Origin of the sequence: Winogradskyella wandonensis, assembly GCF_004346845.1 — a bacterium.
Classification (GTDB): Bacteria; Bacteroidota; Bacteroidia; order Flavobacteriales; family Flavobacteriaceae; genus Winogradskyella; species Winogradskyella wandonensis.
Window position 1 is genome coordinate 115,343 of the sequence record NZ_SMGI01000004.1, and the last position, 56,699, is coordinate 172,041.

The 56,699-nt window shown below is 35.5% G+C and carries 63 protein-coding genes and 1 tRNA gene (2 of these 64 running past the window's edge); 38 read left to right on the forward strand and 26 right to left on the reverse strand.

The features are described 5' to 3' along the window. From DFQ05_RS11380 to DFQ05_RS11390, 3 genes are all read left to right on the forward strand, one after another. Positions 1 to 798: the 3' portion of a DUF4301 family protein gene (locus DFQ05_RS11380; RefSeq protein ID WP_132705534.1), read on the forward strand. It extends 756 nt beyond the left edge of the window; the window shows 798 of its 1,554 coding nt (coding positions 757-1,554); its start codon lies beyond the left edge, outside the window; the stop codon is at positions 796 to 798. Between the two features lies 1 nt (position 799). After that, positions 800 to 1,204 (forward strand): alternative ribosome rescue aminoacyl-tRNA hydrolase ArfB, encoded by a 405-nt coding sequence (gene arfB / locus DFQ05_RS11385; protein ID WP_132705535.1) that lies wholly within the window; start codon positions 800 to 802, stop codon positions 1,202 to 1,204. A 414-nt stretch (positions 1,205 to 1,618) separates the two neighbouring features. Then, positions 1,619 to 3,898 (forward strand): TonB-dependent receptor, encoded by a 2,280-nt coding sequence (locus DFQ05_RS11390; RefSeq protein ID WP_132705536.1) that lies wholly within the window; start codon positions 1,619 to 1,621, stop codon positions 3,896 to 3,898. Here DFQ05_RS11390 and DFQ05_RS11395 read toward each other — a convergent pair. Then, positions 3,895 to 4,326 carry a hypothetical protein gene (locus tag DFQ05_RS11395; protein WP_132705537.1) on the reverse strand — a complete coding sequence of 144 codons (432 nt, stop codon included), beginning with the start codon at positions 4,324 to 4,326 and terminating at the stop codon, positions 3,895 to 3,897. The genes DFQ05_RS11390 and DFQ05_RS11395 overlap by 4 nt on opposite strands. Before the next feature lie 154 nt (positions 4,327 to 4,480). Between DFQ05_RS11395 and greA the strand changes: the two genes are divergently transcribed. Further along, positions 4,481 to 4,954, forward strand: coding sequence for a transcription elongation factor GreA (gene greA / locus DFQ05_RS11400; protein ID WP_132705538.1), 474 nt, complete (start codon positions 4,481 to 4,483; stop codon positions 4,952 to 4,954). A gap of 134 nt (positions 4,955 to 5,088) precedes the next feature. Further along, positions 5,089 to 5,481 (forward strand): HIT family protein, encoded by a 393-nt coding sequence (locus DFQ05_RS11405; RefSeq protein ID WP_132705539.1) that lies wholly within the window; start codon positions 5,089 to 5,091, stop codon positions 5,479 to 5,481. Here DFQ05_RS11405 and DFQ05_RS11410 read toward each other — a convergent pair. Together DFQ05_RS11410 and DFQ05_RS11415 are read right to left on the reverse strand one after the other, a co-directional pair. Then, complete coding sequence (locus DFQ05_RS11410; protein ID WP_132705540.1) at positions 5,478 to 5,834, reverse strand: hypothetical protein; 357 nt, start codon at positions 5,832 to 5,834, stop codon at positions 5,478 to 5,480. The two genes, DFQ05_RS11405 and DFQ05_RS11410, sit on opposite strands and share 4 nt — an antisense overlap. A gap of 9 nt (positions 5,835 to 5,843) precedes the next feature. After that, entirely contained in the window at positions 5,844 to 7,058 is a 1,215-nt protein-coding gene (locus tag DFQ05_RS11415; RefSeq protein WP_132705709.1) for a sensor histidine kinase, read from the reverse strand. Between the two features lie 121 nt (positions 7,059 to 7,179). Between DFQ05_RS11415 and DFQ05_RS11420 the strand changes: the two genes are divergently transcribed. The 3 genes from DFQ05_RS11420 to aat all read left to right on the forward strand — a co-directional run bounded on the left by DFQ05_RS11420 (position 7,180) and on the right by aat (position 9,357). After that, positions 7,180 to 8,079, forward strand: a complete 900-nt coding sequence (locus tag DFQ05_RS11420; protein ID WP_132705541.1) for a flavin reductase family protein — start codon at positions 7,180 to 7,182, stop codon at positions 8,077 to 8,079. A gap of 5 nt (positions 8,080 to 8,084) precedes the next feature. Then, positions 8,085 to 8,462, forward strand: a complete 378-nt coding sequence (locus DFQ05_RS11425) for a DUF3127 domain-containing protein (RefSeq protein ID WP_132705542.1) — start codon at positions 8,085 to 8,087, stop codon at positions 8,460 to 8,462. A gap of 271 nt (positions 8,463 to 8,733) precedes the next feature. Next, complete coding sequence (gene aat / locus DFQ05_RS11430) at positions 8,734 to 9,357, forward strand: leucyl/phenylalanyl-tRNA--protein transferase (RefSeq protein ID WP_132705543.1); 624 nt, start codon at positions 8,734 to 8,736, stop codon at positions 9,355 to 9,357. 1 nt (position 9,358) lies between these two features. On the opposite strand, the gene DFQ05_RS11435 is transcribed toward aat, so the two are convergent. Both DFQ05_RS11435 and DFQ05_RS11440 read right to left on the reverse strand, forming a co-directional pair. Further along, the gene (locus DFQ05_RS11435) at positions 9,359 to 9,922 is read right to left on the reverse strand and encodes a DNA-3-methyladenine glycosylase I (RefSeq protein WP_132705544.1); all 564 of its coding nucleotides are present in this window, start codon (positions 9,920 to 9,922) and stop codon (positions 9,359 to 9,361) included. Next, on the reverse strand, positions 9,922 to 10,116 hold the full coding sequence (locus tag DFQ05_RS11440; protein ID WP_132705545.1) for a hypothetical protein: 195 nt from the start codon (positions 10,114 to 10,116) through the stop codon (positions 9,922 to 9,924). The genes DFQ05_RS11435 and DFQ05_RS11440 overlap by 1 nt, the downstream gene beginning before the upstream one ends. Positions 10,117 to 10,195: 79 nt before the next feature. Here DFQ05_RS11440 and DFQ05_RS11445 point away from each other — a divergent pair, with 79 nt between their 5' ends. Further along, positions 10,196 to 10,810, forward strand: a complete 615-nt coding sequence (locus tag DFQ05_RS11445; protein WP_132705546.1) for a thioredoxin family protein — start codon at positions 10,196 to 10,198, stop codon at positions 10,808 to 10,810. 101 nt (positions 10,811 to 10,911) lie between these two features. Here DFQ05_RS11445 and DFQ05_RS11450 read toward each other — a convergent pair whose 3' ends face one another. The 7 genes from DFQ05_RS11450 to DFQ05_RS11475 form a co-directional block, all read right to left on the reverse strand. Then, positions 10,912 to 11,634, reverse strand: a complete 723-nt coding sequence (locus DFQ05_RS11450) for a TonB family protein (RefSeq protein ID WP_132705547.1) — start codon at positions 11,632 to 11,634, stop codon at positions 10,912 to 10,914. A 61-nt stretch (positions 11,635 to 11,695) separates the two neighbouring features. Next, entirely contained in the window at positions 11,696 to 12,400 is a 705-nt protein-coding gene (gene truB, locus DFQ05_RS11455) for a tRNA pseudouridine(55) synthase TruB (RefSeq protein WP_132705548.1), read from the reverse strand. A 1-nt stretch (position 12,401) separates the two neighbouring features. Beyond that, positions 12,402 to 13,199 carry an undecaprenyl-diphosphate phosphatase gene (locus DFQ05_RS11460; protein ID WP_132705549.1) on the reverse strand — a complete coding sequence of 266 codons (798 nt, stop codon included), beginning with the start codon at positions 13,197 to 13,199 and terminating at the stop codon, positions 12,402 to 12,404. A gap of 57 nt (positions 13,200 to 13,256) precedes the next feature. Then, a complete protein-coding gene (locus DFQ05_RS11465; RefSeq protein ID WP_132705550.1) occupies positions 13,257 to 13,520 on the reverse strand; it encodes a DUF3098 domain-containing protein in 264 nt (87 codons plus the stop codon). A gap of 133 nt (positions 13,521 to 13,653) precedes the next feature. Beyond that, a complete protein-coding gene (locus DFQ05_RS13800; protein ID WP_262508109.1) occupies positions 13,654 to 13,788 on the reverse strand; it encodes a hypothetical protein in 135 nt (44 codons plus the stop codon). Between the two features lie 198 nt (positions 13,789 to 13,986). Next, on the reverse strand, positions 13,987 to 14,433 hold the full coding sequence (locus DFQ05_RS11470) for a hypothetical protein (protein WP_132705551.1): 447 nt from the start codon (positions 14,431 to 14,433) through the stop codon (positions 13,987 to 13,989). Between the two features lie 2 nt (positions 14,434 to 14,435). Continuing rightward, positions 14,436 to 15,314 carry a cell division protein FtsX gene (locus DFQ05_RS11475; RefSeq protein ID WP_132705552.1) on the reverse strand — a complete coding sequence of 293 codons (879 nt, stop codon included), beginning with the start codon at positions 15,312 to 15,314 and terminating at the stop codon, positions 14,436 to 14,438. A gap of 124 nt (positions 15,315 to 15,438) precedes the next feature. On the opposite strand from DFQ05_RS11475, the gene DFQ05_RS11480 reads away from it, so the two are divergent. The 6 genes from DFQ05_RS11480 to DFQ05_RS11505 all read left to right on the forward strand — a co-directional run bounded on the left by DFQ05_RS11480 (position 15,439) and on the right by DFQ05_RS11505 (position 22,202). Then, positions 15,439 to 18,384, forward strand: coding sequence for a leucine--tRNA ligase (locus tag DFQ05_RS11480; RefSeq protein ID WP_132705553.1), 2,946 nt, complete (start codon positions 15,439 to 15,441; stop codon positions 18,382 to 18,384). 4 nt (positions 18,385 to 18,388) lie between these two features. Continuing rightward, positions 18,389 to 18,748 (forward strand): hypothetical protein, encoded by a 360-nt coding sequence (locus tag DFQ05_RS11485; protein ID WP_132705554.1) that lies wholly within the window; start codon positions 18,389 to 18,391, stop codon positions 18,746 to 18,748. A 148-nt stretch (positions 18,749 to 18,896) separates the two neighbouring features. Continuing rightward, positions 18,897 to 19,997 carry an alanine dehydrogenase gene (gene ald, locus DFQ05_RS11490; protein WP_132705555.1) on the forward strand — a complete coding sequence of 367 codons (1,101 nt, stop codon included), beginning with the start codon at positions 18,897 to 18,899 and terminating at the stop codon, positions 19,995 to 19,997. A gap of 90 nt (positions 19,998 to 20,087) precedes the next feature. After that, entirely contained in the window at positions 20,088 to 20,783 is a 696-nt protein-coding gene (locus DFQ05_RS11495; protein ID WP_132705556.1) for a zinc metallopeptidase, read from the forward strand. 109 nt (positions 20,784 to 20,892) lie between these two features. Next, entirely contained in the window at positions 20,893 to 21,600 is a 708-nt protein-coding gene (locus tag DFQ05_RS11500) for a Bax inhibitor-1/YccA family protein (RefSeq protein ID WP_132705557.1), read from the forward strand. A gap of 152 nt (positions 21,601 to 21,752) precedes the next feature. Beyond that, complete coding sequence (locus DFQ05_RS11505; RefSeq protein WP_132705558.1) at positions 21,753 to 22,202, forward strand: c-type cytochrome; 450 nt, start codon at positions 21,753 to 21,755, stop codon at positions 22,200 to 22,202. On the opposite strand, the gene DFQ05_RS11510 is transcribed toward DFQ05_RS11505, so the two are convergent. Both DFQ05_RS11510 and DFQ05_RS11515 read right to left on the reverse strand, forming a co-directional pair. Beyond that, on the reverse strand, positions 22,199 to 22,669 hold the full coding sequence (locus tag DFQ05_RS11510; RefSeq protein ID WP_132705559.1) for an Lrp/AsnC ligand binding domain-containing protein: 471 nt from the start codon (positions 22,667 to 22,669) through the stop codon (positions 22,199 to 22,201). The two genes, DFQ05_RS11505 and DFQ05_RS11510, sit on opposite strands and share 4 nt — an antisense overlap. Before the next feature lie 63 nt (positions 22,670 to 22,732). Continuing rightward, positions 22,733 to 24,097, reverse strand: coding sequence for a saccharopine dehydrogenase family protein (locus tag DFQ05_RS11515; RefSeq protein WP_132705560.1), 1,365 nt, complete (start codon positions 24,095 to 24,097; stop codon positions 22,733 to 22,735). A gap of 81 nt (positions 24,098 to 24,178) precedes the next feature. Between DFQ05_RS11515 and DFQ05_RS11520 the strand changes: the two genes are divergently transcribed. Both DFQ05_RS11520 and pckA read left to right on the forward strand, forming a co-directional pair. After that, positions 24,179 to 24,568, forward strand: coding sequence for a DUF423 domain-containing protein (locus tag DFQ05_RS11520; protein WP_132705561.1), 390 nt, complete (start codon positions 24,179 to 24,181; stop codon positions 24,566 to 24,568). Positions 24,569 to 24,633: 65 nt separating this feature from the next. Beyond that, entirely contained in the window at positions 24,634 to 26,253 is a 1,620-nt protein-coding gene (gene pckA, locus DFQ05_RS11525; RefSeq protein ID WP_132705562.1) for a phosphoenolpyruvate carboxykinase (ATP), read from the forward strand. 71 nt (positions 26,254 to 26,324) lie between these two features. Here pckA and DFQ05_RS11530 read toward each other — a convergent pair whose 3' ends face one another. Then, positions 26,325 to 27,074, reverse strand: coding sequence for a uroporphyrinogen-III synthase (locus DFQ05_RS11530; protein WP_132705563.1), 750 nt, complete (start codon positions 27,072 to 27,074; stop codon positions 26,325 to 26,327). Positions 27,075 to 27,088: 14 nt separating this feature from the next. Then, positions 27,089 to 27,742, reverse strand: a complete 654-nt coding sequence (locus DFQ05_RS11535; protein WP_132705564.1) for a DUF4271 domain-containing protein — start codon at positions 27,740 to 27,742, stop codon at positions 27,089 to 27,091. A gap of 105 nt (positions 27,743 to 27,847) precedes the next feature. Between DFQ05_RS11535 and DFQ05_RS11540 the strand changes: the two genes are divergently transcribed. Genes DFQ05_RS11540 through DFQ05_RS11550 form a run of 3 tightly spaced genes read left to right on the forward strand, consistent with a single transcriptional unit; the run spans position 27,848 to position 30,378 of the window. After that, a complete protein-coding gene (locus DFQ05_RS11540) occupies positions 27,848 to 28,570 on the forward strand; it encodes a polyprenol monophosphomannose synthase (protein WP_132705565.1) in 723 nt (240 codons plus the stop codon). Between the two features lie 3 nt (positions 28,571 to 28,573). Beyond that, a complete protein-coding gene (locus DFQ05_RS11545; RefSeq protein ID WP_132705566.1) occupies positions 28,574 to 29,917 on the forward strand; it encodes a dihydroorotase in 1,344 nt (447 codons plus the stop codon). A 2-nt stretch (positions 29,918 to 29,919) separates the two neighbouring features. Continuing rightward, positions 29,920 to 30,378 (forward strand): DUF4296 domain-containing protein, encoded by a 459-nt coding sequence (locus DFQ05_RS11550; RefSeq protein WP_132705567.1) that lies wholly within the window; start codon positions 29,920 to 29,922, stop codon positions 30,376 to 30,378. On the opposite strand, the gene DFQ05_RS11555 is transcribed toward DFQ05_RS11550, so the two are convergent. Continuing rightward, entirely contained in the window at positions 30,375 to 31,394 is a 1,020-nt protein-coding gene (locus DFQ05_RS11555; RefSeq protein WP_132705568.1) for an NAD-dependent epimerase/dehydratase family protein, read from the reverse strand. The two genes, DFQ05_RS11550 and DFQ05_RS11555, sit on opposite strands and share 4 nt — an antisense overlap. Before the next feature lie 90 nt (positions 31,395 to 31,484). On the opposite strand from DFQ05_RS11555, the gene tyrS reads away from it, so the two are divergent. Continuing rightward, entirely contained in the window at positions 31,485 to 32,783 is a 1,299-nt protein-coding gene (gene tyrS / locus DFQ05_RS11560; protein WP_132705569.1) for a tyrosine--tRNA ligase, read from the forward strand. A gap of 235 nt (positions 32,784 to 33,018) precedes the next feature. Here the strand turns inward: tyrS and DFQ05_RS11565 are convergent, their stop codons facing one another. From DFQ05_RS11565 to DFQ05_RS11575, 3 genes are all read right to left on the reverse strand, one after another. Continuing rightward, positions 33,019 to 33,306 carry a YHS domain-containing (seleno)protein gene (locus tag DFQ05_RS11565; RefSeq protein WP_338419715.1) on the reverse strand — a complete coding sequence of 96 codons (288 nt, stop codon included), beginning with the start codon at positions 33,304 to 33,306 and terminating at the stop codon, positions 33,019 to 33,021. Between the two features lie 46 nt (positions 33,307 to 33,352). Continuing rightward, the gene (locus DFQ05_RS11570; RefSeq protein WP_132705570.1) at positions 33,353 to 34,333 is read right to left on the reverse strand and encodes a LuxE/PaaK family acyltransferase; all 981 of its coding nucleotides are present in this window, start codon (positions 34,331 to 34,333) and stop codon (positions 33,353 to 33,355) included. Positions 34,334 to 34,404: 71 nt separating this feature from the next. Next, complete coding sequence (locus tag DFQ05_RS11575) at positions 34,405 to 36,081, reverse strand: T9SS type A sorting domain-containing protein (RefSeq protein WP_132705571.1); 1,677 nt, start codon at positions 36,079 to 36,081, stop codon at positions 34,405 to 34,407. Positions 36,082 to 36,315: 234 nt separating this feature from the next. Between DFQ05_RS11575 and DFQ05_RS11580 the strand changes: the two genes are divergently transcribed. Both DFQ05_RS11580 and DFQ05_RS11585 read left to right on the forward strand, forming a co-directional pair. Then, positions 36,316 to 37,002: a response regulator transcription factor gene (locus tag DFQ05_RS11580; protein WP_132705572.1), complete on the forward strand. Its 687-nt coding sequence runs from the start codon at positions 36,316 to 36,318 to the stop codon at positions 37,000 to 37,002. Further along, positions 37,002 to 38,042, forward strand: coding sequence for a sensor histidine kinase (locus DFQ05_RS11585; protein WP_132705573.1), 1,041 nt, complete (start codon positions 37,002 to 37,004; stop codon positions 38,040 to 38,042). Before DFQ05_RS11580 ends, DFQ05_RS11585 begins: the two co-directional genes overlap by 1 nt. On the opposite strand, the gene DFQ05_RS11590 is transcribed toward DFQ05_RS11585, so the two are convergent. Beyond that, entirely contained in the window at positions 38,025 to 39,086 is a 1,062-nt protein-coding gene (locus DFQ05_RS11590) for a glycosyltransferase (protein ID WP_132705574.1), read from the reverse strand. The genes DFQ05_RS11585 and DFQ05_RS11590 overlap by 18 nt on opposite strands. Positions 39,087 to 39,157: 71 nt before the next feature. On the opposite strand from DFQ05_RS11590, the gene trmB reads away from it, so the two are divergent. From trmB to DFQ05_RS11625, 7 genes are all read left to right on the forward strand, one after another. Further along, positions 39,158 to 39,832 carry a tRNA (guanosine(46)-N7)-methyltransferase TrmB gene (gene trmB / locus DFQ05_RS11595; RefSeq protein WP_132705575.1) on the forward strand — a complete coding sequence of 225 codons (675 nt, stop codon included), beginning with the start codon at positions 39,158 to 39,160 and terminating at the stop codon, positions 39,830 to 39,832. A 3-nt stretch (positions 39,833 to 39,835) separates the two neighbouring features. Continuing rightward, a complete protein-coding gene (locus tag DFQ05_RS11600; protein ID WP_132705576.1) occupies positions 39,836 to 40,474 on the forward strand; it encodes a LysE family transporter in 639 nt (212 codons plus the stop codon). Position 40,475: 1 nt separating this feature from the next. Continuing rightward, on the forward strand, positions 40,476 to 40,808 hold the full coding sequence (locus DFQ05_RS11605; protein WP_132705577.1) for an MGMT family protein: 333 nt from the start codon (positions 40,476 to 40,478) through the stop codon (positions 40,806 to 40,808). 149 nt (positions 40,809 to 40,957) lie between these two features. Continuing rightward, on the forward strand, positions 40,958 to 42,100 hold the full coding sequence (locus tag DFQ05_RS11610) for an Mrp/NBP35 family ATP-binding protein (protein ID WP_132705578.1): 1,143 nt from the start codon (positions 40,958 to 40,960) through the stop codon (positions 42,098 to 42,100). Next, complete coding sequence (locus DFQ05_RS11615) at positions 42,101 to 42,340, forward strand: NifU family protein (RefSeq protein WP_132705579.1); 240 nt, start codon at positions 42,101 to 42,103, stop codon at positions 42,338 to 42,340. Positions 42,341 to 42,499: 159 nt separating this feature from the next. Then, entirely contained in the window at positions 42,500 to 43,555 is a 1,056-nt protein-coding gene (locus DFQ05_RS11620; RefSeq protein ID WP_132705580.1) for an NAD(P)/FAD-dependent oxidoreductase, read from the forward strand. Next, the gene (locus DFQ05_RS11625) at positions 43,555 to 43,890 is read left to right on the forward strand and encodes a 2Fe-2S iron-sulfur cluster-binding family protein (protein ID WP_132705581.1); all 336 of its coding nucleotides are present in this window, start codon (positions 43,555 to 43,557) and stop codon (positions 43,888 to 43,890) included. The genes DFQ05_RS11620 and DFQ05_RS11625 overlap by 1 nt, the downstream gene beginning before the upstream one ends. Positions 43,891 to 43,893: 3 nt before the next feature. Here DFQ05_RS11625 and DFQ05_RS11630 read toward each other — a convergent pair whose 3' ends face one another. From DFQ05_RS11630 to DFQ05_RS11650, 5 genes are all read right to left on the reverse strand, one after another. After that, positions 43,894 to 44,790, reverse strand: a complete 897-nt coding sequence (locus DFQ05_RS11630; RefSeq protein WP_132705582.1) for a metallophosphoesterase — start codon at positions 44,788 to 44,790, stop codon at positions 43,894 to 43,896. An 89-nt stretch (positions 44,791 to 44,879) separates the two neighbouring features. Continuing rightward, entirely contained in the window at positions 44,880 to 46,058 is a 1,179-nt protein-coding gene (locus tag DFQ05_RS11635; protein WP_132705583.1) for an acyl-CoA dehydrogenase family protein, read from the reverse strand. Positions 46,059 to 46,119: 61 nt separating this feature from the next. After that, positions 46,120 to 46,866 carry a tRNA1(Val) (adenine(37)-N6)-methyltransferase gene (locus tag DFQ05_RS11640; protein ID WP_132705584.1) on the reverse strand — a complete coding sequence of 249 codons (747 nt, stop codon included), beginning with the start codon at positions 46,864 to 46,866 and terminating at the stop codon, positions 46,120 to 46,122. Continuing rightward, positions 46,866 to 47,396, reverse strand: coding sequence for a ribosome maturation factor RimM (gene rimM, locus DFQ05_RS11645; protein ID WP_132705585.1), 531 nt, complete (start codon positions 47,394 to 47,396; stop codon positions 46,866 to 46,868). Before rimM ends, DFQ05_RS11640 begins: the two co-directional genes overlap by 1 nt. A gap of 61 nt (positions 47,397 to 47,457) precedes the next feature. Further along, a complete protein-coding gene (locus tag DFQ05_RS11650; RefSeq protein WP_132705586.1) occupies positions 47,458 to 47,988 on the reverse strand; it encodes a 30S ribosomal protein S16 in 531 nt (176 codons plus the stop codon). A 165-nt stretch (positions 47,989 to 48,153) separates the two neighbouring features. Between DFQ05_RS11650 and DFQ05_RS11655 the strand changes: the two genes are divergently transcribed. The 8 genes from DFQ05_RS11655 to DFQ05_RS11685 form a co-directional block, all read left to right on the forward strand. Then, entirely contained in the window at positions 48,154 to 48,648 is a 495-nt protein-coding gene (locus DFQ05_RS11655; protein WP_132705587.1) for a DUF6252 domain-containing protein, read from the forward strand. 172 nt (positions 48,649 to 48,820) lie between these two features. Next, on the forward strand, positions 48,821 to 49,285 hold the full coding sequence (locus DFQ05_RS11660) for a ferritin-like domain-containing protein (protein WP_241974260.1): 465 nt from the start codon (positions 48,821 to 48,823) through the stop codon (positions 49,283 to 49,285). Positions 49,286 to 49,561: 276 nt separating this feature from the next. Beyond that, entirely contained in the window at positions 49,562 to 53,947 is a 4,386-nt protein-coding gene (gene dnaE / locus DFQ05_RS11665; protein WP_132705588.1) for a DNA polymerase III subunit alpha, read from the forward strand. Between the two features lie 188 nt (positions 53,948 to 54,135). Beyond that, on the forward strand, positions 54,136 to 54,453 hold the full coding sequence (trxA, locus tag DFQ05_RS11670; protein ID WP_132705589.1) for a thioredoxin: 318 nt from the start codon (positions 54,136 to 54,138) through the stop codon (positions 54,451 to 54,453). Between the two features lie 171 nt (positions 54,454 to 54,624). Next, positions 54,625 to 55,554: a DUF58 domain-containing protein gene (locus DFQ05_RS11675; protein WP_132705590.1), complete on the forward strand. Its 930-nt coding sequence runs from the start codon at positions 54,625 to 54,627 to the stop codon at positions 55,552 to 55,554. Positions 55,555 to 55,629: 75 nt separating this feature from the next. Beyond that, positions 55,630 to 55,703: transfer RNA gene (locus DFQ05_RS11680), tRNA-Asp, on the forward strand. 408 nt (positions 55,704 to 56,111) lie between these two features. Next, the gene (locus tag DFQ05_RS13620; protein WP_158281915.1) at positions 56,112 to 56,279 is read left to right on the forward strand and encodes a hypothetical protein; all 168 of its coding nucleotides are present in this window, start codon (positions 56,112 to 56,114) and stop codon (positions 56,277 to 56,279) included. Positions 56,280 to 56,463: 184 nt separating this feature from the next. Continuing rightward, positions 56,464 to 56,699: the 5' end (the start) of a tetratricopeptide repeat-containing sensor histidine kinase gene (locus DFQ05_RS11685; RefSeq protein ID WP_132705591.1), read on the forward strand. 1,792 nt of this gene lie beyond the right edge of the window; only the first 236 of its 2,028 coding nucleotides appear in the window; it begins with the start codon at positions 56,464 to 56,466; its stop codon lies beyond the right edge, outside the window.

Consider the following 56,699-nt stretch of genomic DNA (forward strand, 5'->3'; position numbering starts at 1 on the left):
AACACAAAAAACGAACCATTTAGAAACGATGATGGTAGTCTTTACTTTAGGCCGTCAGGACACGGTGCATTATTAAGAAATCTAAATGCAATTGATGCCGATGTAATTTTTATTAGTAATATAGATAACGTCGTAGTAAAGCATTACAAGGCAGAAGTTGCGAAGTATAAAAAGGTTCTTGCGGGAATGCTTATCGAAGTTAGGCAGACCATCTTTAGTTATATTAAGTTGCTTAAAACTAAAAAATTGGGTGATGCTGATTTAGACGAAATAGGCAATTTTATCACAAATAAGCTTAATTATCATATTTCTGAAGAATTTGAGAAGTACTCACATAAATATAAAGTTGAATATCTTATTGAAGCCTTAAATAGACCAATTCGGGTTTGCGGTATGGTAAAAAACGAGGGTGAACCAGGCGGTGGACCATTTTGGGTTAAAGACGAATCTGGGAAAGTATCATTACAAATTGTAGAATCGGCACAAATCAATAAAAAAGACAAACGTCAGAAACGCATTTTAGATAATGCTACTCATTTTAACCCTGTAGATATAGTGTGCTCAATAAAAGATTATGAAGGTAAAACGTTTGATTTAGAGCAGTTTGTAAACCATAATGCTGCATTTATAACAATGAAGACAAAGGTAGGTAAGTCCGTTAAAGCTCTTGAACTACCTGGGCTTTGGAACGGAAGTATGGCCTACTGGAATTCAATTTTTGTCGAAGTGCCTGTATCGACTTTTAATCCTGTGAAAACGGTCAATGATTTATTAAAACCATCTCACCAACTCAGTTAACGTGGATTTATTAGAGCTAACAAAAGAATTGAATTACAAAGCCGTAAGAAGCTCTGGCAGTGGTGGACAGAATGTAAACAAAGTTGCTACAAAAGTAGAGTTGTATTTTGATTTAAAAGCAACTTTAATTTTCAACGATGAACAAAAGGAAAAGCTCAAAACGTATTTAAAAAACAGATTAACTAAAGAAGGTGTCTTAATACTTAGTTGTGGCGAAACCAGAAGTCAACTTAAAAATAAGACAATAGTGACTCATCGTTTTTTTGAGCTAATTGAAGAAGGACTTAAAGAAGAAAAAGACCGTTTACCAACAAAAGTTCCCCGAGCTATAAAGCAGAAACGGTTGCAAAACAAGCGAAAAACTTCAGAAAAAAAGGCCAATAGAAAGCCTCCAAAAATTGATTAAAAAAAATCTAACAATCATAATTATAAAATCGTTAATCGATAGTATCTTTGCATCGTTCTCAAAAAAGGGGTGCTTTTTTAAGTGAACAGTTATCAGTAACAGTCAACAGTTTATCTGCCGACTGAATACTGCAACTGCGAACTGATTTAGGCTGAGATCATACCCATTGAACCTGCGCAGGTAATGCTGCGAAGGAAGCGAGCGTTAAAAAAATGTCTAGTAGACATTTTTAGCGAGTGCAATTAGATTATCAATGTTGGTTTCACTTCTGAATATTTTGATAGAAGATTTTCTATCACACCATTCAAAATGAAATCAATTTTTAGTTTAAGACCACGAGTTAAACGTTCAAAATTTAGTTATTAACAAAGAATAATTACCTCTTTTTATTCGATTATAAAACGCTATAGTCGTATGAAAACTATTCTATTCTCTAAACTGTCATCTCGAGTACTTCGACAATGTTCAGCACAAGCTTCGTTGAGAGGTGTACAACAAAAAATCACAACAATCGCTTTATTATTGAGCTTATTTTCTGCCTTTGGGCAAGAAAAAGCAAAAGATTCAACCAAGACCGAAAAATTAGATGAGGTTTTAGTAAAAGCTGTTCGTGTAAATGCAAAATCACCAATTACACACAGTAACGTAGACAAAAAGGAGATTGCCAAACGTAATCTAGGGCAAGACATTCCGGTGTTATTAAACTTTTTGCCTTCGGTAGTAACTACTAGTGATGCAGGTGCGGGTATTGGTTATACCGGTATTAGAGTTCGTGGTGTGAGCTCGCAATCTACAAATGTTACCATTAATGGTATTCCGTATAACGATGCTGAATCCTTGGGAACATTCTGGGTCAATTTGGGTGATTTTTCTTCTTCTGTAGAAAATTTACAATTGCAGCGCGGTGTTGGGACATCAACAAATGGTTCAGGTGCTTTTGGAGCGAGTATCAATATCCTAACAGACGTTGTTTCAGAGGAGCCAATGGGCGAAATTTCTAATTCTTTCGGGAGTTTTAATACTAGAAAACATACTGTAAAATACAGTACAGGAAAGATGGCCTTGGAAAGTGACCCAACGCGTAGTTTCGAAATTGCAGGTCGCTTATCTAACATCTCATCAGATGGTTACATAGACCGTGCTTCTACCGACCTTAAGTCTTATTTTCTGCAAGGGTCTTATGTTGACGATAATACGCTAATTAAGGCTATAATGTTTGGTGGTAGTGAGGTAACATATCAGTCTTGGTTTGGTATTGATGCTCAAACTTTAGCTACAGACAGAACATTTAATCCTGCCGGTATTTACACCGATGATAACGGAGAAACGCAATTTTACGATAGAGAAGTAGACGATTATAAACAAGATCATTATCAATTACACTGGAATCAGCGTTATAATAATCAGTGGTCCACTACTGTAGGTCTAAATTACACTTATGGGCGAGGATTTTTTGAGCAATTTAGAGAAGATGACGATTTTGAAACGTATGGCTTCATTCCACTTATCGATGTAAACAATAACCTTATTAATACTACAGATTTAGTACGTCGTCGTTGGTTAGATAATGATTTTTATGTAGTTAATGCTAGTGCTAACTACAAGAATAATAATTTAGATATGATTTTTGGGGCTTCGTTTAGCCATTACGATGGTGACCATTTTGGAGAAGTGATTTGGGCAGAATATGCAAGTCAAAGTGAAATTAGAGACCGATATTACGATGGAAACGGAAAGAAGAACGATTTTTCAGGATTTTTAAAAGCCAATTACAGATTAAACGACCGCGTTAAATTGTATGGAGACCTACAAGTTCGTAATGTTAATTATGAGACCTCAGGTATCAATTCTAATTTAACTTTATTTAATGTCGATGAGAATTATACATTTTTTAATCCTAAAGCTGGTATAACTTACGAGCTTAACGAGACTAACGATTTATATTTCTCTTACGCAAGAGCAAATAGGGAACCTAGCCGCGATGATTTCGAAAATAATCCAAATATAGAGCCCGAGCAGCTTAACGACTTTGAGTTAGGTTGGAGGCATAAAGCTGGAAATTTTACGTTTAACGCTAATGGTTACCTAATGCTTTACAACGAGCAATTGGTTCTAACCGGGCAACTTAACGATGTTGGTGCGCCGATTCGTGAAAATAGTGGCGAAAGCTACAGGTTGGGTCTGGAGTTAGAAGCTGTTATTCCAGTGACTTCAAAATTAACTTTGCAACCAAATGCTACACTAAGTACAAACAAAAACAGAGAAACCTTCTTATCTTTTAATGGTGTTTTAGAGAATTTAGGAACTACAGATATTGCCTTTTCTCCTGATTTAATTGCTGCAAATGCAATTGTATATCAGCCGATAGAGAATCTTCAGATGTCTTTACTTAGCAAATACGTTGGAGAACAGTTTATGAGTAATATTGAAGCCGAGGAGTCTAAATTAGATAGTTTCTTTGTTAACGATTTTAATGTGGTTTATACCTTAAAACCAAAATCTGTTTTCGAATCTGTTGTATTTACAGGTTTGGTGAATAATATTTTTAATGAAAAGTACGTATCTAACGGTTACTTTGGGACTTTTGATTTCGAAGACCCAAGTAGTCCAACAGGTATTTCATCTGGGACGTTTACAGGATTTTATCCACAGGCAACTACAAATTTTTTATTAGGCGTAACCTTAAACTTCTAGTTAGATATAACATATTGGTTGTTACCAACAAACTCAACCCTGTATTCTTTAAGTGTACAGGGTTGGTCGTTTTGGCCAATGACCTGTCCTGTGATTAGATTGTACTCATTACCATCTTCGCAACCGCAAATTGCATTAACACCGTTAATAGTTAGTATAGAGCAACTACTAAAAGGATGATTAGGGTCTGCAGCATCCCAAGCACGCAATGTGGTACTGTTTACACGGGTAATAATTATACCGCCATTTCCTTGGCCATCTAATCTAGCAGAATTACCTGTATTTATTAACTGGCTAAATTGCGGTAGGTTTAGGTTAATAGTAGCATTTACACCAACATTGAGTAAAAAATTACAATTGTTTAAGTTGTCGTTATTACTGCAGCCGAGGGCTAAGACTATTAGACCTAAAACCAAATATTTTTTCATAACAAAATTTAAATTTTTCTTGATTGCAATTTACACAAATTAAGACATCAGATAAATATTTTATATATTTGTACTCTTATCTCGTGAAAGCGGGATTTTTCATTTACGCTGAACTTGTTTCAGCGTCTTTTGTATATACAAAAACGAAGAAACGATGAGTAAAGTATCTTATTACACAGCAGAAGGATTAAAAAAATTAAGAGAAGAACTTAATTATTTAAAAGATATAGAGCGCCCTAAAGCGTCACAGGCTATTGCAGAAGCAAGAGACAAAGGCGATTTAAGTGAAAATGCAGAATACGATGCAGCTAAAGAAGCGCAAGGTATGCTAGAGATGAAAATTTCTAAGATGGAAGAGACCCTAGCTAATGCAAGGGTTATAGACGAGTCTCAGTTGGACACCTCAAAAGTTTTGGCATTATCTAAAGTAAAAATTAAAAATCAGACCAATGGCATGGAAATGACCTATACATTGGTTGCCGAAAGCGAAGCAGATTTAGCTTCTGGTAAGATATCGGTTAATTCGCCAATTGGTAAAGGCTTATTAGGAAAATCTGTTGGTGATGTTGCCGAAATACAAGTACCTAGTGGCATTATGAAATTTGAAATTTTAGAGATTTCTAGATAATACGAGTTATCAATTAATATTTAAAGATTCCTGCTTATAGCTTGAGTGGGAATCTTTTGTATTTTAAAAAAAGATGAGATTGGGTGCAGTCGAAATCTTTTCATTAATTTTAAAAATTATAACATATAACCAGTATGGCTTCAATATTTACAAAAATCGTTAACGGAGAGATTCCTTCTTACAAAGTTGCAGAGACCGAAGACTTCTTTGCTTTTTTAGATATTAATCCAAACAGTAAAGGTCATACCTTATGTATTCCTAAAAAAGAAGTCAATAAAATTTTTGATTTAGATGAAGCAACATACATGGGCTTGATGGCTTTTTCTCGTCGTGTTGCAAAAGCGATTGAAAAATCAGTGCCTTGCGAGAGAATTGGAATGTCGGTCATTGGACTAGAAGTTCCGCATGTGCATGTACATCTAATTCCCTTACACACTATGGAGGATGCACGATTTATGACAAAGCAAAAATTAACTGAAGACCAGTTCTTAGATTTAGCGAATACTATTGCCAGCAACTTAGATTAAATTGTAATTATTCCGCTCATAAATAAAATAATAGTTACAAGTATCAGCAAATCTATTATTATAAAGATGTAGGCCGCAGGCTTAAGTTTTATAGATGGTTTCTTGGGTATAATTGCACGTTCGTGATATGCAACAACACGCTCAATATCTGAGTCCCAACGCACCGGATAAATTTGCGTGTTACAGTTGTTGCAATGCATTTCATGAGTGGTTTTCTTAGTAATGGCTTTTATAAAAATATTCTCTGTAATTTTTTGTTTAAAGGTAAGTTGTAGGCCATCGTTGCTATAGCATTCGGGACAATTATTATTCAATTGATATTCTTTTAAAGTAAAATAATTAGTAGTAGCCATAATCCCGATTTAAGTTAATTTCTTTAAGGCAATTTGAAAGGTTGTGCCTTTACCTATTTCAGATTTTTCAACTTTTATTTTGCCATTGTGGTAGTCTTCTATAATGCGTTTTGCCAAGGACAATCCAAGTCCCCATCCTCTTTTTTTTGTGGTATAACCTGGTTGAAAGACGGTTTGCCATTGTCCCTTAGGAATACCTTTTCCGGTGTCTGAAATAGAAATAAATACCTCCTTGTCAGTTTCACTTATGCTTAGATTAAGTTGGCCTTTGCCTTTCATGGCATCGATAGCATTTTTCACTAGGTTTTCAATAGTCCAACTGAAGAGTTGTGCGTTTAATTTTACTTTAATTTCTTTTCTAGGACTTTCTAGATTAAAAGTTATCAACTTGGAACTACGTGCTTTTAAATAATCGAAAGAGTTTTCGGTTTCGTAAACCACATCAGCTGTTTTTAGTTCTGGGACAGAGCCTATTTTACTAAAACGTTCGGTAATGGTTTGTAACCGGTCTATATCTTTCTCTATTTCTGCAATATAATCTGCTTTTACATTTTCGGTTTTTAAGATTTCTGTCCACCCAACTAAAGAAGACAAGGGCGTCCCTATCTGGTGTGCTGTCTCTTTGGCCATGCCTGTCCATAGTTTATTTTGTTCGGCATTTTTAGAACTTTTGTAAAAGAAATAGACCACAGCCGCAAAAAGAAATATAATAAGTAATAATGCAAGTGGGTAGTATTTTAATTTGTTTAATAGAGGCGAATTACCATAATAAAGTGTTTGATTAATATCCTCCATTACCAAAGGGCGATTTTCTTTTTCAAATTTTGAAATTAGCCATTTCTTATTTTTGGTTACGTACGCATCGTCGATACTGTCATTAAATTTTTTTGCTAGTTCATTGTCTTCAGAAAGTCTTGGCTTAGAAAAAATATTTCTATGATTATTAATCGTACTATCGGCATTTACTAAAATCATAGGAGCTGTGATGTTAGTATTTAGCACAATGTAATCAACCACTTCATTAATTTTAATATCCTCACCAGATTTTGTCAATGTTGTAATATAATCGGTGTAAGCTGCCGTCCAGTTTTGCATTTTAGAACGTTCTTCTTCTTTAAAATGCTGGAAAAATACGTAAGTGTTCCAAAGGATTAAGGAGACAATAATGAAAGAAGAAAGAATGATAATCCAACGGAGAACATTTCGGTTTCTAAAAATACGCATGTATAAGTTAGTTAATGGTTCTAAATATAATGCAATTCTATAGATTTTATTGTTTTTATGGTTTGCAGAATTCATTTTATAAGCTTAGAATATAGTTATCTTTGAAGAAAATTATTCTACAATGATTTCTTTCGAACCAAAAGACTTATCCACCGCAAAATTGCATGGCTATTTACTTAGTGCTGTGGCACCAAGACCAATAGCTTTTGCTAGTACAATAGACGCTGATGGTAATCCAAATCTATCGCCATTTAGTTTTTTTAATGTGTTTAGTGCTAATCCACCGATTCTTATTTTTTCACCAGCACGAAGAGTAAGAGACAATACCACAAAGCATACATTAGAAAATGTTGAAGCTGTAAAAGAAGTGGTAATCAATACGGTAAATTACGCTATTGTGCAGCAAATGTCATTAAGTAGTACCGAATATCCCGTTGGTGTTAATGAGTTTGACAAAGCAGGGCTTACGATGCTACAATCGGATTTGGTTAAACCTTTTAGAGTAGCAGAATCGCCAATACAATTGGAGTGTAAAGTCAATAAAATTATTAATCTAGGAACAGAAGGTGGTGCAGGGAACTTAGTGATATGTGAGGTTTTAAAACTCCATATTTTAGAAAGTGTCATCGATAAAGAAGGAAGAATAGATCAAGAACAATTAGATTTAGTTGCACGTGCCGGCGGAAGTTATTACAGTAGAGCTAAAGATGGATTTTTTGAAATACCTAAACCTTTAACTACATTAGGCATCGGTGTTGATAAGTTACCAGAATCCGTTAGAAAAAGTTCTATTTTAACGGGTAATGATTTAGGAATTTTGGGTAATTTAGCCGCCTTTCCGAGTGATTCAGAAATTGAAGAATTTTTACAGACTTCGGAAGAATTTTCTAACGTTTCTCAAGCTGATTTTGCAATTGATATAATCCATAAAAGAGCAAAATCACTGATTGAAAATAAAGAGGCTGAGACAGCGTTATTACTATTAATGGCTAAGGAAAAACTAAATAAAATCAATACATAATAAACATGGAAGTACAAGGCAGAATTAAGTTGATTGGAGAAACTGAAACCGTAGGAAGTAATGGCTTTAGAAAAAGAGATGTTGTGGTAACGACGGAAGAGCAATATCCACAGCATATTTCTATTCAATTTGTTCAAGATAAGACCGATTTACTTAACAATTACCAAGTTGGTCAGCAAGTAAAAGTAAACATTAACCTAAGAGGACGCGAGTGGACGAGCCCACAAGGCGAAGTAAAATACTTTAATACCATCCAAGGATGGAGAATCGAAGCATTACAACCAGAGGCAATGTCTGGTGATGTACCACCAGTACCACCTGCAGCAGCTTTTGAGCCTGCTACGGATATAGATACAGAAGACCACGACGATTTACCGTTTTAATCTGTATTTACAAAATATATAAATCAAACCTGTTCTCTTCCTGGAGCAGGTTTTTTTAGTGTTATAAATAAAAAAGTCCCGATTAAAAAATCAGGACTTAATATTGTGGTTTTAGGTTAACCTTTAGAAACAAACTCAAAAAAAAGCAATGATGAACAAAATTCGTGACATAAAGGTTATATCAAAGATGATAAAAAAAGCTAATTTTCCAAAGATAAAGTGCTGATTTAACACTGATAAGACTTACTACAACGTTGTAGTTAAACAAAATATGTACTTTTTAACTCAAAAAATTGAATTTCCAAATGTTTCTGAAGCATCATCTGATGGTTTGCTAGCTATTGGTGGTGATTTATCTTCAGAACGACTTCTGCATGCCTATGAGAATGGTATTTTTCCCTGGTTTGAGGACGAAGAACCTATACTTTGGTGGTCGCCTGACCCAAGATTTGTAATTTTTCCGAAGGATTTAAAAGTTTCAAAAAGCATGAGGCAACTTCTAAGACAAAAGAAGTTTAAAGTTACTTTAAATAAAGATTTTAAGGCCGTCATCTCAAACTGTTCAGAGGCTTACAGAAAAGGACAATACGGAACTTGGATAACAGACCACATGATAGAGGCCTATATAAAACTTCACGAATTGGGTTATGCTATTTCAGTTGAGGTTTGGCAAGATAAAGTCTTGGTTGGTGGACTTTACGGCGTTGATGTAGGTAACGGCGTATTTTGTGGAGAATCTATGTTTACAAAAGTGAGCAACGCAAGTAAATATGGTTTTATCCATTTTGTACAAAATTCTAACTACAAATTAATTGATTGTCAGCTTCACACTAATCATTTAGAGAGTCTCGGTGGAGCCTATATTTCTCGAAAAGAATTTTTAAGGTTCTTATAGTTTATACTTCATTATATCTAAAACAAGATATCTCGTGGTCATTAACCATGCCTGTAGCTTGCATGTGTGCATAAATTACGGTAGAACCTACAAACTTAAAACCTCGTTTTTTTAAGTCCTTACTTATTTTATCGCTCAGAGGTGTATTTGCAGGGGCATCTTTATAATTTTTGAACTTATTTTTAATCGGTTTCCCATCAACAAATCCCCAGATGTATTTAGAGAACGAGCCAAATTCGTCTTGCACTTTCATAAAGGCTTTAGCATTACTAATAGTGGCATTTACTTTGAGTTTATTTCTAATTATTCCAGAATCACTAAGCAAATCTGCGATTTTATCGTCATCGTAGTTGGCGATTTTTTTATAATCGAAAAAATCAAAAGCTTTCCTAAAGTTTTCGCGCTTTCGAAGAATAGTTATCCAACTTAATCCAGCTTGAAAAGTTTCAAGAATCAGAAACTCAAATAATTGGTCATCATCATATACTGGGACGCCCCATTCTAAATCATGATAAGCTTCATAAAGTGAGTCTCCAACACACCAGCCGCACCTGTGTTTTTTCATTAGTTATTTCTCTTTTTAATTCCGTATTCTATCAGTTTAATGAGGATATAAATACCAACCAATACGTGTCTTAAGTCAAAAAGCGTTAAATTTTTAGTAATCTGCCTATTATCAAAAAGTTTCAGGTAAGCACCAGCTAATAGTACAAAAAATAAAATGATGATAATGCCTTTGGTAACTTCTAGAATTTTCACATTGTAAGTTTTTAGGTATTGCACTACTAATGTAACAACTGTTGCACAATTTTAGGCAATAGAACATTAATTTTGTACTATGGAAATATTAGAAGATAAAATGATTAAAGATATAATTTCAGCCAGCTTACAAAAGAGCATGTCTTACAAAGCCTACAGAGATTTGGTTGAAGAATTAACTGCAAATAACTCTACAACAGGCGCTGAAAAAACAGAAGCATTAGTTAATTATACGATGCTTAATGACCGACGCATGAAGCGTTGGGACAAGACTGTAAAAGTTTCTGACGACGCTAAAGCAAAGACTCAAAATTTCAATGGTAACGTAACATGGTTAGTTATTACAGAGAGTTGGTGTGGCGATGCAGCGCACATCATGCCTGTAATTAACAAGGTTGCTGAATTGAGCGATAACATTGACTATAAGATAGTTTTACGAGATGACAATGAGGAGCTGATGAATGCCTTTTTAACTAATGGTGGAAAAGCAATCCCAAAACTAATTATGATTAATAACGAAACTGGAGAAGTGGAAAACACCTTTGGTCCAAGACCTTCTGTTGCTACTAATATGGTTAATGATTACAAAGCTAAACATGGCAGTTTAACTCCAGAATTTAAAGAAGACTTACAGCGTTGGTATAACAAAGACAAAGGCCAGTCAACTATAGAAGATTTGGTGGGGTTATTATAATTGAAAATTCAAGTTCGAGCGACAGTCGAGAACGGTTTTATAAAATAACTTTAACTTTATCTCAACTGACGCTCGATATTGAAATTGTTATTTGAAGAATATTATTTCCCTTTAAAATAAAAAGTAATGGAACCCAATTGATTGGTACGGTTTGAGTTGTTAAATCGTACCGATTTTGCATATTCTATGGCATGCTCAGTAAGACATTCGTTACCACTGTTTGAGGCGCCATTAATATAAGCCTCAGTAACTTGTCCTTGATTATTAACATTAATGTTTACAACAATCTTCCCAGAACGCTCACAAAGGTATCTCGGCGTGTTATAATTAAGGAGCCTACGGTCTTTTAGAGAATAGGTTAGTGTACTACCACCAGAGGCATGTTCGGCAATTCCGTTCTGTTTTTTATCGAGTAAATCTTGAAGTTTCTTGTAAGATTCTGTCTCTTTTTGTTTTAGAGCGTAGGCTTTATTTGCTTCAAATCTAGAATTGGTTTTAGTTTCAATTTCTTTTTCAGAGTTGCTTTCTTCTAACGCTTTTGTCGTTTTTTCAAAATCATCTGAACTAACGGTTTTAAAATTCTTCATGAGTTTTTTAAACTCTTCATCCTCATTAAAAGCTTTGTTAGTTGTAGGTGATTTTAAATCTTCGATTTGCTCGAGTTCCTGCTGAAGTTCTTCTTCAGTTTTTGCCTCAACCTCATATATGGTTTCGGCAACTAATTGTGTTTGTTTTTTAATTTGAAAACTAAACAACGAAAACACCACAATTCCTGTTAAGAGGAAAGTGATGAGTCCAGCCTTATATTTTTCTATGTTTTGCATTTAGTTGTTTAGAGCAAAAATTGTACCTAAATGATATACGTTTATAAGTTTGAAAAAGACGTTAATCCTTTTGTTCTAAAGGAATCGTAGCAATAAATTCTTCGGGTGTTAGCCCATCTTCAACTTTAAAATTTCCGATACGTGTACGTCGTAAAACGGAAAGGTGTGCGCCTGAGTTGAGTGCTTTCCCAAAATCATGTGCCAAAGAACGTATGTAAGTGCCTTTACTGCAAACGACTCTAAAATCTAACTCTAATCCGCGAATGGCAGTAATTTCAAATTCTGAAATTTCAACTTGGCGCGACTTAATTTCTACATCTTCTCCAGCACGAGCAAATTCATATAAACGTTTTCCGTCTTTTTTTATAGCTGAAAATACAGGCGGAAATTGTTCGATAACACCAGTGAACTGTTCTGTGGTTTTATGGATTAAAGCTTCGGTAATATGTTCTGTAGGAAAAGTGGCGTTGATTTCTGTTTCAAGGTCGTACGAAGGTGTTGTGCTTCCTAATACAAAAGTACCTGTATATTCTTTTTCTTGGCCTTGAAAGGTGTTGATTTGCTTTGTCATTTTACCCGTACAAATCACTAACAAACCAGTGGCTAAAGGATCTAAAGTTCCTGCATGACCAACCTTTATTTTTTTAATGTTGTAGGCTTTTCTAATCGCCCAACGCAGTTTATTTACAGCCTGAAAAGAGGTCCAGGTTAGAGGTTTATCTATAAGTAAAACCTGTCCGTTTTTAAAGTTTTCGGCTGATTTCATACTAGTTATAAAATAAAGAAAACCCAATGGCAATTAACCCAACAATAACACAGTAAATAGCAAAGTAAGAGAGTTTACTTTTCTTTACTAAAGCAATCATCCAAGTGCAAGCAAAAAGACCAGCGACAAATGCAGCAACAAAACCAATGGCCAATGGTGTAAAGTTGGCTGAGTCGTAAGTAAGCTCTCCACCCAAAATGTCTTTTGCAATTTTTCCGAATATTAATGGCACGACCATTAAAAACGAAAAGCGAGCAGCTTTGGTTTTATCGTTTCCTAATAATACCGAAGTGGAAATCGTTGCGCCAGAACGTGAAATTCCTGGTAACATCGCAATCGCTTGAGAAATACCAATGACAAAAGCATTACTAAAACTTACTTTTTTCTGTGTGTCTTTTGCTTTATCTGCCATAAAGAGAAGTAGCGCCGTTATGATAAGCATACAACCGACGAGTAGAATATTTCCGCCGAACGAGGCTTCAAGTTGTTCTTCAAAAAATAAGCCTACGATAACTGCTGGTATCATAGATATGGCAATTTTTACAGCGAACTGTAAATCTTCATTCCATTGAAATTTAAAGATACCTTTCAGTAGCGATATGATATCTTTTCTAAAAACTACAATGGTACTTAATGCAGTTGCAAAATGAAGTACAACAGTAAATAATAAACTCTCTTTCGGGATAGAATTATCACCTAAAATAGCTTTTCCAATTTCTAAATGTCCACTAGAAGAAACAGGTAAAAACTCGGTTAAACCTTGAATAATTCCTAATACAATAGCATCGATAACTTCCATGTTGGCAAATATCTAGGTTCAAAGTGCAAATTCCAAAAAGTAATAAGAAAGATTGGGTTAAGATTTAGAATCTTTATCCGGATTTAAAAGAATAGCGTACACCTGAATACCAAAACCAATAAGCACTAAAGTTGGTGCTAAACGGATACGTCTCCAGTGAAAAATAGATTCGTCAAAAACGTTAGGGTCATCACTACCGCCACCGGCCATTAAGATAAAACCAACAGCAATAAAGGCTAAACCGATAAATAGCCATTTGTAGTTTTTCTTACCGAAAATAAAATTGGATTTAGATGTTTGCTTTCGTTTTTGTTCGCCCATGATGCTTGTTATAGGTGTTGCAAAGTAAACATATTATTTGTGATAGTATTGTTAAGGCCTTCAAAAAAATAAATGCTCAACATTGAAATTTTTAGTCAATGTTGAGCATTTACTGTAGTTATGACTTTAAAACCTAGTTAAACTCACCTTGATAGTGTTCTTTAGCTATCTTAGTTTTAGGCTGTTCTTTCAAATCTTGGTCTGCATTTGCAAACACAAAAACCATAATCCCTACAAGGCATAAACCTACAAATACAATACGATTCATAATCAAAGATTTTTAAGTTAAACTTCTCTTTGGTTGGCGTATAGTTATGTCATTAGCTTATGTTAGGGTTTAGTTGTAATTATAACTCAAGTTCTATTCCGTTATTGTAATAGAAATGGTAAAATGCTGTTAAAGTTTGAAGAGAGAATAGTATAGTGTTTTACTCTCTTACGGGATAAATAATAGGAACTATAATAATCAGTTAGTTGCTATTTTTTTAATTAAACTGATTTCTTGTTTTGAGTACTTTCGATTTCTATGACATCTACTTGTCCAGTACGTTTCAGATTTAGCGAATTTACCTGTTTTATATCTTTCAAAGACACCATCTTCAAATCCATATAATATGTACACTTTTCCAATCTCAAAATTCACACCACATGAGGATGCGCCTTTTGGAGAGTAAACAGCAACGGTTTTCTTTTCATTTAGTCCTTTGTAAAACCTGTAAACTTTGACTTGAAATTTATTTATTTTGCCTTTTTCGGAATCGATTTCTTGTTTAGATATTACTTTTCCTACTAATACAATATCAGAATTTTTAAACTCTGTTTTTACGTCGTTCATTACGCTACAACTACAAGCAAATAAATAACTCGTTTGAAAGAGAAAAAAGATAATTAGTATTTTAAAATGGACTTTCATTTTTAATAATAAAGCTGGTCTGTCTTCAAATTCAAGAAACGTTGCGTCGCAATAAAGGTACTTAGCCAAGTAATAAGAATACCGAGTAGAAATATACCAACAAAAAGTGCAGCAATAAGAACGGTGTTTTCGAGTAGGCGTAGTTCTATAAATGTAATATCAAGATAATAAAGCACAACCGCCATGCCTATTAATGCAATCACAGCGCCGATAATTCCCAGTTTTACACTTTGCCAAACAAAAGGTCGGCGGATAAAACGTTTAGTTGCTCCAACCATTTGCATGGTTTTTATAATGAAGCGTTTAGAATATACCGCTAATCGTATAGAACTATTAATTAATAAAACAGCAATTAAGGTAAATAGCCCGCTAATAATTAATACCCAAAGCGAGATTTTCTTTACGTTGTCATTCATCAATTCCACAAGGTCATTATCGTAGCGAATTTCTTCAATGAAATTCTTATCAGAGAGCGATTCAGAAATTTCGCTAAGCTTTTCGGTGGTAACAAAGTCGGCTTTTAAATAGACATCAATCGAATTCTTCAATGGGTTATATCCTACAAAATCCATAAAATCTTCGCCTGTATCTGCTTTCATTAATTCGGCAGCTTCTTCTTTAGAGACGTAAACTGCTTTTTTAGAATAGTCGGCCATGATTAAGCTTTTTTCGAGTTGTTTTACTTCAACATCTTTAGCAGTATCATTCAAATAAATGGTCATTACCACCTGTTCTTTAAAGTGGTCCGCCACTTTTTTCGAGTTAATCACCAACAACCCAAGACATCCCAAAAGAAACAATACCAAAGCAATACTAATCACTACAGAGATGTAAGAAGAGATGAGTTTTCGTTTTTGATACTTATCAAAAGATGTGGCCATAAATGGAGAATTAATTAAGGTAAAAATAAAAAAGAAATCTGTTATGCCGAGTATTACAACGTTTAGTTTTTAATTGTGTTGTAATAGCCCTAAATTTGCGGCTTATTTCAAGGAAAATACTGCAATGCGATACGATTTTAATCAAATTGAAAAGAAGTGGCAAGAGTACTGGGCCAAAAATGAAACATTTAAAGCGTCTAACACTAGCCATAAGCCAAAATATTATGTGCTAGATATGTTCCCTTATCCAAGTGGTGCAGGTTTACATGTTGGGCATCCGTTAGGTTATATTGCCAGTGATATTTATGCGCGTTACAAGCGTCATAAAGGGTTTAACGTATTGCATCCGCAAGGTTACGATAGTTTTGGTTTGCCTGCGGAACAGTATGCAATTCAGACTGGTCAACATCCGAGAATTACTACGGAAGAAAACATAAAAACGTACCGTCGTCAGTTAGACCAAATTGGTTTTTCTTTTGATTGGAGTCGCGAAGTTCGTACAAGTGACCCTAACTATTACAAATGGACGCAGTGGATTTTCATTCAGTTGTTCGAATCTTGGTTTAATAACGAAACCAATAAAGCTGAATCGATTGAAACTTTGATTGCTATTTTTAAGTCTGAAGGAAACGCAAACATTAATGCGGCTTGCGATGATAATATTGAAGCCTTTACAGCTGAAGATTGGAAAGGCTATTCATCCGAAGAGCAACAAGAAATTCTGTTAAAATACAGACTTACCTATTTGGCGGAGACTGAAGTAAACTGGTGCCCTGCTTTAGGAACTGTTTTAGCTAATGACGAAATCGTCAACGGCGTATCAGAGCGTGGTGGACATCCAGTGGTGCGTAAAAAAATGACCCAATGGAGTATGCGAATATCTGCTTATGCAGAACGTTTATTGCAAGGATTAGATACGATTGATTGGACAGATTCCTTGAAAGAAAGCCAACGTAACTGGATTGGAAAATCGGTTGGTGCTTCAGTAAAATTCAATATCGTTCCAAACGATACTGTCATTTCGAGCGGAGTCGAGAAACGTGTGTTCAGCGCAGCTAAATCTCAAATCGAAGTCTTCACCACACGTCCAGACACTATTTTTGGAGTTTCTTTTATGACGTTAGCACCAGAACACGAACTCGTTTCGCAAATCACAACACCAGAACAAAAAGCTGAGGTTGAAGCTTATGTTGAAGCGACAGCAAAACGTAGCGAACGTGAGCGTATGGCAGACGTAAAAACCATTTCTGGTGTGTTTACCGGAGCTTATGCGGAACATCCGTTTACAAAAGAACCAATTCCAATCTGGATTGGCGATTACGTGTTGGCAAGTTACGGAACAGGTGCAGTTATGGCAGTACCTTGTGGCGACCAACGCGATTATGATTTTGCAAAACATTTCGGAATTCCAATTCCAAATATTTTTGAAGGTGTTGATATTTCCGAAGAAGCTTTTGCTTCCAAAGACAATGTAAAAATTGCCAATAGCGATTTCCTAAACGGGATGAACTACAAAAAAGCAAGCAAACGTGCGATATACGAATTAGAGCAAATCGGTCAAGGCGAAGGTAAAACCAACTACCGTTTGCGTGATGCAGTTTTCTCAAGACAACGTTATTGGGGCGAACCATTTCCTGTGTATTACGTCAATGGCATGCCGCAAATGATTGATGCCAAACATTTACCATTAACCTTACCAGAAGTCGAAAAATATTTACCAACCGAAGAAGGCGAGCCACCTTTAGGTCGTGCCGATGTTTGGGCTTGGTGCACCGAAAGCAATTCGGTAGTTTCAAATGAGAAGATTGATAATACAACCATTTTTCCATTAGAGTTAAACACTATGCCAGGTTGGGCAGGAAGTTCGTGGTACTTTTTCCGTTATATGGAAGAGGCCGAAAATCGAGGCGAAGCTTTTGCCAGCGAAGATGCTCTTAAGTATTGGGAGAATGTAGATTTATACATCGGTGGAAGTGAGCACGCAACTGGCCATTTGTTATACTCACGTTTTTGGGTAAAATTCCTCAAAGACAGAGGTTTTGTTGGTGTTGATGAGCCATTTAAAAAGCTGATTAATCAAGGCATGATTTTGGGGACGAGTGCTTTTTTATATAGAGTTAATGAAAGACAAGATATCTTTTTATCAAAAGAAACAGTAAATGATTTTCATAATTCCGAAAAGCATAAAGAGGCTCTAAAAAGAATAACTGATTTAACAGGAACTGAATCACCTACTTTTAGTAAAATTCATGTAGATGTTAATTTTGTTAATTCTTCAGATGAGTTAGATGTTTATAGATTTAGAAATTGGAGACCTGAGTTCAAGCATGCAAAATTTACAGATGAAATAGTTGTAGTTGAACGAGACGTCGAAAAAATGTCAAAATCCAAATACAACGTCGTCAATCCAGACAGTATTTGCGAAGATTACGGCGCAGACAGTTTAAGACTTTACGAAATGTTCCTTGGACCATTAGAACAATATAAGCCTTGGAATACTGCGGGAATCACAGGTGTGCATAATTTCTTAAAGAAACTTTGGAAGTTATACCATCAAGGCGAAAACGGCAGTTTTTACGTGGACTCTTCCCCTTTGGGGAAGTCGGATGGGGCTGCTTTAAAGACATTACACAAAACCATAAAAAAGGTTGAAGAAGACATCGAGAATTTCTCTTTCAATACGTCAGTGTCAACCTTTATGATTGCCGTTAACGAGTTAACAGCTCAGAAATGTACGAGTAAAGAGATACTAGAACCATTATTGATTTTAATTTCGCCTTACGCGCCTCATATCGCAGAAGAATTATGGTCTAAATTGGGTAATGCAGAATCGATTTCAACAGCACTTTTCCCAAAGTTTGAAGAAAAGCATTTGGTTGAAAGCGCTAAAAACTATCCTATTTCGTTTAATGGTAAAATGCGTTTTACATTAGAATTACCGTTAGATATGTCTAAAGAAGAGATTGAGAAAACAGTTTTAGCTAACGAGAAAACGCAAGAACAATTACAAGGGCGAACGCCTAAAAAAGTAATAGTAGTTCCTGGTAAGATTGTAAATATCGTAGGATAAGCTTATGAAACTAAGGCTAAAAAGAAAAGACCAAATTGGATTCACCTTCTTTTTAGCTTTTGTTATAAGTACATCTTTAATTTGGTTTTTCGAAGAACGTTTTAATCAAGAAATCTGGCTTTCCGATACAACCGAGCGTTATAAGATGCTCGATGATATTCTTGAGAATAAATTCCTCATGGATAAGACGAAACAAGAGGTTATTTTGCTTTTGGGTGAGCCTGATGCAGATTCTAATTCAGAAGATAATTTTTTGATTTATCGTTTAGGGAAGCCGCCGAGTTTTTTCGAATCTGAACCACAGTATTTACTAGTGACTTTCGAAAATGAAAAAGTAGTTAAGTTGAGTAAAGCCATAGATTAATTTTCAGCACTTTTTATTGATTTAATAGTATTTGAGCTTCAAATTATCATATTCGTAATTATTTTAAATATCTCATTTTTAGAGCTATTCGTTTCAGAATTTAAATTTAAATTCAAGTCCAATTACTAATTTCAACACAACTTAGAGAATGAAAATTGGAGTTCCAAAAGAAATTAAAAACAATGAAAACCGCGTGGGTATGACACCTGCGGGCGTTTTCGAGTTAACACGTAAAAATCATACCGTATTTGTACAAAAAGACGCTGGATTTGGTAGTGGTTTTTTCGACCAAGACTACAAAGACGTCGGTGCAATTATTCTAGATACTATTGAAGAGGTCTATGCTTCCAGCGAGATGATTGTAAAGGTAAAAGAACCTATAGAGAAGGAGTATTCTTTAATACAATCGCATCATGTGGTGTTTACCTATTTTCATTTTGCATCAAGCGAAATATTAACCAAAGCCATGTTAAAAAGTAAAGCAGTTTGTATAGCATACGAAACTGTGGAAGACAAGTATGGGTCATTGCCATTGTTAACCCCAATGTCTGAAGTTGCTGGGCGAATGGCAATTCAGCAAGGTGCAAAATATTTAGAAAAACCAATTAAAGGGAGAGGTGTGTTACTTGGAGGTGTTCCAGGAGTTCCGCCAGGGAAAGTTTTGGTTTTAGGAGCAGGAACTGTTGGTATACAAGCAGCTAAAATGGCGGCAGGTTTGGGTGCGCACGTGACCATTATGGACATAAACATGAAGCAATTACGCTATGTAAATGATGTTATGCCAAACCATGTGGTTACAGAATTTTCTAGCGAATACAATATTAGGAAGCGAATTAAAGACCACGATTTAATTATTGGTGGCGTATTGATTAAAGGTGCTAAAGCACCAAAATTGATTACAAAGGATATGTTGAAGGAAATGCGTCCTGGAACTGTAATTGTCGATGTTGCTGTAGACCAAGGTGGATGTTTTGAAACAACTAAGGCAACTACTCACGAAGACCCAACCTACATCATTGATGATGTGGTGCATTATTGTGTTGCTAATATGCCAGGTGCCGTACCTTACACATCTACATTGGCATTAACTAACGTTACATTACCATATGTTTTGAAACTTGCAAATCTGGGTTGGGAGGATGCTTGTAAGACAGATAAAACCTTAGAAAAAGGCTTGAACATAGTAGATGGTAAAATTGTTTATGAAGAAATCGCTGAGGCTTTCAATTGGTCAATAGAAGCTATGTGATACACGTATACTGACAAAATTTCTTAACACAGATTTGGCGTACTTTTTGCTTACAATATTGTAATTTTAAAAAGAAAAAAAAGAAAAATTATGTTAGGATATTATATTTTAATCGGTGCCATAGCTTTAGTTAGTTGGTTAGTTAGCAGTAAGCTAAAGCAAAAATTTGCGTATTATTCAAAACGTCAGCTTCAAAATGGAATGTCAGGTCGAGAAATTGCAGAAAAAATGTTGGCAGATAATGGTATTTACGATGTTGAAGTCATATCGGTACGTGGTCAATTGACCGACCATTACAACCCAAAAAATAAGACAGTTAATCTTAGCGAAGCTGTGTATAATCAGCGTAATGCAGCAGCGGCGGCAGTTGCAGCACACGAAGTTGGTCATGCTGTTCAGCATGCACAAGCCTACAGCGCTTTAGAAATGCGTTCTGCATTAGTGCCGGTAGTAAGTGTTACTTCAGGCATGTCTCAATGGTTAGTGATTGGCGGTTTAGTGTTAGGAGCTGCGGCAGGCGTAGGTCTCGGTTATTGGGTAGCGGTTGCAGGCTTAGTTTTTATGGGAGCTGCAACGTTGTTTAGCTTCATTACATTACCAGTAGAGTACGATGCAAGTAACCGTGCATTAGCTTGGTTAAAAACTAAGAATATGGTAACTCAACAAGAGTACGAAGGTGCAGAAGATGCACTAAAATGGGCAGCACGCACATATCTGGTTGCGGCAATTGGTGCGTTAGCCTCCTTACTCTATTGGGCGCTTCAGGTATTTGGAGGAAGAGATTAATTGTTACTTAGGTAAATGAAAAAAGCTCTGAGAAATCAGAGCTTTTTTTGTCAGTATCATTTAAACTTCTAAATTTATAACATTAATAACTAATCAATTAATTTAACAAATGGAAAACCAAATTCAAGGCCCGCTTTTGGTCGGTCAATTAGAAGATACAGAGAAAGCGACATTTTATCGTAAAACCTATATGCATGTGGCATGGGCAATTTTAGCTTTCGCATTCTTAGAGTATGTATTTATTACCATGTTTGAAGAAACAGTTGTTTCTATTATCAACTTAATGTTTGCAAACAGTTTTTCTTGGCTAATCGTCTTAGGCTTGTTCTGGGTAGGTAGCACCATGGCAGATAAATTAGCGCACGACCCATCAAAACAAAACCAATATTTAGGTTTAGGCTTATATGTGGTCTTAGAAGCTATTATTTTTCTGCCACTTATTTATTTCGCGGCTATTTCCAGTACAGGCTCAGCGATGTTAACTCAAGCATCAATTATTACATTATGTCTTTTTGGAGGATTAACAGCTGTTGTATTTATGACCCAGAAAAACTTTTCATTCTTAAAAACGGGATTAGTCATTGCTAGTTTTATCGCAATAGGTCTTATCGTTGCTGGAAGTCTCTTTGGTTTCGATTTAGGACTGTGGTTTTCTGTGGCTATGGTTGTTTTTGCAGGTGCAGCAATTTTATACCAAACCTCTAAAGTAAAATACGACTATACAGGTGAACAGTACGTAGGCGCTGCATTAGGCATCTTTGCTTCCGTAATGTTATTGTTCTGGTATGTTTTACAAATTTTAATGTCAAGAGATTAAAAAACAAAAGATATAGAATTAAAAAAGCTCTGAGAAATCAGAGCTTTTTTTTGTGCTTATTTTTATTGAAATAACTTTCTAATGTGATAAATGTCACATTGCATTAGCTGACGATTTCGGATATTTAATCTTAATTTCAATCCAAATCAGTCATGAAAAATTTTCTCATTTCCTTAGTCTTTCTTTTAGGAGTATTAAGTTGCAATAATTCTAATAATTTATCTGATGTAAGCTATGCTAAAAAAGCAGAACATCCTGGAAAAGTTCTTATGGAAAAGAATTGTAACGTTTGCCATAGTCCATCTGCAAGTCATGATTCTAGATTAGCGCCTCCGATGATTGCTGTAAAAAAGCATTATATAAATTCTGAGACATCAAAGCAAGAATTTATTGAAGCAACGAAAGCTTGGGTTAAAAATCCTAATAAGCAAGACGCTAAAATGTTTGGAGCCGTGAGACGTTTTGGCGTTATGCCAAAAGCCGATTATTCTGAAGAAACTATCGAGCAAATCGCAGATTATATTTACGACAATGACATTGAACAACCCGAGTGGTTTCAAGAGCATTTTGAAAGTCGAAAAGGGAAAGGTAAGATGAATTAAATCTTTATCTGTCTATCAATCTGTTGTTGTAACGAAATAAAAGTTTCAGTTCTAGAAACGCCACTTATGCTCTGTATTTGAGTGTTTAAAACGTACATTAAATGTTCGTTGTCTTTGGCAAGGATTTTAATGAATATACTCCAATGCCCTGTGGTGTAATGACATTCTATAACCTCAGGAATGCGTTTTAGTTGCTTTACGGCTTCAGGATTACTCACAGCCTTATCTAAGTAAATACCAACAAAAGCCATTGTAGTATACCCCAAAACTTTTGGATTTACAATAAATTTTGAACCTGCTAAAAGCCCTGATTTTTCAAGTTTACGAAGACGTTGATGAATCGCTGCACCAGAAATACCTACGTTTCGCGCAATCTCTAGTATAGGTGTGCGTGCATCTTCCATAAGCGCACGAAGTATCTTTTTATCAATACCATCGATAAAAATGCCTTTTTCGTTAACCTTCATATTGTTTTAAGTTTAATACTGAAAGTTAAAAGTACTAAAAGAATTAGAATATGTAATCTCTACTTAAAGATTTAGAGGATTGTATCCATAGTATTCCACCTTCTTTTCTGAAAAGGCGATACCGTAGTCTTTTAACTCTTCAAGAATAGGATTGTATATTTCTTTGGTAATCGGTATTTGTACACCTGGGGTTTTTATCTTGCCGTTTAAAATATCTAATGTTGCCATAGCCACTGGCAAGCCAACGGTTTTTGCCATTGCCGTATAAGTTTGGTCTTCGCCAACAACGACCATTGTTGCATCGATTTGATGTTTCTTTCCATCAAGCTCATAACCAAACTTATGGTACATTACAATCATGTCTTTATCTTCATTGTTTAGTGTCCAGCTGTCCATTAATATCTTTTGTAGAATTTGAGCTGGAGTGGCTTTTTTCAGTTCCACCATTTTGGTGTTGCTAAATAGGTCTAATTCTAAGAACTTATCCCAAACAATATCATCTTGGTCAATTTTAAGCGCATGTCTAAATTTTAATTCCACAGAATCAGTAGGACTATAAGGTAAAAATGCGTTAACAAAATCGCGATAACTCATATTTTCACTATCGTCTATGGTGTAACTATCGTCTGTCATGCCTAGTTGTACAAACACATTCCACGCACGACTAAATCCAACGCGTCGCATAGTGCCGCGATATAAAGTTTTAACATGGTCTAGCCCATATACGTGCTGATATTTTAAGGAATCGCGATTAGCGTAAGCTTCAAAACGGCCATAGTTATCAATATCTAAAAATTCTGTTCTACGAAAAAGACGATGGTACGGAATGTATTTAAATTGATTCTCCTGCAAAAATTTTGCGGCGCCACCTTGACCTGCCGTTACAACGTTTCTGGGATTCCATGTAAACTTGTAGTTCCACAGGTTGTTATCACTCTCGGGAGCCACTAGGCCACCAGTAAAGGATTCAAACAAAATCATTTTTCCACCATTATCTCTAATTCGGTCAATCACTTGCATAGCACTCATGTGATCTATTCCAGGGTCAACACCGATTTCGTTCATAAACACTAAATTATTGGCTTTTGCATCATCATCCAAAGTTTTCATTTCTTCACTTACATAAGACGCCGTAACCATGTGTTTTTTAAAGGTAATACAGTCTTTTGCCGCTTCTATATGAAAACGAGCAGGAAGCATAGACACGACGATGTCTGTATTTTTAATAGCATTTTGTCTAGAATCCGTATCGAAAACGTCTAAAGGAATAATTGAAACATTTTCGGATGCATCAACAAGTTTTTTTGCATTTTCAACATTAACATCTCCAATGGTAATATGAAGGTTTTCGGATTGTGACTTGTCTAACAAATATTTTATAAGGTAAGAGGACGATTTTCCAGCTCCGATAATTAAAATCTTTCGCATAGTGGCTTTATATGACTAATTTTGTTAATCACGAATGTAATAAATTGTAGGACTAATTAACATTGAAAATTAACTTTAATTATGAACAAAAAATTACTTGTTTCTGGTGCTATTCTAGGGATTTTAGGAATAATCTTAGGTGCTTTTGCAGCACATGGCTTAGAAAAGTTAGTAGACGATACAGCGATAAAATCTTTTGAAACAGGCGTTCGCTATCAGATGTATCATGCCTTTCTACTTTTGCTTTTAGGCGGGACATCAATTATTAGGGAAAAAACAAAATTTCGTGTGTTAGTATTAGTTCTTATTGGGATACTCTTTTTTTCATTTTCTATATATGGCTTAGCGACAAATAGCCTAACAAGTTTTAATTTTAAAACAATTGCCTTTATTACACCAATCGGCGGTTTGCTTCTAATTTTAGCATGGGTCGTTATGTTAATGGATATTTTAAAAACTAAGTCGGATTAACATCATCCTAACTCTTAATTCTAAAATAAAGTTTTATTTTTGCCGAATAACACAACATTAAAAACATGGTAAATTCAGACCAATCTACGAAAACGATTTCGTTAGAAAAGTATGGTATTAAAAATGCTAAAATTCATTATCAGTTAGCACCAAAAAAATTACAAGAAATCACTCTAGAAAAAGGAATGGGTAAAGAAACCAACAATGGTACTTTAGCCATTAATACGGGAAAATTTACTGGGCGTTCCCCAGAAGATAGATTTCTTGTTAAGGACAATTATACAGAAGATAAAATATGGTGGGGACCATCTAACAAACCGATATCCAGTGATAATTTTGATTTTTTACAAGAGCAAATAGAAAACTATCTAAGTGATAAAGAACTTTTTGTTAGAGATGGCTATGTTTGTGCTGACCCTAAATATAAAATGAATGTTAGGACCGTTACAGAATATCCATGGTCTAATATGTTTATTTACAATATGTTTTTAAGACCTTCCGAGGAAGAATTACAAAATTTTAAGGAAGAATGGTTGGTATTATGTGCGCCAGGTTATGTGTGTCCAGACCCAGAAAATCATGGTTTGCGCCAAGGTAATTTTTCAATACTTAATTTCACAAAAAAAATAGCGCTTGTTGCTGGTTCTGCATATACTGGTGAAATGAAAAAGGGCATATTTACTGCCTTGAATTTTATATTACCTACAGAGAAGAATGTATTACCAATGCACTGTTCTGCAAATGTTGGAGACGATGGAGAAACAGCAATTTTCTTTGGTCTATCAGGTACAGGAAAAACAACACTATCCACAGACCCAAACCGTAAACTAATCGGTGACGATGAGCATGGCTGGACTTCGGAGAATACCATCTTTAATTTTGAAGGTGGCTGTTATGCTAAGGTTATTGACTTATCTGAAGAAAAGGAGCCAGATATTTATAGAGCTATTAAGCCTGGTGCTATATTAGAAAATGTAGTATTTAAAGAAAATGGTGAAGTAGATTATATGGATAGTAGTATTACGCAAAATACACGTGTAAGCTATCCAATATATCACATCGATAATATTAAAGAACCGTCTTACGCTTCAAATCCAAAAAATATTTTCTTTTTAACGGCAGATGCTTTTGGTGTATTGCCTCCGATATCAAAGTTAACACCAGCACAAGCAGCCTATCATTTTATATCGGGTTATACAGCAAAGGTTGCAGGAACAGAAGCAGGTGTTAAAGAGCCACAACCGTCTTTTTCGGCTTGTTTTGGCGCACCTTTTATGCCATTACATCCAACGAAATATGCAGAGATGTTAAGTAAAAAAATGAAAGAAGCCGGTGTCAATGTTTGGCTTATTAATACAGGTTGGAGCGGTGGCCCGTATGGTGTTGGCTCACGTATGAAGTTAAAATATACACGCGCTATGATTACAGCTGTTTTAAACGGTGATTTAGGCTTATATAATTATGATGATTACCACATCCATTCTGTATTTGGGGTGGCACAACCTAGAGAGTGTCCAGGAGTACCTTCTGGTTTATTAAGTCCAAGAGCAACTTGGAACGACGATAAAGCCTATTACGATATGGCATTTAAATTAGCAAATTCGTTTAGACAGAATTTTAAGCAATTTGAATCTTATGCGTCTGAAGAAATAAGACGTGGCGGTCCACAACGTTATGGTTATTAGAAGTCAAAATGTCAAGTAATAAAAAAGCGATTCTAAATTTAGAATCGCTTTTTACATATTATAGAAGAATCTTATTTTCCTTTGTTGACTTCGTCAATGTATTTTTTAAGTGCCATTGTCATTGAAGGTGTCTCTGGAGTTGGAGCCGCAATATCTACGCGCAGTCCTTTTTCTTCCACAGCTTTTATAGTTGTATTTCCAAATACGGCGATACGTGTATCATTCTGTTTAAAGTCTGGGAAATTATGAAACAAGGATTCAATACCTGATGGACTAAAGAAAACCAGTATATCGTAATAAACATTTGCTAAATCAGACAAATCACTAATAACAGTTTTGTAAAAAGTAGCTTGTGTCCAGTTAACACCTAACTTATCTAAAGTTTCGGGTATAATTGGTTTTACTTTATCTGTAGTTGGTAGTAAAAACGTTTCGTCTTTGTATTTTTTTATTAAAGGAGAAAGGTCTTCAAAATTACGCTTACCTACGTAAATTTTACGCTTTCTGTAAACCACATATTTCTGAAGATAATAGGCAACAGCTTCGGACTGGCAAAAGTACTTCATTGTATCTGGAACCTTAAAACGCATCTCTTCAGCGACTCTAAAAAAATGGTCAACAGAATTTCTACTGGTAAGGATAATTGCGGTAAACTTTGTAAGATCAATCTTTTGTTGTCTAATATCTTTAGCCTTTACACCTTCTACGTGTATAAAAGGTCTAAAGTCTACTTTTACCTTTTGGCGCTCTTGTAAATCGAAATAAGGGGAATTCTCAATTTTAGGCTCTGGTTGCGAAACTAATATCGTTTTCACTTTCATATACTAAACGCTTTTTAAACGAAATTATCTTTAAATACCTTATACAAAATAACATAAGGTCCAATTTCGAGAGCGCAAAGATACAACAAAAAATAGAAAAAGTTAGTAAAGATAGCTTTTTGATAGACTTTTAAGAATCTTATAAAACCACTGAGATTAACTAAAAAAAACAGTATTATTCCTGTGAAAATGACAACTTTTTTGTCTAAGCTACTGAATAATAATAGAATATTCACTGGCACTAAAATTAGGCCTAATATGTTTTTGTAAGTTATTTTCTGAAAAATATAGGTTTTTATAATATCGTGAATATCAAAAAAATAGCCCACCAAGCGTTCCAAGCCAAGTTTTATAATTGAAATTAAGGCAATAGCTAAAAAGAGAATCGGTAATACAGAAACACTATCGATAGTTAGATTGCCCAAGAAAGGCAGCAACTCGAAAACAAAAATTCCTAAAGCAATAACAAAATTTAAAAAGAGTAATACATTAAAAATATCTAATTTTTTACGGTCTTTTTGGTAAAGTTTTAGATATCTATCATTCCAAATTACGGCAACAAAATCTATAAATCTTAAAGTAAACAATTGTTTAACAGATGCGATAAGTATAAAACTTAGAACTATAAATCCAATAAAGATGTCTTGCGAAATGTATTCTCTAAGCATATCGCTAAAGTATAAAGAAAAGTTGAAACTCGCTCTTATTAGCTTAATGTCTGTTGTGGCCTAAATTTTAATCCAAAACCTTACATTTGTCAAAATAATTGACCTATGCGTGATGCCATTGTCATCATTCCAACTTACAACGAAAAAGAGAATATACAATCTATAGTAAAGGCGGTATTTGCCCTTTCAGAAGACGTGCATATTCTTGTAGTCGATGACAATTCGCCTGACGGCACGGCTTCATTGGTCCTAGATTTGCAATCGGATTTTAAAAATCGATTGCATTTATTATCCCGAAAAGAAAAAAACGGATTAGGCACTGCGTACATTGCAGGTTTTAAATGGAGTTTGGAAAAAGGTTATCAATTCATATTCGAGATGGATGCCGATTTTTCGCATAATCCTAATGATTTACTCAGACTATACGATGCCACTAATACACCAACAACAGATATTGCTGTTGGCTCTAGATATATTAAAGGTGTAAACGTCGTTAATTGGCCATTAACGCGTATTTTGTTATCGTACGGTGCCTCGTTGTATGTAAAGTTAATCACTGGTATGCGCGTACACGACCCAACAGCTGGTTTTGTATGTTATAAGCGCAAGGTTTTAGAAACTATAAATCTTGACGAAATAAAGTTTATAGGCTATGCGTTTCAGATAGAAATGAAATTTAAAGCCTTTAAAAAAGGTTTCAAGATTACTGAGATTCCGATTATCTTTACAGACCGAATTAAAGGAAAATCTAAAATGTCTAGCGGCATAATTTCTGAAGCTATTTTCGGGGTTATAAGTTTAAAGTGGAACAGTTTATTTAATAAATAATTTATGAGTGTACAGACGCTTATTAAAAATGCTAAAATTGTAAATGAAGGTGCAATTACAGATGGAGATATTTTAATTGAAGGGCATTTTATTAAACAGATAGATTCTTCAATAAGTGTAAAATCTGCAGATGTTAAAGTGATAGATGTCGAAGGTAATTATGTTTTTCCTGGAATGATTGATGATCAAGTACACTTTAGAGAACCAGGTCTTACACATAAAGCAACTATAGAAACAGAATCAAGAGCAGCAATCGCTGGTGGTATTACCTCTTTTATAGAAATGCCAAATACCAATCCGCAAACGACTACTGTCGAGAAGTTAGATGAAAAATTTGCAATAGCTGCAAAATCGTCTTATGCAAACTACTCTTTTATGTTTGGAGGTACTAACGATAACCTTGATGAAATCTTAAAAGTTGACCCAAAATCTGTTGCGGGACTAAAATTGTTTTTAGGGTCTTCTACAGGAAATATGTTGGTGGATGATCCAGAGGTTTTGGAAAAGATATTTTCTAGTACAGATATGGTTATTTCTGTACATTGCGAAGATGAAGCCACGATTAGAGAAAATTTAGCTAAGTATAAAGAACAATATGGTAATGATATTCCAATGGAATTACATCCAATAATTCGTAGCGAAGAAGCGTGTTATTTATCGTCTTCTAAGGCGATAGAATTAGCTAAAAAAACAGGAGCAAGACTCCATGTGTTTCATTTATCAACCGCTAAGGAGACCGAATTATTTACGAATAAGATTCCGCTAAAGGACAAAAAAATTACAGCAGAGGTTTGTATACATCACTTATGGTTTACGGATGAGGATTACAAAACTAAAGGAAGCCGTATTAAATGGAATCCTGCCGTTAAAACCTCGAAAGACAGAGATGGACTTTGGAAGGCATTATTAGACGGGCGTATTGATGTTATCGCAACAGACCACGCGCCACATACTAACGAAGAAAAAAACAATCCATATACAAGTGCGCCTTCTGGTGGACCTTTGGTGCAGCATGCTTTTGTAGCGTTATTAGAAGCCTACCACAAAGGTAAAATATCATTAGAGCAGATAGTGCAAAAGGCGGCACATAATCCGGCAATACTTTTTGATGTAGAGAAACGTGGTTACATTAAAGAAGGGTATTATGCAGATATTGTCATAGCCGATTTAAATAGTCCTTGGACCGTTAATAAAGCTAATATTTTATACAAATGCGGATGGTCTCCTTTCGAGGGTAATACCTTTAAAAGTAGAATTACGCATACATTTGTAAATGGTCAGTTAGCTTACAATAATTTTAAGGTATTGGATGTTAAAGCAGGACAGCGTTTGACTTTTGATAGATAATAATGAGACACCTATTTTTTATAATACTAGCAATACTATCGCTGTTAAGTTGTGAGCCCAGGCTTAAGCCAGAGAAACCAGACAACCTTATAGCTAAAGATAAAATGACAGATGTTCTTTACGATATGTTTATCGTTAGCTCGGCAAAAGGTGTAAGTAGGGTAAAGTTTGAAAAGGAAGGCTTAAATCCAGAACAGTATATTTTAAAAAAACACAATATAGATAGTTTACAATTCGCTCAGAGTAATGACTATTATGCTCACGATGTAGAGAGTTATAAATCTATGATAGAAACTATTAAATCGCGGATAACAGCCGAAAAAGAAAAGTATACTGCAATCGATAAGGCAGAACAAGAAGAAAAAAAACGGAAAAAAGACTCTCTTGTTAAATTACGCCAAGCAGAGAAAACAAAGCAGAAGTTAATCGACCCACCATCTAGGGTAAAGCCTATTGATTAGTCTCTTAAATCTTTCAAGTACAAATTAGAAACGTTTTTTATAGAGGTTTCAATGGTTATAAAATTGTAATCCAGAGCAGTTTTAACTTTGGAATTATCGTGTTTCGTTACAGAAGTTAGTGTGCTTGCTAGTTGCTTTGATAATTGTCTTCGTTTTCCAAATAACTTATGCTTCAACCAATCTAATCGCCATAAAATTGAAAGTTGCCAAGGTTTAACCAGCTTTTGCTTTTTAGAAACCCCAAGAGCTTTAGCTGCTTTCTCATTAAAATCTTTAAATAATAGATTTTCAGCAATTAAAATGTAACCTTCATTTTTTATGGCGCTTTCCATAAGCAGAATCATTATGTTTATAACATCCAAAACATCGATATAACCAGAGCCACCATGCGTGTAGAAATGCATTCCTTTGTAAATTTGGTTAAACAGACTTCCACTGCCACCACTTCGCCAAAAACCAGGTCCAAGAATAATGCCTGGATTAACAATTACGGCATCTAAACCCTCTTGAGAACCACGCCAAACTTCAAGCTCAGCACCATATTTGGTAATGGCATACACACTATTGTCCGCTTCGGGATTCCAGGGTGTCGTTTCTGTAATTAAAGTATCCGGATTATGAGTATTTCCTATAGCGGCGATAGAACTTACATAACATAATTTTTTTACAGCATTGGTCAGGCATAGATTAACTATGTTGGCTGTACCTTCAATATTTATTTTCCGGAGGGTTTTGTACTTGTCAGGCTCAAAAGTGATAAAGGCGGCACAATGGTAAACTTGTGTTATCCCTGTAAAGGCTTCTTGTAGTTTAGGAATGTCGGTAATATCTGCTTCAATCCACTCAATTTTATTAAATAGGGCTTCCCAATTTTCAGAATAATAAGAAAACACATGCTTTACTTTTTCTAGTTTATGGGCACGACGATAAATAGCTTTAACCTTTTCGCCTTTAGAAATGAGTTTGTAAAGTAAATGAGAACCAACCAAGCCAGTTCCGCCAGTAACTAGAATCATAATAACGAAGGTAGTGTTTTTTACATTTGTCTTTTGTGTTTTAAAGCGGAAACATATCTTTGCCAAACTAATTTCTGATATTAATAACCAATGGAAAAGAATTTTGTTGAAGAGTTAAAATGGAGAGGCATGTTACACGACAGTATGCCTGGTGTAGAAGAGCATTTAAGTGAAGCCATGCGAAGTGCTTATGTAGGTTTTGACCCAACAGCAGATTCTTTGCACATAGGTAATTTGGTGCCCATAATGTTATTGGCACATTACCAACGCTGCGGACATCAGCCAGTGGCTTTAGTTGGCGGTGCAACAGGTATGATTGGTGACCCATCAGGAAAATCTAGCGAACGTAATTTATTAGACGAAGCGACGCTTCGTCATAACCAAGAAGCCATAAAAGCACAGCTAGCTCATTTTTTAGATTTTGAAAGTGATGCTCCTAACGCTGCAAAATTGGTGAATAATTATGACTGGATGAAGGAATTCTCATTCCTAGAATTTATCCGTGATGTAGGTAAGCACATTACCGTAAACTACATGATGGCAAAAGATTCTGTGAAGAATAGAATCTCTGGAGAATCGTCTAGTGATGGTATGAGTTTTACCGAGTTTACCTACCAATTGGTACAAGGCTATGATTTTTTACATCTATATAGAGCAGATAATTGTACCATACAGATGGGCGGGAGTGATCAATGGGGAAATATTACCACAGGCACTGAATTAATTCGTCGTATTGGCAATGGTAAAGGATTTGCCATTACCTGCCCGTTAATTACTAAAAGTGATGGTTCTAAATTTGGTAAGTCCGAAGGCGGAAATGTATGGTTAGATGCTAAGCGCACATCACCGTATAAATTCTACCAATATTGGTTAAATTCTAGTGATGAAGATGCAGAAAAGTATATTAAAATCTTCACATTCTTAGAACAAGAAGAAATCACTTCTATTGTTGAAGCACACAAAGAAGCACCACATCTTAGAGGACTTCAAAAGCGATTGGCACAAGAGATTACAACAATGGTGCATTCTGAAGAAGATTTTAAAAATGCCGAAAAAGCGTCTAATGTTTTATTTAGTAAAACCTTTAAGACAGATATAGCAACTATAGACGAAAAAACGTTTTTAGATGTGTTTGAAGGTGTGCCTCAAGCCGAAATTTCTAAGGCAGATTTCGATGCCGGTTTAGATATGATTGCTGCTCTCGCTGCCAAAACAGATTTTTTAAGCTCTAATGGCGAAGCACGTCGCGCACTTAAAGAAAACTCCGTCTCTGTAAACAAAGAGAAAGTAAACGAAGATTACACCATTTCTTCCGAAGATTTGATTAATAGTAAGTATGTAATCCTTAACAAAGGGAAGCGAAATACCTACATCATCAAGGTAGTGTAAAACAAAAATGCTCGGAGAAGCCTCCGAGCATTTTCAACCAATCAATCAACTTTCAACTATTATTAATTTTTCTTTTTCAAAAATTAATTTTTAATAGCCTCCCAATTTTGGTCGGCTTTTTTCTGTAAACCTTTCACATTATTTTTTTGCCATTTTCTTAAAGTGTTTATTCCCCATGAATTGTAGAACAAATACAGCTTACCGTCTCTAATTTCAAAGGTTTCTGGGTCAACACCTACTTTTTAGAATCTACAGCTACGGCATAAGCGCAATAGCCACCATATTGTGGAATATAGTTTTCAGGAGCTTTTAAAAATGCATCTAAATTTTCTTGTGAAGCAAACTTATACTTTACATTGTCGTACGTAGTTGTAAAATTTTTATCACCTTCAATGGCTTTATTGTTAAAATATTCAACCACATCATAACCTTCTGCCACATAGCCTTTTTTTAGATTGTAATCTATAGATTGCGCGTTTATGCAGGTAATACTAATTAAGAAAATTAAAAGTGTGAGTCTCATAGTGTCTTTAGTTTATAGATACTATGTCGAGAAAAATAAACGAGTCTTACAAAACCATAAGATTACAACCACGAATATCCGAGTTATCAAAACGCCCAATAACTTCGAAGGTGTTATTTTTATAAACTTTACCTAAGTCTTGTGTAGCAATAAATGAGCAGGAATTGATATTAGCCAAATCTATTATATTTAATCCGCCAGATTTTCCTTTAGATTGAATGGTGAGTGCATCTTCAGTATCGCGCGTTAAAACTTTCATCCAAGGCGGACATTCAAAAATCCCATTTCCTTTTGAGTACCCTTGGCTTAATAATTCGGTCATGCCGTACTCGCTATGAATATGATTAACTCCAAAACCTCTTTTTAAGATAGCATGTAACTCTGTGCGAATCATTTCTTTTCTTCGACCCTTCATGCCTCCAGTTTCCATAACTATGGTGTGTTTTAGATTGAAGTCAAAGTTTTCAGCCAAATCTAATAAAGCAAATGAAACCCCAATAAGCAAAACCTTTTGTTTTCGTTCTTCAAGTTGAAGAAGCGTTTTAGCTAATTCATCTAAATTATTTAAATAGAAACCACTTTCAGGCTGTTTAGAGTTTTTAATTAAATCTTCTGCCATATATATTAAAGAAGACCCGTCACGTTCTAAATAAGAAGGCAACAAAGCCAACACAACATAATCTTCTATGTCGCCGTAGAAATGAGCAAAACCTTTTCCAAAACTCTTTTCATAAATATTTAAGTCGGTAACATAATGATTACTTGTTGTACTGCCTATTGTACCAGAACTTGTAAAGGTTTTTTCGATAGGATTTCTTGAGCTTAAAACCTCATGTGATTTAAAAAACTGAATGGGTAAAAACGGGATATCTTCAATGGCTTTTATGTCGGACGGATGTATAAATAACAAATCGCAAAATGAACGATAGACCGAATTATGTTCAAACTGAAATCTAAAGACCTCTAAGGCTAAATCCTTAAATTCTTTTTCAGAAGTTATATTGAAAATTCTGTCCGTTTCTATCATGTTGTAAAATTAAGCAAAACAAAAAGCGCTACCAATGGGTAGCGCTTTTTAGACTTAAAAAATCTTTATGCTTATCTAATCACTAATTTCTTAGTGCTTGTTGCACCATCTTGAGTGATTCTTAATAAATAGATTCCTGACTTTAAGTTAGAAACGTTTAATCTATTATTAGAAATTGTTTCAGACTTAACTTGCTTGCCTAAAACATCAAATACAGCAACTGCTATTGGAGAGGCATTTACAGAAGAAATGTTAACCTCACCAGTATTTGTTGGGTTAGGGAAGATTGAGAACTCATTTCTATCAAAGTTATCAGTAGATAAAGCAATATCTGACAATGCTCTTGATGTCACCTGCGGTGTACCATTAAATTCTCCAACAAAAGTATTAATTGAAATCGCACCCTGCGGAATTACTTGACCAATGTAATCAGCTTCGCTAAAATTAGTTCTAAAAGTAGAAGCGGCTAAAAGTCTAGCTGAAGGGTCAGCAATATCATAACTTGTTGAAGCAGCAAATGTTGCTGTACCATCAGCAGCCGCAAATGTCACATCATTTATTCTTACTAATTCTGATTCATAATCTTCTTGATTTGCTATAATTTGCGCAAGGGTTACAACCTCTGGAGTAATAGTATTACTGCCTGCTACTGCTGCATCTTGAGTAGGATTAAATTGCATTATGCCATTAAATTCTGATACTTGCCCTACTAATCCACTCATGGTAGAACCAATACTAAAAGTTGTGGTGATAATACCTGGAGCATCGTCAATTAATATAGCCGCTGATGCATCTTGGATGTATTTTTGGTTTCTGGACGTTCTAGTGTAAGTAACAGTAGGCGTACTTTGAACGCTGTAAAAGGCACCTGGCCCGTTTGCATTATAATCTGCTCTCACGGCAGCTAAATCCGCAACAGTAGTTAAAACACCAACACTGAAGCTTGTCGTATCAGAATCAAGAAGGGCATTACCAGCGTCTCTTAATTCTACAGTGACATCATAACTTGTACCATCCATGGTAGCTACTGAGAATGGCGTAGCTGTAGGTGCTACACTATTAGGTGCTCCCATGTTTACAATAACATTTACAAACTCATTGCCTGTTAAGTTTGTCGTTGTCCATGTTACATCTACGTTAGTCGTGCCCGGATTAAAAACTGTTCCAGAAGATGGGTCAAAAATGGATATCGTAGGAATATTTGTAGAAGAAAAAGTTTGACCAGGATTAATTAAATCTGGAGAAGCAGTAGAAGGAGCTGACCATGAAAATTCTTCATAGGTGTCACCAGTACCAGTTAGCTGTAAAGATTCTCCAATCGGAGAACCTGGTTCAGAAACTCCAATATCTGTTGATAGAACACCATCAGCAACTCCACCAACACCAGTAAAAGATCCCTCGTAACTTAAAAATTGTATCAATGCACCACCATTATCCAATGCTATACCGTCTGGCCCACCATTTTGGATTCCAGAGATAGGAAACCAAACTGCACCATACCCAGAACTTCCTTCGTTAGGAATTAGACCTGATAACGCAACAGAGTTATATGAAGCACCTCCATTACCATTATACAAAGTGATAGTGTAGTTTGTTAAATCTGTACCTGCAGGACCAGCAATTTCAACACCTTCATTTACATCACTACCAGAGTTGTCATAGTGAATTTCATTTATAAAAACCGTCGTCTGCCCAAAAGAAGCAATAGAGATTAATAAAGTAAAAAGTAAAAAGTAAAGTTTTTTCATAATTGATTAATTATAGTTATAAGAATGTCAAATATAAAAAGAATATTTGCTTTAAGTTAATGGTAACGAGCATTTAACGCCTTATTTTACAATTATTTAAAGTGTGTCTTTTTTAGATTCGATAAAGTGTAATAATCTTCGATAAATGTTAGGGAATTGTTACCAATTGGTAATCATTAATTTTTTTTAAGCAGTTATAATTATATTTACCAAGAGTTATAATTCTACGTCATTTTGAAAAAAAGAGATATTAAAATTTTATTAGTAGACGACGAAGCCGATATTCTAGAGATTGTGGGTTACAATTTGTCATCAGAAGGCTACCAGGTAAAAACGGCACATAATGGCAAAGAAGCCATCGAAAAAGCCAAAAAGCATAAACCACACCTCATTATCTTAGATGTTATGATGCCCGAAATGGATGGTATAGAGGCTTGTGAAAAACTAAGAGAAATACCAGAATTAAGCAATACCATAATCACGTTTTTAACAGCAAGGGGCGAGGATTACTCTCAGGTTGCGGGATTCGATGCTGGAGCCGATGATTACATAACAAAACCAATAAAACCAAAAGTTTTGGTAAGTAAGGTTAAAGCACTTCTTAGACGACTTAGAGAGGACGAAACACCTTCTGATTCTGTGACCAAAGTAGGGGATTTAATTATCAATAGAGAGGAATATAAAATTAGTCACAAAGGCAAAGAAATTATTTTACCAAGAAAAGAATTTGAGTTATTATCGCTATTAACTACAAAACCTGGAAAAGTATTTAAGCGCGAAGAAATACTAGACAAAGTTTGGGGTAACGAGGTGGTAGTTGGTGGTAGAACAATAGACGTGCATATAAGAAAGCTACGTGAAAAAATTGGCGATAAATCGTTTAAAACCGTTAAAGGCGTTGGTTACAAATTTGTAGACTAATGCAAAAGAATTTAAAAAAATCCTACCGATTTGCTATAAAAACTGCGGCTTATGTTACCATAGTAGCCTCCGTTTTTATGGCGTTGTTTCTTTATGTATTTCATGAGTTAGACTGGGAGTTTTTAATATTCCCTTTTGCCTGTTATGCCGTTTGTTTTGTTGTAATTCAATACCGTGTAGAAAACTTTATCTACAGAAGAGTGAAAAAAATCTATGATGACCTTACCTTATTAGAATCGACAGATTTAAGACAGCAACCCATAACTACGGACATGAAAACCCTTACAGAAGAAATTGATAAATATGCCAGAGATAAAAAAATAGAAATCGAAACATTAAAGGTTAGAGAAGAGTATCGTAAAGAGTTTTTGGGTAACGTGTCTCATGAGCTTAAAACACCTTTATTTACAGTTCAGGGCTATATAGAAACACTACTTGATGGTGCAATGAATGATAAGAATATCAGAGAAAAATACTTGTTACGCGCAAGCAAAGGTGTTGAGCGACTTACCTATATTTTAAAGGATTTAGATATGATTACCAAGTTAGAAGTTGGTGATTTAAGTCTTAACTACGAGATTTTTGATATTGTAGAATTGGTGCAAAATGTTTTCGATTTGTTCGAGATGAAAGCTGCTAAGAAAAAAATCACCCTAACTTTCGATACGGATTATAGCAATCCGATTTTGGTCTTTGCCGATAGAGAGCGCATACAACAGATACTTAGCAATCTTATAGTAAATTCTATTAAATACGGCTTGCAGCAAGGTACTACCGAGGTAAGTATTCAGAATTTAATTAAAAATAAGGTAATTGTCCGGGTAACCGATAATGGCGAAGGCATTGCAAAGGAACACTTAAGTCGATTATTTGAGCGTTTTTACCGTGTCGATAAAAGTGGCTCGCGTAAAGAAGGTGGTTCTGGTCTTGGACTTTCTATAGTAAAACATATTATCGAAGCTCATAACGAAAGAATTTATGTAGAGAGTGAGCCTGGTGTAGGTAGCGAGTTTTCGTTTACACTAGAAAAGGCTAAATAAACGTTTAAAATCTGTATGCTGCTCTATGTTTGAAAAACCAGAGTAATTAGCTTCCCATTTTAAATCTGAGAGCGAAAAACTATCTTGACTAAACGCTGGGGCTATTTTTTTATCAGACAACATTTTTGCCAAGTACAATTGTTCATACTGTCCAGGTGTAGGAATAAAAACAACCTTTTTTTGGAGTTTGGCTAAATCCATAATAGTAGTATATCCAGAACGAGATACTAAGAGTTTACTAGAGTTAATGGTGTTTTGTAGTTCATCAGTCGTCATAAAGTTATACAAAACTATTTCGCCTATTTTGGTAATTTTTTGTTGGTCTTCAACAATGCCACGAACTAGGGTTATCTGTTTGTTACCTTTTTTAAATAGGTTTATTAGCTTTTCTTCAAATTGAGTACGCTGAGGTTCTGGGCCAGATAATACTGCTAAAATATCAATAGTTTCAGGTCTTTTTTCTTTTTTAAATCGACTTAAAGCGCCAATATATTTTATGCTAAAGGTTGGTTTTTTGATATGACCGAGAATTCCACTTAGATTAGCGTCACCCCCAAAATCTGGAACCCAACACTCATCAAATTTTTTAATAATATCTTGATGCCACTTGCTACTAAGCCAAGTTGTTTTACCACTTAAAACTTTAAGCTGATGAGTAATATAAATAGAAGGGACAGATGGATGCCGCACGCCAAATCTATTGTCCGAAATAATTCCGTCAATATGTTCAGTTTCAACAAGGGTTTTAATAATAGCATTTTCGCGTTTTATAGTTTTTAAAATATGAGGAGAAGACGTCAGTACTTTCCACTTAAAACTATTACCCTTTTTGGGATACGAAATATTATACGATGGTAATTCAAATGATTTCAGTTTAGGAAACTCCTTTCTCAATAATTCTAAAGCACCACCGTCTGAGGCGATTACGGGCTCAAATCCATGTGTGATTAAAGCATTAATTATCGGAATACATCGCGTTGCATGACCCAGACCCCAGTATAATGGGGCAATTAAAATTCGTTTATGGTCATGAACTCGTTTCAATTTAAAGAAAGTGTATTCAACAAAGATAAAGCTAAAATGTTTCCTTAATTTTGCCGAAATATTAAATAATTGTGGGAAGTAAAAACAAACTAAAACGCTTTAAAGAAAACGAAACATTTGCAAATGTATTTCAGCCTAAAAGAGACGAATTGATTGATGGCAATTTTAAACTTAAAGGGAAGTGGAATTCAACTGTTTTTAAAAACGATAATCCAATTGTTTTAGAATTAGGTTGTGGTAAAGGCGAGTACACCGTTGGTTTAGCAAAGCGCTACCCAAATAAAAATTTTATCGGTATAGATATAAAAGGCGCACGCTTTTGGAGAGGAGCAAAAACAGCTTTAGAGAACGAAATATCTAATGCAAAATTTGTTAGAACCCAGATAGAATTAATTGAATATGTTTTTGCAGAAAATGAAGTTTCAGAGATATGGATTACCTTTCCAGACCCACAAATAAAATACAAGCGTACCAAGCATAGAATGACCAATGTAAAGTTTTTAGAACGCTACAAAAAGGTCCTAAAACCAAATGGAATAATGCACCTAAAAACCGACAGCGAGTTTATGCACGGTTACACCTTAGGTCTGCTTCATGGAGCTGGTCACGAAGTGTTATATGCTAATCATAATGTTTACAAGCTTGAAGGTAGTCCAGAGGAAGTTACTGAGATACAGACGTTTTACGAAAATCAATATTTAGAGAAAGACAAAGCAATTACGTATATTAGATTTCTAATTAACTAAATCTTGAGTATTACAATCGTCTTTTTTCTTGGGCTTTTTGTGGCCTTGATTGGCGTAATTCCGCCAGGTTTGCTAAATATGACGGCAGCAAAAATTAGTCTTAAAGAAGGTGCAGGAAGAGGTGTAATGTTTTCTACAGGTGTCTGTTTAGTCGTTTTTATCCAAACGTATATAGCTGCAATTTTTTCAAGATATCTTAGCAATCGACCAGATGTAGTAGAAATTCTTCAAAGGGTAGCTTTTGTTATTTTTGTTTTAATTACTATTTACTTTCTGGTTTTAGCTTCTAAACAAAAAGAACAGAGCAAGGTGGTAGAAGAAGATGACATCCGAAGTAAAAAAAGTCGTTTTTTCTACGGTATGTTTATGTCGGCGCTAAATGTGTTTCCAATTCCATATCAGGCATACATGACAATTACTTTGGCATCTTTTGGTGTCATGGATTTTGAACGTGTTAGCATTATTACCTACGTTACGGGAGCAGCAATGGGGACTTTTGTGATGCTCTATGTCTATATTTTCTTTTTTGATAAAATAAAAGACAAAGCATTTACCTCTCAGAAGAACATGAATTACATTATTGGTAGTGTAACAGGTTTAGTGGCCTTAATTACCTTTATAAATATTCTTAGAGAAATTTAAGATGAAACCCGAAACTAAAAGTTTTTTCGAGCGTGTTTACGAAGTTGCAAAGCTGATTCCGTATGGCCGGGCAACAAGCTATGGCGCTATTGCAAAATACTTAGGCGCTACAAGAAGTGCACGCATCGTAGGTTACGCTATGAATGGCTCTTTTGGTAAAGATGTCCCGGCACATCGTGTAGTAAATAGAAAAGGCTTGCTCACAGGAAAACATCATTTCGAAGGCACAAACCTTATGCAACAACTTTTAGAAAATGAAGGTATTAAAGTAGTCGATAATCAAATCCAGAATTTCGAAGCCATTTTTTGGGACCCTTCAAAAGAGATAGGTTAGCATATTTACAAACTGTATTCACTCATTGTTCTTTTCAATTTTCTTAACGAAAAATATAAACTTTTAGCAGTATCTTTGCATTTAGAAATAATCTAAATAAAGATATGTCAGGTTGAGCGCAGTCGAAACCTTTTGACAGATTTTAAAGTATGAAATTAAACAAACAAGATATACTCAATGCGCTAAAAACCATTACGGTTCCTGGTGAAGGACAGAATATGGTAGATAGTGGAGCAGTAACAAATGTAGTCACATTTGCAGACGAAGTTATTGTAGACATAACAATTAAAAACCCTAGCCTACAAGCTCGTAAAAAGACCGAAGTCGAAATCTTACAAACGATTCACCGCGAGGTTTACGAAAAAGCAAAGATTAAGGTTAATATAAAAGTAGAAGCACCTACTACACCACAACCAAAAAACGAAATAAAAGGAAACCCAATTCCTGGTATTACAAACATTGTTGCTGTTGCTTCTGGTAAAGGTGGTGTAGGTAAGTCAACGGTAACTGCAAACTTAGCAGTGACTTTAGCTAAAATGGGATTTAAAGTTGGTGTCCTAGATGCAGATATCTACGGACCTTCTATTCCCATTATGTTCGATGTTGCTAATGATCGCCCACTTTCAGTAAATGTAGATGGAAAATCAAAAATGAAACCTGTAGAAAATTATGGCGTAAAAGTCCTATCAATAGGTTTCTTTACAAAGCCAGACCAAGCCGTAATCTGGCGCGGACCAATGGCAAGTAAAGCTTTAAATCAAATGATTTTTGATGCAGCTTGGGGTGACTTAGATTTTCTATTATTGGATTTACCACCAGGAACTGGTGACATTCACTTAAGTATTATGCAAGCCTTACCAATTACTGGTGCAGTTGTTGTAAGTACACCACAAAATGTGGCATTGGCAGATGCTAAAAAAGGCGTGGCTATGTTTCAGCAAGACAGTATCAATGTTCCAGTTTTAGGAATAGTTGAAAACATGGCGTATTTTACTCCTGAAGAGTTGCCAACGAATAAGTATTATATTTTTGGACAAGAAGGCGCAAAGCATTTAGCTGAAGATTTAGAAGTACCGTTTTTAGGAGAAGTGCCAATTGTACAAAGTATTAGAGAAGCTGGTGATGTTGGTCGTCCGGCAGCGTTGCAAACAGCAACTCCAATAGAGGAAGCTTTTGAAGCGATTACCAAAAATGTGGTAGAGCAAGTTGTTTTTAGAAACGAGAATTTACCAGAAACAGAAGCAATAAAGATTACAACAATGGCAGGATGTTCTGCTGTAAAAAAGAAATAAATGAGTTCAGAAGAATTAAAGTTAAATGTTGAGAAGGCGCTAGACGAAATTCGTCCGTTCCTTCAGAGTGATGGAGGTGATATTTCTTTACTATCAATTGAAGACGATAAATTAGTAAAAGTACAACTTCAAGGCGCTTGTATTTCATGTAGTGTCAATCAAATGACACTAAAGTCTGGTGTAGAAATGACAATTAAAAAGTATGCGCCTCAAATAGAAAAAGTGATTAATGTGGAATAGTAAAGTGACTTTTGTCACTTTCTATTATGAAGCATTAACTTAGTTTTGTCAATCAAAGCTTAATATTGACCTGCAAGGTTTCTGAAACCCTGTAGGTCTTTCAAAAATAAATAACAGAGAAGGTTGGAACATCAAGATTCCTGCCTTCGCAGGAATAAAATGATTACAACAGATATAATTATTATCGGTGCTGGCCCAACTGGGCTTTTTGCCGTTTTTGAAGCGGGTTTATTAAAATTAAAATGTCATTTAATTGACGCATTACCGCAACCAGGCGGACAATGTTCTGAGATATATCCAAAGAAACCTATTTACGATATTCCTGCTTATCCCGAAATTCTTGCTGGAGATTTAACGGACAAGCTCATGGAGCAGTGTAAGCAGTTTGAGCCAGGATTTACTTTAGGAGAGCGTGCCGAAACTATCGATAAGCAAGAAGATGGGAGCTTTATTGTAACGACTAATAAAGGAACCCAGCACAAAGCGCCAGTCGTTGCCATTGCCAGTGGTTTGGGAAGTTTTGAGCCTCGTAAGCCATTGTTAGATAATATTGCAGATTACGAAGACAAAGGTGTAGAGTACATGATTAAAGAGCCAGAGCTATACCGTGGAAAAGACGTCGTTATTGCTGGAGGAGGTGATTCTGCGTTAGATTGGAGTATCTTTTTGGCCGATGTAGCAAAAAGTGTTACTCTCGTTCACCGTCGTAATGAATTTAGAGGTCATTTAGACTCTGTAGATAAAGTACAAGAATTAAAAAATGCAGGTAAAATAAATTTGATTACACCTGCTGAGATTACTGCTATTCTTGGTGGCGGAAAAGTTGAAAGTGTTGAGATTACCAAAAAAGATGAAGCGCCTTTTAATCTTAAAGCTGACCATTTTATTCCATTATTTGGTTTGTCTCCAAAGCTAGGTCCAATAGCTAATTGGGGATTAGAGATTGAAAAAAATGCCATCAAAGTAAATAATGCATTAGATTACCAAACTAATATTCCTGGAATTTTTGCCATTGGAGATGGAAACATCTACCCCGGAAAATTAAAGTTGATTCTTTGTGGTTTTCATGAGGCTACATTAATGTGTCAGGCAGCTTATAAAATCATAAATCCAGGAAAGCGCTATGTTCTAAAATATACCACAGTGAGCGGTGTAGATGGTTTTGATGGTACTCGAAAAGAAGCTCCAAAGGCTGTTGTAAAAACCATTGATTAATGGAAAATAATGATGTAAACATAACAATTATCGACCGTGATGGTGTAACCCATCAAATTGAAGCACCAACGGATATGGCTATGAACCTAATGGAAGTTGTGCGTTCATATGAGTTAGCTCCAGAAGGCACTATTGGTGTATGTGGTGGTATGGCGATGTGTGCATCTTGTCAGTGTTATGTAAAATCAAATCATGAACTCCCAGAAATGCAAGACGATGAAGAAGCCATGCTTTCTGAAGCATTCTATGTAAAAGATAATAGTCGTTTGGGTTGCCAAATCCATATTACGCCAGAGCTTGAAGGTTTAGAAGTGGAGTTGGCTCCAGAGAGTTAATTATTAAGTTCTGTAATCAATTAATTTCGTTGGGCCTTCTAATAGTATTCTTACAATTTTTAGAGTGCCATCATCGGCTGTAGCAATTTGCCATTTTATCAAGGAAATTTCACCATTTTCAATCTCAAGGCCAGTTATACTTCTTGGGTGTACGCAACTCCCGTCATTAAAAAAGGCAATGTCACCAGGCTCAGGGAAGCGCGGTCTGTGCGTATGTCCAGCTATGGTAATTAGGTTGTCATTTTCTGTAATCCACTTTTTGGTTCTACGTTCTACTTTAATGAGTTCTTTGTAATTTTTCGCTGGACTAGTAGGATCAGCAATACCCATAACGTTTAAAGGTTTCCATAGAATACGTACCATAAAACGGCTTACTTTCCAAAACAAATAATTCCACCAATCAGCCTGATGGCCGTGACATAGAAATAATTCTTGCTTAGTTTCAGAATGTTCTAAGACGATACCTTCATGATACTTAATATCACAGAATAAATCTTTGTCTTCTCCTGTTTTTGGGTCGAAATAGGTGTTGAGGTATTTTTTTACATAATTAGCATCGCGATAAACCATATCGTGATTGCCCCAAATCATATGTAGTCTGCCCTCATCATGAAACTGCTTCATAAGCATGTACACATTCTTGTGTGCATAGAGCAAAGAACTAAAGGATAGATTTTCCCAAAGCTCGTCACCATCGCCTAATTCAGCATAATTAAAACCTTCATTATAATAATGCTTTAACGCATGAAAGTAAATGTTTCTATTATTGGCAAAATCGTCAGCAAAACTATTATCACCACGATGACAATCGCTAAACAGAATAAATTTACTCGAATCGTCAAACGGAATCCGAGTAGCATTTTTGTAAGCGTTATCTAATCTCTTTTTTGCAGAAAACATAGAGTAAATGTAAATAAAAAATGCTTCCCGTGATTAAGGAAGCATTTGTATTATAAGTTAAGATTGTTTGCTAAACGTCACTTAGCGACTTATTTAAAAGCATTAAACCCAGTAATGTCTAGACCAGTAATTAATAAATGAATGTCATGTGTGCCTTCGTAAGTAATCACGCTTTCTAAATTCATCATGTGGCGCATAATAGGATATTCTCCTGTAATACCCATACCGCCTAACATTTGTCGAGCCTCACGAGCTATTTTAATAGCCATATCTACGTTATTGCGTTTCGCCATAGAAATCTGAGCTGATGTTGCTCTGTCTTCGTTTTTCAATTGACCCAAACGGAAAGCTAATAATTGTGCTTTGGTAATTTCTGTAATCATCTCAGCCAATTTCTTCTGTTGAAGCTGAAATGCGCCGATTGGCTTACCAAACTGTATGCGTTCTTTAGAATATCTCAACGCTGTGTCATAACAATCCATAGCGGCACCAATGGCACCCCAAGCAATACCATAACGTGCAGAATCTAAGCAACCAAGTGGTGCTCCTAAACCAGATTTGTTAGGTAATAAATTTTCTTTTGGAACTTTTACATCTTGAAAAATCAACTCTCCAGTAGCTGATGCTCTTAAGGACCATTTGTTATGCGTTTCTGGTGTGGAGAAACCTTCCATACCACGCTCTACAATGAGTCCATGAATGCGTCCTTCTTCATTTTTTGCCCAAACCACCGCAACATTACAAAATGGCGAATTACTAATCCAAAGTTTAGCACCATTAAGTAGATAATGGTCTCCCATATCTTTAAAGTTTGTGGTCATGCCACCAGGATTACTTCCATGGTCTGGCTCCGTTAACCCAAAACTTCCCATCCATTCGCCACTGGCTAGTTTTGGTAAATATTTTTGGCGTTGTTCTTCAGTACCGTATTTCCAAATAGGATACATGACCAAGGATGATTGTACCGATGCTGTACTTCTTACGCCAGAATCGCCACGCTCTATCTCTTGCATGATTAAACCGTACGATATTTGGTCTAAACCTGCACCGCCATATTCTTCTGGAATGTAAGGGCCAAAAGCACCAATTTCTGCTAATCCGCCAATGATAGATTTAGGGAATTCTGCTTTTTGCGCAGCGTCTTCTATTATAGGTGAAACGTCACGTTTTACCCAATCACGAGCTGCGTCACGTACTAATTTGTGTTCTTCTGAAAGTAAATCGTCAATATTATAATAATCTGGAGCTTCGAATAAATCAGGTTTCATCGGTATCTCATTTTTAATGAAACAAAAGTAACGAAAACGTTTTCAGTGAACAACCAAACTATTACATTTTCAAGTAGAAATCTTTGGTAAGATTAATGTAATCTTCAGTGTAGTTGTGTCTTCCATTTTCAATAATTAATTCTGAAATGGATAGCTCTCTTTTTTGAAATGAAAACTCAATCAGACTTCGTTTTATATTAGAGTGCGAATCGCCTTTTACATGAAGTATTCGGGAAGGGAATAAATTGAATTTTGATGCGAGTTCAATAAAACGTTTTTCTTCATTAAAGGGAATAACAACTGAGAACAAACCATTTTCTGACAATAGTTTTGAAACAGCATAAACCAAATGCTCAAAAGGCATGGCATCTTGAAATCTTGCTTTTTGGCGTGATGATTTAGTGTCTAAATTCTCTCCTTTTAGGAGAGATGCTGCAGGCAGAGTGGGCGAATAGAATGGTGGATTACAAACGATGGAGTCGTATTTATCATCGACTTCCTCTGTATATTCCAAAAGCGAGGCGTGATAACAAAAAAGGCGGTCGCTCCATGGCGAGTTTTCAAAATTATCGGCACATTGCTCGTAAGCATCATCATCAATTTCAATAGCTTCAATAAGTTGAGCGTTTGTGCGTTGTGCTAACATTAGCGATAATATACCAGTACCCGCGCCAATGTCTAGTACAGCAAATGGGTTGTGTTCTACAGAAGTCCATGCGCCAAGTAAGACGGCATCTGTCCCAATTTTCATGGCGCAACGGTCTTGTTCTACTGTGAATTGTTTGAATTTAAAAGAGTAAGAGCTCATTATTCCGAAAGATATAAATCTATCAAACCTTCTGGTGTATTAACAATTACCGTTTTGTTTGGTCTATCTACTTTCACAATAAATTCGTCATTCATAGGTATTAGGATTTCGACACCGTTTCTATCGACTTCAAACAGAGCCTGAGCAGTCGTATCGTTAACACCTACGATTCTGCCAACTTCACCGTAGTTTTCGTCATGTATCGTAAAGTTTATGACTTCATGAAAGTAAAATTTATTACCTTCTAGTTTTGGAAGTAGTTCAAGTGGTAGATATAAATCAGATTTTAAAAGTGCGTCAGCATCGGCTTCAGTATCTACGTCTTCAAACTTTAGGCGTAACAAATCAGATTTATGGAGCTGAGATGCTTCAATGAAAAATGGGACGAGATTCCCTCTTAGGTCTATAAAAATAGCATCTAAATTATCGTATAAATCAGGTTCATCTGTATCTAGTTTAGCTAAAAGTTCACCTTTAAAGCTATACTTCTTTACTATTTTCCCTAGGTAAAAACAATCGTCTTTTTTCATGATTTGAAATAAAAAACCCAGACACAAGCGGTCTGGGTTTAAAAGTATAAAAATTAATTTTTTATTCTTCTTCGTTTGATGCAACAGCTTCAACTTCATCAGACGCATCAACGTTTTCTGGAGTTTCAGGAGTTTCTTCAACTTCAGGTTGTGCAGCAGCTACACGAGCTTCGTTAACCGCTTTTTCAGCTTCTAACGCCTTAGCTCTAGCATCTGCTTCCGCTTTAGATAGTCCGTCAGCTTTGGCTTGTACTTTAGCAGCTTTTTCTTCTAACCAAGCGTTAAACTTAGCTTCAGCTTGCTCTTCAGTTAAAGCACCTTTCTTAACACCACCAGCTAAATGCTTTTTTAATAATGCACCTTTGTAAGATAAAATAGCTCTAGCCGTATCTGTAGGTTGTGCACCATTATCTAACCACTGTACGGCACCATCAACATTTAATTCGATAGTTGCAGGGTTAGTGTTTGGATTGTAAATTCCTAATTTCTCTAGGTACTTACCATCTCTTTTTGCGCGAGCATCAGCCGCAACAATCCAATAAAAAGGTTTTCCTTTTTTACCGTGTCTTTGTAATCTAATTTTTACAGGCATAATAATTAATTAGTTGAGGTTCTCGACCTCTGTTATTAATGAGGGCGCAAAGATAGTATATTTTTTTAATTTCTAAGGCTTTATGTCAAGTAAAGATTTCTCGAAAAAATAATATACTTTTGAAAGCTATTAAGTGTTACAGTTAATACATTATAAAGTAATAGAATGAATAAAAATATACTTTTACTACTACTAGTTCTTATTTTAGGTGGATGTGCCGATGAAGTGGAATTTAACAATCCTGCAATGCAGGCTAATTTTGAAGGGGATTCGTGGCGCGCCACATCTTTTGCTGGGGATATAGACTTTGGAGGTTTTATTTTTGAAGGTCGCAGAGGAACCGAAGTTTTGCAGATAATTACAGAAAACGATACTCGTGGTACTTTTGAGTTGACTCCAGAAAGTGTATCGAAAGCTATTTTTAGAGATGCAGAAGGAATTATTTACTCAACAAAGAATTTACCAGACCCAGAAATAACCATTTACCCGCCAGAAGGTGTAATCGTTGTTGATGATATTGATAATGCTGAGCCAAAACGAGTAACAGGCACATTTAGATTTACGGCATTTTCAGAAGATGGACTTAGGTCTGTTAACTTTATAAATGGTGTATTTTTTAAGGTGTCGTTATTAGGAGGTTTACAGGAACTTCCCGATTAGTTATTACGACAAACAATATTTTTAAGCTCCGATGTTCGGGGCTTTTTTGTTAACATTAGTTAAAGGCTGCTAAAACTTGTTAAGTCACTTGACATGACGTCTTATTTTCCTTATATTATCTATGATGTGATACAATAAGCATCCCAAAAGAAATTATTGAAATTTTTAAAAAATGATAAAAGATAGTATGAAGTACGAGAAAATTATTTCTGAAAAATTAAATGAATTATTAATAAAAAATTACGATGCTGAAAGAGGTTATATTAAAGCCATGAAAGAAGTGGATAATGTAAATCTAAAAAACTTTTTCAGTAACAGAGCAGAAGAGAGAAGTCGCTTCGCACGTCAATTACGAACCGAAATTTTAACCTATGGCGAATTACCAGAGGACTCAGGAAGTTTTAAAGGAACTATGCATAGAAACTGGATGTCTTTAAAAACAACATTTTCTTCAAATAACGAAGAAACCATCTTAGAAGAAGCCATTAGAGGTGAGAAAGCAAGTTTAGACGAATATAACGACTTAATTACAGATACAAATTTCCCAACAAGATTGGTAAACTTATTGCGAGAGCAGAGAAATGCTATAGAATCTGCAATAAAAAGTGTGAAACTATATGAAGAAGTATTGTCATAATACTTAATTGGGTTAAGCAGAAAGCTACGTGAAAACGTAGCTTTTTTTTGTTTAAAAGTCCTAATAACTTCACTTTAAAAAAGTAACAATTCTCTGTATTTTTATGGACTAATTTTTAATGATAAGGAACAAGGCTGTCTGAAAAGTATAGAATATTTAAATCTGTCACATTGAGCGTAGTCGAAATGCATTGAAATTCAATATTTTAATTTTCTCGACTACGCTCGAAATGACTGACAAAATTACTTTTCAGACAGCCTCTTTAGGGATAGGCTTATGTACTTAATATTCGATACCGAAACTACAGGTTTGCCCAAACGTTGGGATGCACCGATTACCGATACAGATAACTGGCCAAGAGCCATACAAATTGCATGGCAATTACATGATGCCATGGGAAATTGTATAGAGCATCAAGACTATTTAATTAAGCCTGACGGTTTCAATATTCCGTATGACGCGGAAAAAATTCACGGTATATCTACAGAGTTAGCCGAAGAGCAAGGTATTTCTCTTACTGAGGTTTTACAGAAGTTTAATATCGCCATGTCCAAAACAAAGTTCATCGTTGGACAAAATGTAGGTTTCGATATTAACATTATGGGCGCTGAATTTGTCCGAGCAGATGTGGCAAATCCCTTACAAGACTTACCAGTTTTAGATACTTGTACAGAACATACCGCTACGCTATGTCAAATTCCAGGCGGTCGAGGTGGCAAGTTTAAATTACCCACATTAACCGAGTTACACGAGTACCTCTTTAATCAACCCTTTGCAGAAGCGCATAATGCAACTGCCGATGTCGAAGCAACAACACGTTGTTTTTTAGAGCTGTTAAGGCGACGAGAATACACAAAAGAGCAACTTGATGTCGATGCTAGTTATTTTGAAGAATTTGGACAGCACAATCCTTCAAAAATTGAGGGTATAGGCTTAAATCATGTTAATTTAAAGCGCGAAAGTGCTAAGATTAATACTCGATTACAAAAGGAACAGGTAGAATCTATTCCGTCTGAAACAAATAGAGAAGCTGTCTCTAAGTTAAGTGATGCAGAATTTGCTCATTTACACAATCACTCTCAATTTTCTATATTACAATCTACCATAAGCATTAAAGACTTAGTGGATGCCGCTGCTAAAGAAAATATGCCTGCTGTAGCACTGACTGATCATGGAAATATGATGGGAGCTTTTCATTTTGTAAGCGCAGTTTCAGCGCATAACAAAAGTGTAGAAGCCCAACATGCGCAAACGAAAGAAAATGGAGAAGAAAAGAAAGGCCGTAAACTAAAACCTATAATTGGTTGCGAGTTTTTTGTTTGCGAAAACCATAAAGACAAAACGCGCAAGGACAATGGTTATCAAATTGTTCTATTAGCAAAAAATAAAAATGGATATCATAATCTTGCGAAACTATCTTCCGCCGCATTTACAGATGGTTTCTATTATGTACCAAGAATTGATAAGCAACTCATTGAGCAATACAAAGAAGATTTAATCTGCTTAACAGGAAATCTTTACGGAGAGGTGCCGAGTAAGATTTTAAATGTAGGCGAAAACCAAGCTGAAGATGCCTTAATTTGGTGGAAAAATACGTTTAAAGAAGATCTTTACATCGAAATAATGCGACATAATCAAGAAGATGAAAATCGCGTTAATCAGGTACTTATTCAATTTTCAAAAAAGCATCAAGTAAAGTTAGTTGCCACCAACAATACCTATTATGTAGAACAAGAAAATGCTAATGCTCACGATATCCTATTGTGTGTAAAAGATGGCGAAAAGCAAGCCACGCCAATTGGTCGAGGTCGCGGTTATCGTTATGGTTTACCAAATCAAGAGTATTATTTTAAGTCGTCGGAAGAAATGAAAGCATTATTCCGCGATATTCCAGAAGCTATTGTAAACATCGAAGAGGTCATAGATAAAGTTGAGCCTTACGAGTTAGCTAGAGACGTACTACTACCTGCTTTTGATATTCCAGACGAATTTAAACACGAAGAAGATAAAGCCGATGGCGGAAAACGTGGTGAAAACGCCTATCTACGACATCTCACTTACGAAGGTGCTAAAAAGCGTTATGGTGAATTAACAGAAGACATAAAAGAACGTCTCGATTTTGAGTTGGGCGTCATCGAAAAAACAGGCTATCCAGGTTATTTTTTAATTGTAGAAGATTTTATTCGCGAAGCCAGAAACATGGATGTTTCTGTTGGTCCAGGGCGAGGTTCTGCGGCAGGTTCTGTGGTTGCCTATTGCCTTTGGATAACCAATATAGACCCGATTAAGTACGACTTGCTTTTTGAGCGTTTCTTAAACCCAGATCGTGTAAGTATGCCAGATATTGATATCGATTTTGATGATGAAGGTCGTGGCCGCGTCATGCAATACGTTATTGATAAATACGGTGCTAATCAAGTGGCTCAAATTATCACTTACGGAACAATGGCTGCAAAATCCTCGATTAGAGATACAGCGCGTGTATTAGATTTACCTTTAAATGAAGCCGACCATATAGCCAAGCTAATTCCTAATATGTCTAAATTGGGAAAAATATTTGGTAAGAGTGAAAAGGAACTGGCATCTAAATTTCGTGCAGAGGAACTGGATAAGGTTAATCAGTTACTTAATATTTCTGATGGCGAAGATTTACAGGCCGAAACCGTTAATCAAGCAAGAGTTTTAGAAGGCTCCGTAAGAAATACGGGAATTCATGCCTGCGGTGTTATTATAACGCCTGGAGATATTACCAATTACGTTCCGGTCGCCACAGCCAAAGATTCCGATTTATACGTTACGCAATTCGATAACTCTGTAGTAGAAAGTGCCGGTTTGCTAAAAATGGATTTCTTGGGGTTAAAAACGTTGACCCTAATTAAAGATACCGTTAAAATTGTCAAGGCGAGACATGGCATTACGCTCGACCCAGAAAATTTTCCTTTAGATGATGAAGAAACCTACGCATTGTTTCAACGTGGTGAGACGGTAGGGATATTTCAGTACGAATCGCCTGGAATGCAAAAGCACATGAAGCATCTAAAGCCTACAGTTTTTGATGATTTAATCGCTATGAACGCCTTGTATCGTCCTGGTCCGATGGAATATATCCCGAGTTTTATTCGCCGTAAGCATGGCGAAGAAGAAATTGTTTACGATTTACCAGAATTAGAGGAGTATCTCAAGGAAACTTATGGTATAACAGTCTATCAAGAGCAAGTGATGTTGCTCTCTCAAAAGTTAGCTGATTTTACAAAAGGTGAAGCGGATGTTCTAAGAAAGGCCATGGGTAAAAAGCAGAAGGCGGTTTTGGATAAAATGAAGCCAAAGTTTATCTCCCAAGCGGCTGCAAAAGGTATGGACGAAAAAAAGCTCGAAAAAATCTGGAAAGATTGGGAAGCTTTTGCCAGTTACGCTTTTAACAAATCGCACTCAACATGTTATGCTTGGATTGCTTACCAAACGGCGTATCTAAAAGCACATTATCCTGCAGAATATATGGCAGCGGTTTTGAGTAATAACATGAATGATATTAAGTCCGTTACCTTCTTTATGGAAGAGTGTAAGCGTATGCGTTTGCCAGTACTTGGACCAAGTGTTAATGAGAGTTATTATAAGTTTTCTGTAAATAAAGACAATGCTGTTCGTTTTGGGATGGGCGCCATAAAAGGTGTTGGTCACGGTGCCGTAAAAACGATTGTTGAAAACCGAAAAAAAGATGGAAATTATAAGTCAATTTTCGATTTAGCAAAACGAATAGATTTACGGGCTGCTAACAAAAAATCTTTTGAAGGACTTGCTAATGCTGGTGGTTTTGATTGTTTCGAGGACACACACCGCGCACAATATTTTGCTCACGATGGTGACGGAATCACATTTTTAGAAAAAGCCATGAAATATGGTGCTAAATACCAAGAAAACGAAAACTCTGCACAGGTTAGTTTATTTGGTGAAGCTAGTGGTGTGGAGATAGCAGAGCCGCAAGTACCACCATGCGAAGATTGGGGAACAATGGAGAAGCTGTCGCGCGAAAAAGAAGTGGTGGGGATTTATATCTCTGGGCATCCGTTAGACGATTTTAAAATTGAAATGAAAAACTTTTGCAACGGTGTTATTGCCGATTTTAATGATTTAGAAAAACTAATAAATCAGAATATTAAATTCGGCGGCGTAGTCACCGAAGTGCAACACCGCATAAGCAAACAAGGTAAAGGTTGGGCAATGTTTACGATTGAAGATTATTCTGATAGTTTCGATTTTAGAATTTTTGGAGAGGATTATCTTAAATTTCGTCATTTTTTAGTTCAAAATTCATTTGTTCATGTGCAAGCATTTGTAAAAGAAGGTTGGGTAAATCGTGAGACTGGAAAGAGAGGAGAACCGCGTATTCAGTTTAACAACTTTCAGTTATTACACGATGTCATGGATACCTATGCTAAGAAATTATCGGTTCAGCTCGACATAAAGGAGATAGAAGAAAATACCATTAAAGATTTACAAGATATGTTCAGGGCTCATGAGGGAAACAATAGCTTAAATTTTATTATCTACGATAATTCCGATAAAATTAAGCTTACAATGCCTAGTCGAAAGCAAAAAGTAAAGATTTCTCAAGAGTTACTTAATGGGTTATCAGAACGTGATATCAACTACAAATTAAATTGATATTAAGGAGGTGTGGGAAGACAGGAGTTCGCCCCTTGATATTACACGACTGAAAATTGAACTACAAATACAATAATGTAAGTCTATGTATCAATAGTCAAATCAAATGCGCCGAGTGTAAGGTTTGGCAGAATTTTTGACTAATTTTGTATATTAAATTAAAGTAGAATACAATTAAACTAAATATTATGGCATTAGAAATAACAGATGCAACTTTTGAAGAGCAAGTATTAAATAGCGACAAACCTGTGATGGTAGATTTTTGGGCAGCATGGTGTGGTCCTTGTCGTATGGTTGGTCCCATTATAGACGAGATTAGTAATGAGTACGAAGGAAAGGCTGTTGTAGGTAAGGTAGATGTAGACGCTAACCAAGAGTTTGCAGCTAAATATGGTGTAAGAAACATTCCTACGGTTTTGGTATTTCAGAACGGGGAAGTAGTAGGCAGACAAGTTGGCGTAGCACCTAAGAATGCTTATGCAGAAGCTTTAGATGCACTTTTATAGACTATCACTCTAAAAGAAATGATAAAAGGTTTGTCGGTATGGCAAACCTTTTTTAGTTTGTAACTTATTAATAATTTGAAAAAAAATCTTCCCTCTGGGAAGATGTCGCTTTTGCGTAATATTGAACGTAAGAAGCTAATTACTTCCCTTTGGGAAGGTTAGGATGGGAAAATGGATTTAAGAAAAGAATTAGATAAAGCAGGCGGTTTTAAAAACCTTGAGTTGTTAGCCAAACAAGTCGTTGAAGGTTTTATTGCAGGGATGCATAAAAGTCCCTTTCATGGCTTTTCTGCTGAATTTGCAGAACATAAAATTTATAATCAGGGTGAAAGTACTAAGCATATCGATTGGAAGCTCTATGCAAAAACAGACAGATTGTACACCAAACGTTACGACGAGGAAACCAATCTCCGTTGTCATCTTATTGTAGATAATAGTGCATCGATGCATTATCCAGAATCTGGCGGTTCTACAATAGATAATTTGAACAAAATAGCCTTTTCAGCCTTAGCAGCGGCATGCGTAATGAATATTTTAAAAAAGCAGCGCGATGCTGTGGGTTTGAGTCTTTACAGTGATGATTATGACTTCTATGCACCAGAAAAAGGGAGCGAGCGCCATCATCAGATGTTACTAAGTAAGCTAAGTGAAGCTGTAGTTCATAAAAAAGAAACAAAAACAACAGAAACTTATAAGTATTTGCATCAAATTGCAGAGAAAATTCATCGACGGTCATTGATATTTGTATTTACCGATATGTTTCAAACATCAGAAGAAGATGAAAAGATATTTGAAGCGTTACGGCATTTAAAACATAATAAGCACGAAGTCGTTGTGTTTCATGTTTTCGATAGAGAAAAGGAATTAACGCTTAATTTTGATAATAGACCCAAACGATTTGTCGATGTAGAAACTGGAGAAACCATAGATTTATATCCAGATACTGTCAAAGAAAATTACGAAATTGCAGTAAAAGACTATTTCAAAAATCTAAAATTAAGATGTGGACAATACCGAATAAAGTATGTTGAAGCAGATATAAACAAAGGCTTTGATAGTATTTTAACCACATATATGATTGAGCGACAAAAATTTGCCTGAGTAAAGTAATATTTTTTCTTTTTTTATTTGCGGAATTAAAAATGCAGTGTATATTTGCCCTCGCAATTAAGCAACGGTCTGGTAGTTCAGTTGGTTAGAATATCTGCCTGTCACGCAGGGGGTCGCGGGTTCGAGTCCCGTCCAGACCGCAAATTGCCCAAGCTCTAAGAGATTAGAGCTTTTTTTGGCAATAAAAGTGTTGTGTTGTTCTAGCCCCGAGGCTTCGGGACTAGAGTAGTTGTAAGATTCCTAAGACATTTAGGAAATTACCAATGAGAAGCTTTCCTTTTTTCTGCATAGAAAATCGGAATGCTTTTTTGTTTTAGAGAAGTTTTAAGAGAGTAAATAGTGCATTTTATCGTTTAAAATATACATTTAATCGATAAATGTACTAATTAGAATGATTTTTTACGTTCTTTGATAACCTCTTTGATAAAGCCCTAAATAAACTTATCATAGACTTTAATTAATCCATTGACGCTTTTACTTGTACGTAAAGGCTTTTCTTGTTTAGTACAGTTATAAATTTTAAACGAAATTAACTAAATAAGAATCTTATGAAAGCTTTAAAAATTACGTTATTATTAGTAGCTGTAGTTGTGTTAACCGTATCAGTTGTGTCTAAGGATAATGCTATACAAGACGAAACTAATACTTACAAGGAGTATACTCCAAAAAAACTTGTCATAGATAAGAAAAAGAGAAAACTTCAAACAGTTTCTTAAAGATTAACTATAATATTTAAGATTTGATAGTCGAAAGTATATAGTACTTAATTCATCCCCACACAGTTTCAGGTATTGAATAAAGATATATAAGTCCTTGCCAGATTTTGGTAAAGGACTTTTCGGGTTTTATTATATGTAATTAAATTCTTTTTTGCATATTTTTGGGTAAACTCCGTACGATTTGATAAAGTCTCAGATACTTTCTGTTTATATTTTATTCTTCATTGGTAATATTGGTTTGAGTCAAGACAGAAAATTGCAAGACTCGATTAATAAATATTATTGGCTTTCGAAAGACTCTGAGCTAGATTCAAAACTGCGCCTTGATTTTGCTATTAAAGCAAAAAAATATTCTGATGAATTAGGAGTAGATTCTGTAAAACTTTATGTTCAGAGGACATTATCTACTAATTATTT

Bases quoted from the DNA above. Each gene is read 5' to 3' on its own strand.
- DFQ05_RS11675 (WP_132705590.1), top strand. From the start codon at position 54,625: ATGGATTTAAGAAAAGAATTAGATAAAGCAGGCGGTTTTAAAAACCTT.
- DFQ05_RS11545 (WP_132705566.1), top strand. From the start codon at position 28,574: ATGAGTGTACAGACGCTTATTAAAAATGCTAAAATTGTAAATGAAGGT.
- DFQ05_RS11425 (WP_132705542.1), top strand. From the start codon at position 8,085: ATGGAAGTACAAGGCAGAATTAAGTTGATTGGAGAAACTGAAACCGTA.
- trxA (WP_132705589.1), top strand. From the start codon at position 54,136: ATGGCATTAGAAATAACAGATGCAACTTTTGAAGAGCAAGTATTAAAT.
- DFQ05_RS13800 (WP_262508109.1), bottom strand. From the start codon at position 13,788: ATGAATCGTATTGTATTTGTAGGTTTATGCCTTGTAGGGATTATGGTT.
- DFQ05_RS11405 (WP_132705539.1), top strand. From the start codon at position 5,089: ATGGCTTCAATATTTACAAAAATCGTTAACGGAGAGATTCCTTCTTAC.
- DFQ05_RS11530 (WP_132705563.1), bottom strand. From the start codon at position 27,074: ATGAAAGTGAAAACGATATTAGTTTCGCAACCAGAGCCTAAAATTGAG.
- DFQ05_RS11410 (WP_132705540.1), bottom strand. From the start codon at position 5,834: ATGGCTACTACTAATTATTTTACTTTAAAAGAATATCAATTGAATAAT.
- pckA (WP_132705562.1), top strand. From the start codon at position 24,634: ATGGTAAATTCAGACCAATCTACGAAAACGATTTCGTTAGAAAAGTAT.
- DFQ05_RS11465 (WP_132705550.1), bottom strand. From the start codon at position 13,520: ATGGGCGAACAAAAACGAAAGCAAACATCTAAATCCAATTTTATTTTC.
- DFQ05_RS11505 (WP_132705558.1), top strand. From the start codon at position 21,753: ATGAAAAATTTTCTCATTTCCTTAGTCTTTCTTTTAGGAGTATTAAGT.
- DFQ05_RS11435 (WP_132705544.1), bottom strand. From the start codon at position 9,922: ATGAAAAAACACAGGTGCGGCTGGTGTGTTGGAGACTCACTTTATGAA.
- DFQ05_RS11395 (WP_132705537.1), bottom strand. From the start codon at position 4,326: ATGAAAAAATATTTGGTTTTAGGTCTAATAGTCTTAGCCCTCGGCTGC.
- DFQ05_RS11510 (WP_132705559.1), bottom strand. From the start codon at position 22,669: ATGAAGGTTAACGAAAAAGGCATTTTTATCGATGGTATTGATAAAAAG.
- DFQ05_RS11460 (WP_132705549.1), bottom strand. From the start codon at position 13,199: ATGGAAGTTATCGATGCTATTGTATTAGGAATTATTCAAGGTTTAACC.
- DFQ05_RS11615 (WP_132705579.1), top strand. From the start codon at position 42,101: ATGAGTTCAGAAGAATTAAAGTTAAATGTTGAGAAGGCGCTAGACGAA.
- DFQ05_RS11640 (WP_132705584.1), bottom strand. From the start codon at position 46,866: ATGAGCTCTTACTCTTTTAAATTCAAACAATTCACAGTAGAACAAGAC.
- DFQ05_RS11540 (WP_132705565.1), top strand. From the start codon at position 27,848: ATGCGTGATGCCATTGTCATCATTCCAACTTACAACGAAAAAGAGAAT.
- DFQ05_RS11480 (WP_132705553.1), top strand. From the start codon at position 15,439: ATGCGATACGATTTTAATCAAATTGAAAAGAAGTGGCAAGAGTACTGG.
- DFQ05_RS11655 (WP_132705587.1), top strand. From the start codon at position 48,154: ATGAATAAAAATATACTTTTACTACTACTAGTTCTTATTTTAGGTGGA.
- DFQ05_RS11500 (WP_132705557.1), top strand. From the start codon at position 20,893: ATGGAAAACCAAATTCAAGGCCCGCTTTTGGTCGGTCAATTAGAAGAT.
- aat (WP_132705543.1), top strand. From the start codon at position 8,734: ATGTACTTTTTAACTCAAAAAATTGAATTTCCAAATGTTTCTGAAGCA.
- DFQ05_RS11495 (WP_132705556.1), top strand. From the start codon at position 20,088: ATGTTAGGATATTATATTTTAATCGGTGCCATAGCTTTAGTTAGTTGG.
- DFQ05_RS11565 (WP_338419715.1), bottom strand. From the start codon at position 33,306: ATGAGACTCACACTTTTAATTTTCTTAATTAGTATTACCTGCATAAAC.
- DFQ05_RS11420 (WP_132705541.1), top strand. From the start codon at position 7,180: ATGATTTCTTTCGAACCAAAAGACTTATCCACCGCAAAATTGCATGGC.
- DFQ05_RS11630 (WP_132705582.1), bottom strand. From the start codon at position 44,790: ATGTTTTCTGCAAAAAAGAGATTAGATAACGCTTACAAAAATGCTACT.
- DFQ05_RS11515 (WP_132705560.1), bottom strand. From the start codon at position 24,097: ATGCGAAAGATTTTAATTATCGGAGCTGGAAAATCGTCCTCTTACCTT.
- DFQ05_RS11555 (WP_132705568.1), bottom strand. From the start codon at position 31,394: ATGATTCTAGTTACTGGCGGAACTGGCTTGGTTGGTTCTCATTTACTT.
- dnaE (WP_132705588.1), top strand. From the start codon at position 49,562: ATGTACTTAATATTCGATACCGAAACTACAGGTTTGCCCAAACGTTGG.
- DFQ05_RS11635 (WP_132705583.1), bottom strand. From the start codon at position 46,058: ATGAAACCTGATTTATTCGAAGCTCCAGATTATTATAATATTGACGAT.
- truB (WP_132705548.1), bottom strand. From the start codon at position 12,400: ATGAAATCAGCCGAAAACTTTAAAAACGGACAGGTTTTACTTATAGAT.
- DFQ05_RS11415 (WP_132705709.1), bottom strand. From the start codon at position 7,058: ATGCGTATTTTTAGAAACCGAAATGTTCTCCGTTGGATTATCATTCTT.
- greA (WP_132705538.1), top strand. From the start codon at position 4,481: ATGAGTAAAGTATCTTATTACACAGCAGAAGGATTAAAAAAATTAAGA.
- DFQ05_RS11390 (WP_132705536.1), top strand. From the start codon at position 1,619: ATGAAAACTATTCTATTCTCTAAACTGTCATCTCGAGTACTTCGACAA.
- DFQ05_RS11520 (WP_132705561.1), top strand. From the start codon at position 24,179: ATGAACAAAAAATTACTTGTTTCTGGTGCTATTCTAGGGATTTTAGGA.
- DFQ05_RS11485 (WP_132705554.1), top strand. From the start codon at position 18,389: ATGAAACTAAGGCTAAAAAGAAAAGACCAAATTGGATTCACCTTCTTT.
- DFQ05_RS11550 (WP_132705567.1), top strand. From the start codon at position 29,920: ATGAGACACCTATTTTTTATAATACTAGCAATACTATCGCTGTTAAGT.
- DFQ05_RS11570 (WP_132705570.1), bottom strand. From the start codon at position 34,333: ATGATAGAAACGGACAGAATTTTCAATATAACTTCTGAAAAAGAATTT.
- rimM (WP_132705585.1), bottom strand. From the start codon at position 47,396: ATGAAAAAAGACGATTGTTTTTACCTAGGGAAAATAGTAAAGAAGTAT.
- DFQ05_RS11575 (WP_132705571.1), bottom strand. From the start codon at position 36,081: ATGAAAAAACTTTACTTTTTACTTTTTACTTTATTAATCTCTATTGCT.
- tyrS (WP_132705569.1), top strand. From the start codon at position 31,485: ATGGAAAAGAATTTTGTTGAAGAGTTAAAATGGAGAGGCATGTTACAC.
- DFQ05_RS11605 (WP_132705577.1), top strand. From the start codon at position 40,476: ATGAAACCCGAAACTAAAAGTTTTTTCGAGCGTGTTTACGAAGTTGCA.
- DFQ05_RS11535 (WP_132705564.1), bottom strand. From the start codon at position 27,742: ATGCTTAGAGAATACATTTCGCAAGACATCTTTATTGGATTTATAGTT.
- DFQ05_RS11450 (WP_132705547.1), bottom strand. From the start codon at position 11,634: ATGCAAAACATAGAAAAATATAAGGCTGGACTCATCACTTTCCTCTTA.
- DFQ05_RS11585 (WP_132705573.1), top strand. From the start codon at position 37,002: ATGCAAAAGAATTTAAAAAAATCCTACCGATTTGCTATAAAAACTGCG.
- DFQ05_RS11625 (WP_132705581.1), top strand. From the start codon at position 43,555: ATGGAAAATAATGATGTAAACATAACAATTATCGACCGTGATGGTGTA.
- DFQ05_RS11470 (WP_132705551.1), bottom strand. From the start codon at position 14,433: ATGAAAGTCCATTTTAAAATACTAATTATCTTTTTTCTCTTTCAAACG.
- DFQ05_RS11445 (WP_132705546.1), top strand. From the start codon at position 10,196: ATGGAAATATTAGAAGATAAAATGATTAAAGATATAATTTCAGCCAGC.
- ald (WP_132705555.1), top strand. From the start codon at position 18,897: ATGAAAATTGGAGTTCCAAAAGAAATTAAAAACAATGAAAACCGCGTG.
- DFQ05_RS11610 (WP_132705578.1), top strand. From the start codon at position 40,958: ATGAAATTAAACAAACAAGATATACTCAATGCGCTAAAAACCATTACG.
- DFQ05_RS11620 (WP_132705580.1), top strand. From the start codon at position 42,500: ATGATTACAACAGATATAATTATTATCGGTGCTGGCCCAACTGGGCTT.
- DFQ05_RS11475 (WP_132705552.1), bottom strand. From the start codon at position 15,314: ATGGCCACATCTTTTGATAAGTATCAAAAACGAAAACTCATCTCTTCT.
- DFQ05_RS11650 (WP_132705586.1), bottom strand. From the start codon at position 47,988: ATGCCTGTAAAAATTAGATTACAAAGACACGGTAAAAAAGGAAAACCT.
- DFQ05_RS13620 (WP_158281915.1), top strand. From the start codon at position 56,112: ATGAAAGCTTTAAAAATTACGTTATTATTAGTAGCTGTAGTTGTGTTA.
- DFQ05_RS11660 (WP_241974260.1), top strand. From the start codon at position 48,821: ATGATAAAAGATAGTATGAAGTACGAGAAAATTATTTCTGAAAAATTA.